This is a genomic window from Paenibacillus dokdonensis (assembly GCF_004916975.1).
In the GTDB taxonomy this organism is placed as follows: domain Bacteria; phylum Bacillota; class Bacilli; order Paenibacillales; family Paenibacillaceae; genus Paenibacillus_AQ; species Paenibacillus_AQ dokdonensis.
Genome location: NZ_STGQ01000003.1, coordinates 57,672 through 115,342 on the forward strand (window position 1 = coordinate 57,672; position 57,671 = coordinate 115,342).

Below are 57,671 nucleotides of genomic sequence, written 5' to 3' on the forward strand. Positions count from 1 at the left end.
TTCTGCCTCCCCAAAATGCTCACCGTCCGCATTGCTGTGATTATATTGGGGAAACGCAGCTTCCAGCCATTCAAGAAGCGCATGCCACTCATCATAATGCCGCTGATCCTGTCCTTGGCACTGCAGCAAAAAACGCAGAAGCTCCATTGCTTCCCCGTATCGTTCATTTTCCAGCATGACTGTCAGCTGAATCTGATAGAAGTCGAGTGTCTTTGGAAAGAGGACTAAGTTGTCTTTCGCTGGGGAATTGGAATCATTAATAGGGGGTTCCTCCTTTCGGTCCGGGTAAGGTCAATTAATTGTTGATTATAGCATACCCGCTTTGCACATGAAAAAAAACTGCATGCATATGTACATGTCTCTTTCGAATATTTAACTAGTATGGGGCGTGAAATCAGATACAGAAAATATTAATGAATTATGAAGCACTTGAAACAGTCTTCCAGTATATTTTTAGGCTGTACAACCCGTTATAATTAATAATATTAATTTGTTGTTGTAAAATGTTTATCCGTATGATATGATATTTCTTGCTTGAATTTTTTATGTCCCAGTAGCTCAGCTGGATAGAGCAACGGCCTTCTAAGCCGTCGGTCGGGGGTTCGAATCCCTCCTGGGACGTACATAAAAGCCACTCTTCGGAGGGGCTTTTTGCTTTATGGAGGGATGAGAACCCATCAGGGTTCGTCGGAGCATAAGCTTCGTTAGCATCTGCTTCGCAGTCAGCCCGAAGGGCTGTATCCCTCTGAGGAGTATTTGTGTGAGCTAAGCGCTCCGCATACGAATCATTCCTCCGATCGCTGTTGCCCCCGAGTTTATTGAATAATCCAAGTTGGTGTAAACTCGAGGACAACGTTAATGCTTCTGATGCTAGCTTTCCTTCGGAAAGCTTTTAGGCGACTGCTTCGCTTCTTCGGAATTGATTCGTCCGCTCCGCTACTTTGGAGTAAAACCTAGCATACTAAGTCACTCGGTAGAGAGTGTCTTTTTATTTTCTCGAGGGACTAGCCATTTGGGCACGTCGGAGCATAAACATCGTTAGCATCTACTTCGCAGTCAGCCCAAAGCGCTGTATCCCTCTGAGGAGTATTTTTTTGAGCTAAGCGCTCCGCATACGAATCATTCCTCCGATCGCTGTTGCCACCGAGTTTATTGAATAATCCAAGTTGATGTAAACTCGGGGACATAGGTTATGCTTCCGATGTAGCTTTCCTTCTGGAAAGCTTTTAGGCGACCACTTCGCTTCTTCCGAATTGATTCGTCCGCTCCGCTGCTTTGGAGTAAAACCTAGTTTACTAAGTCACTCAGTAGAGAGTGTTTTTTTATTTCCTCGGAGGGACGGCGCCCCATCAGGGTTCGTCGGAGCATATGCTTCGTTAGCATCTGCATCCAGAAATGAATCTCTATATCCGGGAGGGCAGTACCGTTCCAGAAGGAACTGAGGCGCTCTGTTTTTTGTCATAATTTATGTTGTTATGGCTAAATTTAATTTAACCTATCTTCAATGGGATCAGCTGATTCATCTCCAGAAGGCTCCATAACCGGTCCGTCAATTCTTCCGTAGAACATGGCATGGATTGATTGAACCACCACTCAATCACACCGACAATCGCCGAACTCATGAATTGCGCATATATCGATTTGCTCAGGTCATCTACGCTTAAATTGGTTTCGTCCATCTGTTCCATGATCTGTTTATTGATCATGCTGTTCAGATGAATCCTGAAGGAAGAAACGTCTTTAATGCTCAACAAGGTCTTATATAATGCAGCGTTTTGCTTGATTTCTTTAATCGTATGGTGCAAGAAAGTCTTCGTTGGAATTTCCGTCGCATCCACGGAGTAACAGATGTTCATCAAATGAGTCAGTTGGGCTTCTATGAACTTATCCAATAGATCGTATTTGTCCGAGTAATGCGAATACACGGTGCCTCGATTGACGTCGGCACGCTCCGCGATATCGTTGATCGTTATTTTCTCGAATTCTTTCTCCGCTATCAGTTGCATTAAGGCATTCATTATGGCTGCTTGATTTTTTTTGATTCTTCTATCCACGAAGAGCCCACCTTTTTAAACAATTCATATTAATCTGTTGAAAAACCAACAAAACCGCTTAATCTAGCGATTGCTGCCGGTTAGTGTGACTGCTATCCTTACTTTATTCAATGAATGGTCAAAAATCAACAAATGTTCAATAAAGGGGATATGAAGGTGAGGATATTGGTTTACGGAGCGGGCGTTCTGGGCAGTTATCTTGCTCATGTATTGGTCCGCGGAGGGAATGAGGTTACCGTGCTGGCAAGAGGCAAGAGAGCCGTGCAACTGAAGACGAATGGGCTTGTTATCCGACATTACTTTCAGCGTCGCAACACAGTCGATGAAGTAAACGTCATTCAAGAGCTTACTACCGACGATCTCTACGATCTCATTTTTGTTGTTATGAAATACAATGATTTCCCATCCGTTCTATCTATACTAGCCGAGAATCAGTCTTCCAATATCGTTCTCGTCGGGAATAATGCGGATGCCCTCGGGATGCGGAATGAAAATTCAAGAAAAAAGTAAGGAGAAGAAAAACGTCATTTTCGGCTTTCAGATTAGCGTCGGAATCCGGGAGGAGAACGGACGCATGATATGCATCCGCGGAGGCGGGCAAATGATATTAGGCAGCTTAGACGGAGAGATCACAATAAAGCCTCTCCTAGAGAGCGCATTTAAGAAAGTGAAGTATAAATTAGCTTATCATGAGGATATCGACGCCTGGCTTAAAAGCCATATCGTCACGATCGTTGCCTTGAACTCGGTTAGTTATCTTTACGACGGCGATTTAAAGAAAGCAACGAAGGACAAGAAACTCTTTAACCAAGCCATTTCCGCAATGGACGAGGGGTTTCGTCTATTGGAGAAGCTAAATTACACGATCACACCTGCCAGTCAGGTTATCCTTATTCGTAAGCATAGATGGATCACATACCTGGGTCTAATCTTCGTTCACAAATTGTCGTTTATGAAATTGATAGATGGTTCTTTCAGTGAAATTGCCGCTTTGTTCGAATCCTTCAAAAAGCTGAAAAAACATATAAATATCGAGACTCCTAATTGGGATGAGTTGGAGAAGCGAACGATGTCCAAGTTTGTTAGCCGCTAAACTCCCGAATCTCATTCCATCCAACTCATTAAAGCCATATTGCCTTTTCTAAAACATACCCCACTCGAACCACTACTAAATAAAGCAGCAGCCACCATATGCAATGGTGGCTGCTGCTGTCATTAGTTCTCTTTAAAACAAATGCATGCACGTCTATTCCTCTTCCGACGCCTGCCGCGCATGAGTGTACAGCTGCTCATAGTAGCCATGCATGGCAATCAGCTCATCATGCGTACCCTCCTCGACCGCTCTCCCATCTTTCATGACCAGAATGCGGTCAGCATGCATCACCGTCGATAAACGATGGGCAATGATGAGTGTCGTCCGTCCTTCGGATACGGTTTGCAGGGCGCTTTGCACCAGCTGCTCCGTCTGCGAGTCCAGATGCGCCGTTGCTTCGTCGAGAATCAGAATCCTAGGCTCGAATACCATAATACGCGCAAAGGAGATCAGCTGGCGTTCACCTGCGGACAATCCGCTTCCTCGTTCGGACAGCAGAGAGTCGTAGCCCTGCGGCATGCGCATGATCATATCATGTACGCCGACATGCCGGCATGCCTCCATGACCCGTTCACGGGTAATACTGTCTTGAAAGAGTCTGACGTTGTCCAGCACGCTCCCTGAGAACAGATACGGCTCCTGCTGGATCAGCCCGACAAGGCGGTGGAGCTGCTGTTGGGGAATGTCGCGGATATCGATTCCATCTATCCGAATACTGCCCCTATTCACATCATAAAAACGGTTTAGCAGGCTGATCAGCGTGCTTTTACCAGCCCCCGTTGTACCCACAATACCGACCATCTCCCCTGCATCCAGATGCAGATCAAGATGTGGGATAACGGGTTTAGATGGTGCATATCCGAAGGTAATATGATCAAAATCCACTTTACCCAGGGCTTCATCCGCCTTCAGAACAGTCTTGTGATCAGGCAGTGGATCCTTTACGTCCGGCTCGGTGCTGAGTATTTTCCAAATGCGGTCCATGGAAACCATCGTTGACTGAAACGTGTTCCACTGCATCGTGATCTGGTTGATCGGTTGGAAAAACTGGCGGATGTAGCTGGTAAAAGCGTATAGAACGCCAACCTCCATGCTTTTATGGAATACAGCCATCCCACCAAGCCAAACGACCAACACCAGAGCCAGGTTTCCTAAAATATCAAAGGTCCGGTTGAATAAAACATTGGCACGAACCTCTCGCATATTCCCTTCCCAATAACTTTCATTATGCTCATTAAACCGACGGGTCTGTTCTTCCTCCTGACGGAAAGTCTGAATCAGTCCCATGCCGGAGAGATTTTCTGCGATGAAGCCAATCAGCCGCGAAAGCCGGCTCCGGGTCACTTGGTAAGCCTCCCGCAGATAACGCCGGAACATGAAAGCGACCAGACCGATGACAGGCAAAATAATCAGCGAATACCATGCCAGTGTCGTATCCAGACGGAACATGAAATAAACGATGAGGACCAAGGTCATCCCGTCACGAATCAGGCTCAAGAGCACCTGGGTAAAGAACTGGCTGATAGTCTCCGTGTCGCTCGATACATTCGTGACCAGGCTTCCGCGATGGACCCTGTCAAAATATGACATTGATAGTTTGGAGATATGATGAAATAAGTCCTTACGGATTTTTGCCACAATGCCCTGACCGGCATACTGAAGCAAATTATTTTGAACATATGTGAACACAAAGCTTATAACAGAGATTCCCAAATAGATGCCCGCCATCATGGCGATAAAACCAATTTGAGCATTCCCTTTGGCCAGATGATCATCAATGACGATTTTGACCAGATAAGGCTGGAGCAAATCCGCTGAAATCCCGAGCAGAGCACAGAAAAAAATGGCTGTAAACGTAAGCTTATGCGGTTTGGCATACTTTAATATATTTTTAAATGCTTCAAATGACTTTCCTTTGCTTCCGTCTGATGACTTCTTGCCCGCTAGAGCAGCGGCTGTTGAAGAATTAGGCATGCTGCAATCCCTCCTGTTGAATCCGGTACAAAGAAGCGTATAAACCGTCTCTGCGTGCCATTAATTGCTCATGGTTGCCGCGCTGCACAATTCGGCCCTCATCCAGAACGATGATCTCATTGGCATGCTGCACGCTGCTGATCCGATGGGCAATGATCAGTGTGGTTTTACCTTGCCTTTCTTTGACGAGATTGCTCAAGATCCCTGATTCCGTCAGTGTATCCACCGCGCTCATACTGTCATCGAGGATAAGCAGCTCCGGTCTTTTCATCAGCCCCCTCGCCAAACTGGCACGCTGCCTTTGTCCGCCTGAAAGCGTAAGTCCGCGTTCTCCCAGTTTGGTTTGAAAGCCTTCCTTGAATGTATTCACGCTGTCCAGCAGTAAAGCCTGATCCGCTGCGTTTCGTATCTGCTGCATGTTCGCCGACCGATCACTAAAAGCGATATTATCAGCAATGTCCGTACTGAATAAAAACCCATCCTGCGGTACATAGCCGATTTTCCTGCGCAGCGTTTCCAGAGATACTTCTGTGATGTCTTCCCCGCTTACACGTATGCTGCCGGCCGGAGGCTCGTAGACCCGAAGCAGCAGCTTCGCCAAGGTGGATTTCCCGCTGCCCGTGCGTCCGATTAAGCCGATGGTTTGACCTTTCCGAATAGAAAAGCTAACATCTTCAAGCGCTTTTTCCGAAGCACCCGGATAAGAAAAATTCAGATGATTGATTTCAATATCTCCAACAGAACTCAGCTCGATGGCCGATTCATTGTCCCTCACGCTTGGCACTTCAGCCAGCAGACGGTTCACCCGCTCCAGGGATGCGCCCGAACGCTGCATCATATTGATAACGTTGCCAATTTGCTGGAGAGGTCCGGTCAGCATCCGCAGATAAAAGGTTAAGGCAACGAAGCTGCCGAGAGACAGATGATGCTGAATCGTCATGTAACCGCCAACAAGTAGCGAAACCACCAGCGACAAAGCCCCGAGAAAAGGCAGGATAGCCTGGAAAAGAGAAGACATCCGCACCAGGCGGAGCTGTGCTCCCCGGACGCCGTCAACGGTGCTGTCAAATCGCTGCTGGGCCGTTTCTTCCATGGCAAACGTCTTCGTCACGCGGATACCGCCAATTTGTTCATCCGCCGATTCCGTCATATTGGCCAGATTCTCCTGCACCTGCATGGATCTTTCGCGAATTCGCGGACCGAAGAAAATAACCAGAAACGGGATCAGGATTAGCGGACCTACACTCACCAAGATCAGTGTCACGGGAATACCGGTAATGAGCATCATCGCCACACAGGAAATGACCATGAACACTGCATTAGTCGTTTGCGTGACACCAAAGGAAATCGCCTCGCGCACCGATGTCACATCATTCATGACGTAACTGAGCAGCTTGCCCGTACCCTGTCTAGAGAAGAAATCCTCGCTCAACCTGGAGAACTGCGTAAAAATACGGCTGCGTGTAATAAACTCGAAGCGACGTCCAAGCCTCATGATCGTAAATTGGCCGAGCCCAAACAAAATACCATAGGATACTGCAATGGCAAGCAGAATAAGGCTGTACTGAATGATTCCATCCCGTCCCAGTGAGCCATCCTTGAGTCCATCCGTTACTTTTCCCAGTATCTGTGGCAGCAAAGACTGATCTACGTTAGATAAAATAATCAAAATAATGGCTGTGAGGTAGAGCAGCTTGTTTTGCTTCAAATAGCTGGTGAGCAGTTCAAAGTTTTTCAATGGTTTCGTCCCTCCTTATGCGGGCAATTTAATTTCCCTTACTAAATCTTCAACTAAAATATAGCATATATAAAAATAAGCTGCGGCATGGCAGCAAGACGCTATAGGCAATAAACCGTTGATATGACTGGGTTTTCATTTGATAAAAAAAAGGATATCCCCAAATTTACTGTACAGCACAGCTGACAATATATAAAACCATCTTATAGATTTATCCTATAAATTTTATAACATTAATATATTTAACTTATAAGCAGAAGTATGCAACAATAATGCCAACAATGAAATGGAGGTGCTCAAAATGGATTCTTTGAACCAATGGCAGCCGCTCTCTTATGACCAGAAGCTCGGATTTGTATCCGAGTACGGAAAAGATCTGCTGTCTTTATTAAACCCACGAAAAGAAGAAATGATTCTCGATTTGGGCTGCGGTACGGGTGACTTAACGTATGAGATTTCACTATCGGGCGCCAAGGTCGTCGGCATAGATGCATCTGCAGAGATGATTGGTCATGCCAGAGAAAAGTATCCTTCTTTGGAATTTCGTATCGACGATGCTCAGAAGTTCCGTCTGGAACCTTGCTGCGATGCCGTGTTTTCCAACGCAGCAATTCATTGGATGAAGGATGCTGAAGGAGTTGCAAGAAGCGTGTGGAATGCGCTCAAGCCCGGCGGACGCTTCATTGCGGAGTTCGGCGGAGCAGACAATGTAAGCACCATCGTAAACGCAATAACCGATGTCCTAACGGCGGAATATGGCATTCATGCTGCAGCACGGAACCCGTGGTATTTCCCTAGCCCGGGAGAATACAGCTCCCTTCTGGAGCGCCAGGGATTCACTATTCGTCTGGTCCATTATTTCGAACGTCCTACCAGGCTTCATGACGGGCAGGATGGGATGCTCAGCTGGCTCGCCCAATTTGGTGATGACTTTTTTCTTGGACTAAGTCCGGATGAAATACGCGAGGCCTGCATAAGGATCAATGAAAAGGTTCATGAGATCTTGTGGAGAGACGGGGCGGTGTATGCAGATTATAAACGTCTCCGAATCGTTGCCGAAAAGCCCGCTCATTCATAAATAGTTCCTTCCTTTTCTCATGCAACAAAAAAAAGAGCTGCGGAAACAGCTCTTTTTTTGTTGCATAATGCTCATTTATGTTGTTTTTCGAAACAAGGATCCAGATTACAATGTTAGCTAACTCATTTCTCTCCTATATAGCGGTTATTCCCTGCTCCCCAGCCGGCGATCATATAAATGACACCAGCTACCAGAAGAAGGAGCAATGCCGCCGTCCAGCTGCCTGTCATATCATGGACAAGACCGAACAGCAGTGGCCCTACCGCTGCGAGCAGGTAACCTATCGATTGAGCCATGCCGGACAATTCTGCAGCTTGCTGAGAATGACGGGTCCGAAGCACGAAGAACATGGTAACCAGGCCAAAAGCTGCTCCGGTTCCCATACCAATCGGAATGACTGCAACCGGTACCAGGGCCTGAACTCCGGTCAAAAGTAATATAAAGCCGATCATAAAGCAAAGAAATGTAAGGAAAATTAGAAGTCGTTGATTTTTAAATCTGGCGGCCAGAACCGGAACAATAAAGGTTACCGGTACGCTGAACAACTGCATCAGGGAGAGCATCCACCCTGCCGCCGACGGGGTCATGCCGCGCTGGGTCAATATTTCCGGCAGCCATGCTACCACGGAATAGAATACAAAGGATTGAAGACCCATAACGATGGTCACCTGCCAGGCAAGCTTGGAGCCCCAGACGCTGCTACTCTTGGCAGATACTTGCACCTTGGCGACTTCGTGACGGTAACGGAGCTGCGGAAGCCAGGCCAGCAGCGAGATGACGGCCAGGATACCCCACATAACCAGAGACCCGCGCCAGCCAGAATGCAAATGACCCGCGACCGGAACACTGATTCCCGATGCGATAGCCGCGAAGATATTCATGGATACGGAATAAATACCCGTCATTACGCCCGTACGAAGCGGGAAATCACGCTTGATCAAACTCGGCAGCAGTACGTTGCTTAGAGCAATGCCTAATCCAAGCAAAATAGTCCCTGCAAACAAAGCCGTAATCGTCGGAATAAACCGCAAGACAATACCGACAGTCACTGCGCATACACCAAGGAATAAGGCACGTTCCATTCCCCATAGGCGTGAGATTCTCGGAGCGAGCGGCGACATTAACGCGAAGGCCAGAAGCGGAAAGGTTGTGAGTAGTCCAGCCAAGGTATGAGACATTCCCGTGTCGCTGCGGATCGTTTCAATGAGCGGACCCACTGCGGTAATCGGAGAACGAAGAGTTGTTGCAATCATGATGATGCCGACAAGCAGCAAAGCCGCCTTCATTCCTGTTGATACTGATTCATTGTCTGCCTTTTTTACTTGAGTTACGTTATTCATGATGTAGTTCATTTCCCCCTTGTATATCCTTCAGCAGCATTTCGCGCGAAGCATCAATATAGGCCCGAACAGAATCGGCCGATCCCGCTTCATCCTGGGCAATAATAGCTTGGATCAAGCGTTCGTTAAACTCTGCGTGCAAGCGAGTCAAAGTCAAATGTCCACTTCCATAAGAAACCACCTGCTGAACAGCTTCACTTATCGAATCATACAGATCGCTTAAAATCGAATTATGTGCAGCATTGATAATCTCTTTGTGAAAAGCATAATCTACACGGGTAAAAGCTTCTATATCCCCCTCTTCTTCAGCCTTTCGGTAATCAACATAAGCAGACTGAATCCGCTCTATATCTTCGGCTGTCCGCCGCAAAGCAGCCAAGCGTGCCCCTTCCTGCTCAAGCGCTGAACGCACCTCCAGTGTCTCGCTCAGCTTGGAACGCTCCAGCCTGCGTGCCAATACCGGCGTTAAACTGCTGGATGAGCATACATAAGTCCCATCGCCCTGTCTTGTCCGCAGCATTCCCGCGTGGATGAGGGCATGAACGGCTTCCCGGATCGTATTTCTGCTGACGCCCAGCTCTTTGACAAGCTCGGGTTCTGCAGGAATCCGTTCTCCAACCGGCCAGGTTCCGTTCTCAATCAGCTGCTCCAGCTGAGAAACAATCTGTTCGACCAACGTTCGCTTTGTCGGACGTTGTAAGGTCATAAGTGATTCCTCCAAACATAGGATGTTTGGTTCATTATAGCATATATTTTCATTTATATGTCTTTTTTCTGAAGATTAATATGTATAAAATTCTGGAATGCTCTCTTCATCAACAAAAAAAGCTGCTCCGAGGAGCAGCCTGCATATTGAGGACTAAACAATATATGATTTTGTAAATTATGCCTGAAACTCTCTATGCTGGGACGCTGTCTTGTTCCGGTAAAGCGCTGGAACCTTAAAGAAAAGAAAACTGTAGATTTCCACAATCGCGATGGCGCCAATGACATCCATAATGACATGCTGTTTCATAAATAGAGTCGAGGCAATAATCAAAAGAGACATACCGCTGATCAAAGTGACATTCAGACGATTGCGGGCCGGACTCTTCCAAATCATTCGCATCACCATATAGCTGGAAAAGCAATGAATGCTCGGAAAACAATTGAATGGTTGATCACGGTTATAAATAAACCTCGTCAACTGTGCAAACGGGTCGTTTCCGATCACTTCCGGCCGCGGCACAGTAGTCTGGAACACCAAATAGACGCCGTAGCAGGTAAGTGCGCATACGGTATATACCAGCAGCGAGCGGTAATAGGAAGGACGATCCCGAAAGAAAAAATAGACCAGACAGACGTAAATGTAGAAAATCCAGACCCCGTACGGAAGAGCGAAATATTTAATGAAAGGTGTCGCCTGATCCAGGGGTGTAACAAGCGAGTATACTTTATCCGTTGGCTGGTTTACCAAGTGATACAGGCTGCCCAGAAAAGGAAAAACAAGCATAAGTGCGAGAGGAGCCAAGCGAAGCAGCTGCTTGAGATCCCTATTTTTAAGCCATGACATTTCAATCAGTACCTTTCTAAATTCAAAATCGCGTTTTGGACAACGCCTCCTGGCATTGCTGCAAAACCTTGTTGAATTATTGTACTCCGCCATCCGTCATCGTTCAACACCAATATATGTAGATATTTAGCGGAAGATTCAGATCTTTGCCAGGGAAAACCGGAAAATATGACGCAGTACAACCGCAGCCCCGCCGATCAAGTCCCCATCCGGCCCAAGTGAGGACTGTGCGATTCTGACTCCATCCTTCAATATTCGCATACCATGTCTTAGAACATGCTCCCGGACCCGCTCCAGCAATATCGGATTATCATAGGCCAGACTTCCATCAAGAATAATGGCTCCCGGATTAAACAAATTCATCAGATTTACAATACCGGCGCTTAAATGCTCGGCAATCTCTTCATTAATATCCAAGGCCAATGCATCGCCAAGGCGAACAGCTTCATTATATATAGACGGGCGAATATCCGAAAAGTTACCCCTGCACAGTTCATGAAGCACCGTAGGTCTTCCCGAAGTAATCCCCGCAACGATCCTCGAATATACCGCTGACCAGCTGATGGTATTTTCCAGGCATCCGACATTCCCGCATTCACAGCGGATTCCGCTTCGGCTTACACTTGTATGACCGAATTCACCGGCACCCCCACGGCTCCCGCGCAAAATACTGTCGTTGACGAGGATCCCTGCACCCACGCCGTCTCCGACAACAATATATAACAAATCCGGATACTCTCCGCAGCTTCCGAACATCCGCTCAGCGAGAACAACGGCATTGGCATCGTTTTCGATCCATGTCTGCATACCGTAACGATGCTCGATTAATTTTTTCAACGGAACATTGTCGAGGCGAAGCTTCGAGTTATAATACACCACCCCTTCCTTCACGTTAACAACGCCAGGAACGGTTACGGCAACTCCGACACAGCGTTCAAGCCCTTCGCATTCCTGCATAAACAGATCCAGTTCTTCTGTCATAAGCCGAATGACTTCCTCACCCTTCTGGCCATCCATCGGCTTAAGTCGTTTACGCTTTATATGGGCCTCGAGATTCAGTTCCGCAAGCTCAATTGCACTGTTCGTAATGGCTGCCGCGATAATAAAATGATTATCCGGTGCAAACTGCAGCAAAATAGGTCTTCTCCCGCCGCTGGATTTGCCTGTTCCAAGCTCGGACACGTAACCTTCCTTGATCAGTTCCTGGACAGCTGAAGCTACAGTAGATGGACTGATGCCGCACTCCTTCGCCAGACTAATTCTGGATATCGGACCCTTGCTTCGGATTTTGTTCAGAATTATTGAACGGTTCAGCTCCTGAACCAGCTTCAAATCACCTTTCCTCATCTGTTTCAACAATGTTCTCCTTCCTTCTTCAAAATGCGATCATCAGCTTCCATCCTATTCCATTTAAGTTGTAAAATATAGTTCGTTTTACATACTCCAGAAGACTTATTCCAATATAAATAATATGTATGTCATTACACTTCCTTGAGCATATGCTAAAAATCGCTTGGAATTTGCGAAAATAAATTATTTTAATATTTTGTAATCGCTTACTTGAAAAAAATATACTGCAAAGCTATAATCTTACGCAACAGATGTCATAGTTTTCCTGAAGTGCTAGCGAACAGGAGATGAATCCATCCACCCACTTTTTTTGATGAATGGAATAATTATGATCTAAATAGCAGGAAAGGAGGGTTTTTTACATATTTGGCAGTGTGATTTGAAGAATAAATCCGTATTTTAAACAAAATTAGGAGGATATGTCGATGAGAAAAGGAATTTCTGCACTCATAACGATTTTGTTCCTGTTTACTACGGTTTTAGCCGGCTGCGGCGGTTCTTCCTCCGGAGAAGCGGGCGGCAAGAAAGTTCTCAATGTCGCCTTATGGGATGAAAATGTTAAGGACACGCTCACCAAGACCATCCAGATTTACAACAAAAGCCATCCGGATGTGGAAGTGAAGGTAACTTATACGCCTTGGGCTGACTACTGGACTAAACTCAAAACAAGCCTTGCCGGCAACAGCGGCCCCGATGTGTTCTGGATGAACGGCCCGAACTTCTACGCATATGCCTCCAACGGTTGGATCAAAGATCTCCAGCCTCTAATCGATCAAAGCAAGCTTGATACATCTGTCTACACGGACGCGCTTGTAGATCTCTACTCTTACAAGGACCATCTCTACGGCCTTCCGTACTTCCTCGACGCTGTAGGCCTTTACTATAACAAGGAACTATTCGACAAAGCCGGTATTTCGTATCCGGATAACAGCTGGACCTGGAATTCAATTGAGGAAAATGCGGCCAAACTGACCGACAAGAGTAACGGGGTATACGGTTATGCTGCCCTGATAGACAGCCAGTCAGGATACTACGATTTGATTCATCAGGCTGGAGGCTACATCATTTCTAACGACAAAAAATCCTCCGGATTTAATTCTCCTGAAGCTTTATCCGCTTTCAAATGGGAGCAAGGCCTGATGGACAAGGGTTATTCCCCTAGTGCTCAGCAGCAGCTGGAAACCAAGCCTTTACAGCTTTTTGGGTCGGGTAAGGTAGCCATGTTCCCTGCCATTTCTGTCAGCGCTCCTGAGCTATATAAGCTGCTGGGTGACAAGCTGGGTGTAGCCCCTCTGCCTGCCGGCAAGAAGCAAGCAACCATTGTTCACGGCCTCAGCTGGGCTATGAATGGAAAAACCAAACATGAACAGGAAGCCTGGGATCTGATTCAAGTTCTTTCCGGTAAAGAAGGCGAGCAGCTGCTTGCGGACTCCGGTTTCAGCATCCCGGCCTATAAAGGCACTGAGGATGGTTGGCTGAAGTCTATTCCTTCTCTAAATTTACAAGTGTTCGTAGACAGCCTGAAATTCGCCGTGCCTTATCCGGTTTCCGAAAAAACGGCTGAATGGCAGGATGTTGAAACGAAGGAGATTCAAGGCGCCTTCCTGGGCAAAAAGCCGTTTGAGGAAGCGCTGAAGACGATTGCCGACAAGATGGATGAGATCTTGGCAAAGGAAGGCAAGAAGTAGTTCTGAAAAAAGTATGCGCCCTTCGGATATCCGGTCAATGCCCCCACTTGGGGGCTAACCGAAAATAAACGAAAGGAAGGTGCTGCCCATGAATCCATCAGCGGCTTCAGCAAAACAACAGTCCAATATGCCTGTGAATAAAAAACATAAAACCTCCAAGCTTTCGATACGCGAAGCGGCCTGGGGTTACCTATTCATCCTGCCGGTTGCATTGGGTCTGGCGATATTCTATATGGTACCATCTGCTGCTTCTCTATTTCTGTCATTTACAACATGGGACGGCATGTCTTCACCTGTATTTAACGGACTTGATAATTTTGTGCAGCTTGCAGGAGACGAGAAATTCACCCGTTCCCTTCTCAACACGCTGCTCTACACCATAGCTACCGTTCCGCTCTCCATTGCGTTTGCCATCGTTCTGGCCGTTCTGCTGAATCAGAAGATCAAGGGGATGATTCTCTACCGCACCCTGTACTTCATTCCGGTTATCACGATGCCTATTGCCGTCGGCATGGTATGGAAATGGCTGTACAACTCGGAATTCGGACTTATCAACTTCGTGCTTGGTACCCTTCATCTGCCGCAGCCGAACTGGCTCTTCGATGAAAAATTTGCTTTGTTCTCCATCGTCATCGTCAGTGTCTGGACGAGCATCGGATACAATGCGGTTATTCTGCTTTCGGGTCTACAGGGCATTTCTTCGAGCTATTATGAGGCCGCTTCACTGGATGGGGCCGGAACGCTGTACCGGTTTTTCCGGATCACACTTCCTTTGCTTACGCCAAGCCTGTTTTTCGTCCTGGTGATGTCGTTCATTAATTCCTTCCAGGTATTCGACCTTGTCTTTATCATGATGGGCCAGCAGTCCTCTCTGCTCGATTCGACCCGGACCGTGGTATACAGCATCTGGGAGGATGGCTTCAAGTACTTCAATATGGGGTACGCATCAGCCGAGGCCTTCATCCTGTTCATTGTCATCCTGGTGATCACAGCGTTTCAAATGTATTTCCAGAAGCGCTGGGTTCATTATCAATAGCGGAGGAGGGACACAGCTATGACGAGCTATACCACGGACAGATCACGCCAGATAGCGGTTCATATTCTTTTGATCGTAGGCGCAGTCTTGATGATCATGCCTTTTCTATGGATGCTGTCCACATCCTTTAAATCTTTTGGTGACTCCATGAAGGTGCCGCCAACCCTGTTTCCGAGCGAATGGCATTTTGAGAACTACTCGAAGGTGCTGAGCACCATTGATTTTGGACGGTACTATGGAAATACCATTTTAGTAACACTTGGAAGGACAATCGGACAGCTTGTACTTTGTTCACTTGCAGCCTACTCCTTTGCCTGTTTGAAATTCCCGGGGAAAAACATCATTTTTCTGGCTCTGCTTGCTGTTCTCATGGTCCCTTCCCAGGTGGTCATGATTCCAAGCTTTGTGATCATGCGCGAGTTGAACTGGCTGGATACATTTTACGTGCTGATTATACCGGGCATCTTCAGTGCCTTCGGGACTTTTCTGCTGCGGCAGTTTTTTATGACTCTGCCCAAGGATCTGGAGGAAGCCGCCAAAATCGATGGATGCAGCTATTTCCGTATTTATTGGAACATCTATCTTCCGTTATCCAAGTCGGCTCTCGTATCGCTCGCTATATTCACCATTCTGGCATCATGGAACGAGCTGTTATGGCCCCTGATCATGACCAGCTCCGAGGATATGCGCGTTCTCTCCATCGGCATATCGACCTTTCAGGGTCAGCATTCCACCGACTATCCGCTGCTGATGGCCGGGGCCGTCATGGCTACGCTGCCCATCATTATTTTGTTCATCTTCCTGCAGCGCTATTTTATCGAAGGAATCGCCATGAACGGAATCAAGGGATAAGCCGGGCAAACCAAAAAGAACCTTCCTATCCTCACGGGTAAGAAGGTTCTTGCTATTGTATCCACTGCTACCGCTTAAGCTTGCGGTTGTTGATCCAGAGCGGAATGCGGAACAACAGATTGATGAGAAGAACGATAATGACCAATACCGCTGCCGATCTATCGGCAATCTGAGCGGCATCCTCGACGATTGCCTCCGACTGGACATACCAGAGATGAACGGCAAGCGTTTCGCCGGGGGAAAATAAATTGAAGTCCCACATTTCACCTGAGGTGCTGAGACCCGCTGTCAATAAAATAACGGCCGATTCACCATACGCACGGCCTGCCACAAGGCAGATGCCCGTTATAATCCCCTGCAGAGCCATCGGTAAAACTACGGTACGGATACACTGGAATTTGGTCATCCCGAGTGCATAAGATGCATTTTTCACATCTGTTGGAACAGCACGTACGGCTTCCTCCGTTACCCGCGCCAGCATCGGCAGGTTCAGAAATGCAAGACTGACTGCGCCGCCCAGAATCGTCAAACCGATCTGGAAGTACTCCGCGAAGATCGCCAAACCAAGCATACCGAATACAATCGAAGGCACAGAGGAGAGACTCTCCACACAAATGCGCAGCACCTCGGTAAACTTATTTTCCGGTGCATATTCCGCCATGTAAATGCCGGCACCTACCCCAATCGGAATCGAAATAACCAGCGATAGGAACAGAATATAGAAGGAATTGAACAGAACCGGTCCGATACCACCACCGGCATCCATATCTTCTGGCAGTTTCATCAGAAAATCCAGGGACAGTCCGGGAAGTCCTCTGCCAAGAATGGTCAGAAGGAGCCAAAGAATAAGGAGCAGTACGAGTGCTCCAAGTCCGTAAAAAGCAAATGTGGCCAGCTTATTATAGACAAGCGATCTTTGCATTTTTCGGCTGCGCGTCATGTCTGTCATGCCTTTTCACTTCCCTTCCGTCCAAGATAACGGATAAACAGAATAAGAATAAATGAAATGACAAGCAGCAGAAATGCCATCATATGAAGAGCGTAGTTCCATGTCGAGTCGAATTCTACATTCGAAATCTGCATCACGATATTGCTTGTGAGCACGGATGCCGGTGTGAAGAGTATCTTCGCCAGCTGAGCTGTATTTCCGATTACCATCACAACCGCCATCGTTTCGCCGATAGCCCGTGTCATTCCCATAATAACCGCAGTAATAATCCCCCTGCCCGCTGCAGGAATAACCACTCTCATCATCACTTGAAGTCGCGTTGATCCCAGCGCATATGCGGCTTCCCGGTATTTTTTCGGAACCATGGAGATGGCCTCGTCACTGATGCGGCAAATTGTCGGCAGGACCATCAATGCTAGAACCAATGCCGCTGCAAGTAATCCGTCACCCAAATTTTCACCGCTCAGTCTCCGCAAAAAGGGAATCAGAACGGTTAAACCCAGATATCCGTACACGATGGAAGGAATGCCGACCAATAGATCCAGAACAGGACGCATTATGTTTTTGATCCATTTCGGGGCAATTTCAGCGATGAGTACCGCCAGTCCCACAGCAATCGGAACCGCCATCACCAAAGTCAGTGCCGTAAGCGAGAGCGTATTAACGATAATGCCCGCCGCGCCAAAATGATCTTCCTCCGGTGTCCAGTTAAAAGAAAAGAAAAACTCAGCAAAGGAAATATGCGCAAAGGTAAGAAGCGCTGTTTTGCCGATAAAAAAGATGACCAAGCCGAGAACAAAGCACAGGGCCAATATGCTAAACAGAAAATAATACTTAAATAGCCGATTCGCCATCCGTACACGCATATATCGGCTGAACCGGCCCTTGCTGGACGGCTCCATGAATAATGCGTGATCTTCGGGCACAGCTTGCTGGGTGGACGTGCTCACAAGGTTTCCTCCTATAAAGCAGCCAGCCCCATATCCGATCAGGGCTGGCTGTAGAATACATCTTTATTATTCAAACCGGGTGCTGCCTCTACTTGTGTTTAGTGCATCGCGGAGACTGGGATGAATTTCAGCTTCTTGAGTGAGCCTTGTTGGAACTTTTGGCTTTGTACATATTCAATGAAGGCTTTGGTTGCACCGGTAGGCTGTCCTTTAGTCATGTAGTAACCATAAGCCCAAATTTTATAAGTTCCGTTAATGACATTGTCCGTCGTCGGAGCCACACCGTTGTAGCTGATCGCCTTCACATCACTGTTTACATACACCAGATCGATATATCCGATTGCATTTGGAGTCGTGGCTACAGCCGTTTTCATGTCGCCGCTGGAACCCACTTCTTTGTAATTTTTCTCTTTTTTCACGATGTCGCCGCCTGCCAGTGCTTTAGACTGATAGTTGACGCGTGTGCCGGAGCCGAATGCGCGGGTGATGACAACAATGTCCGCATTGTCACCGCCGACATCCTTCCAGTTCGTGATTTTGCCGGAGTAGATGCCTTTTAGCTGTTCTGTGGTCAGGTTATTGACCTTTACGTTTTTGTTGGCAATCGTCGCAAACGGAATCACCGCAACCTTATTTGCCACCTGTCCGTCAAATGCTTTAAAGCCGGGAACATCCATGCTTGCATCCCAATCGCATGCGCCGATCTCGGCGATGCCTTTTTTCACGGCCTGCGGCCCTGTAACGGAGCCTTTACCTGAAGCTGCGATTTTCACCTTCGGATTGAGCTTCTGGAATTCCTTCGCCGCTTGAAGCGTCAGTGGAAGCAGTGCTGTGGAACCGTTAATGGTAATTTTTCCAGACAAACTCGAAGCCGCAGATGCGGAACCTACCAGTGCAGATACGGCTACCAGTGAAACTGCAGCCAGCAGGGACATTTTTTTAAATAATTTCATGTGAATAATCTCCTCTCGATTTGGAACAAATTATTTGGTAAGCTGACTTGCTTTACCGTTTTGAACGACGATGATTTTACCGTCTGCAATAATCGCTACGCGGGTACCATCTGATGAGATTGCCAGGTCAGTAACATCGGACTTCGTGCTGTAGAGCTCGGTTTTAATACCGGCTACGACGCTATAAACTTTCGTGCTGCCGTCAGCGGCGGTGCCTGCTGCAGCGATGTTACCGTTCGCGCTTGCCGCGCTCAGAGCCATGTCCACGTCACCGATCAAATCCTGGATTTTCCCATCAGCAGAAATGGACTTAATCACGCCCTTGGCACTGCTGTTCTCGGAATCCGCGCTCAGAAAAGCGATGCTGCCATTAGATAGAAATGCCGGATACAACTTATTATCATTGGAGGTTGTCAGGGCAGCAGGCTTGGCATCCTTCACATTAAGATCAAGTGTGTAGATTTGCTCTCCTGCACCGGAGTAATCAATTTTGAGTGAATCTTCCGTGCTGTCCTTGTCGCTTTCAGCTACGCCCGTAATGTTCACGATATATGCGATTTTCTTCTCATCGGCCGAGACATGAACTTCGGATTTATTTTCAACCTTGTCGGCCAAAACCTCGGTGATTTTGCCGGTATCAATCGTTATGTAAGAAATTTTTTCCTGTTTGTCGCCTTGCACGAAATAGATTTTTTTACCGTCCGCAGACCAGGCCAGATCTGTTTTAACCGTAGTATCCGCACCAAGTTTAAACGGCTGTCCGCCCGATAAGCTGGTCAGGTAAAGCTGTCCAGATTCATCTGTGTACGCAGCTGATTCCCCATTCGGAGAAATTGACATATTTAAGACGCTGTTGTCTGAAGATAATAAACGTGAGCTGTAATCGGTATTCAGGTGAAACAATTGAGCCGGATCCGCATCATCCTTTACGGCAACCACTTGGCCCTGAGCGTCAAAGCTTACGGACGCGAAACTTCCAGCGATTCTTTCTTCCGTCAGGATCTGCAGGGTTTGTCCGGCATCCAAAACTTCACCACCGAGTGCAAGAACAACCGGCTTCAGCTCAACATACGAACGGTTATCCTGCATAACTGGAGCCGTTGTAAAAGAATGCGCTTCTCCGTCCAGCTTGAATGTTTTGGATCCTGTTTGAAGCTGCAGACTGTGTCCGATTTTGTCCGATTTGATTGTGATGACTCCTTTGGAGGAGGTGACAGCCGCTCCATAGGCCTTAACCAGATCGCCAACGGCAATCAGTTTGCCATTCCCCGCTTGCAGCATTTGCACGGAAGCGCTTTGACCGTTTACCAAAATCTGCGTTGTCGTTACCGCAAATTTAGCTGCTGTCGTTTTGGAAGCAGGACTTTTGACTGGTGCTTTTGCCGTTGCAGCTTCTGCGGTTCCTGCCGACAGGGCTGTCGTTACAAGTGCAGCTGCCGCAAGAATTTGGAACATTTTATTATTTTTCAAATGGCTCACCCTTTTCTTATCGCTTAATGGATATAGGTCTATTTTCGTATACATTTGTTAAAAGCATTCGATTGGTATGTTATGGAAATATTAAATATTTATCGTTGTCTTTTGTAAAAATAGGTATTATCCTAGTTAGAAATAGAGCTTATCCCAGAAATATGCCTGAATATGGAAGTTATTGCATGTGTCCTATTGTTAACTGAAGTTATGGAGGCCAAAAAATCGTGTATGTAATCGGATTTTTATTATCGCTCGTTATTGTGCTCGCACTCATCCCGCCTCTGCGGAAGCTGGCGATTCGGGTTGATTTCGTCGACAGACCCACCAGCCGGAAAATTCATAAGGAACCGGTACCCCATTTGGCGAGCATCGCCATTTTCCTTGGGTTCATGATTCCGTATCTGATATTGACACGTCATTGGGACCGTGAAATGGCTGGTGTCGTTGCCGGCTCTCTCCTGATCATGGGAATCGGAATGGTGGATGACTGGTACAAAACGCGGGGCAAGGATTTCCCAGCCCTGCCGAAAACCGTGATTCAGGTGGCGGCAGCTGTTATTGTTTATTTCTCCGGTATTTCATTTGTCGGAGTAACCATTCCTTTTGTAGGCCATATGATCGTGTTTCCCGAATGGCTCCAGTTCATTTTGACCATACTATGGATCTTCGGTGTAACAACGGTCATTAACTTCATGGACGGACTTGACGGTCTATCCGGAGGCGTAGCCGGCATCTCGGCATTGACCCTATTCGTTGTGGCGATTGCTAAAGGCCAGTCCCACTCGGCCATCATGGCGATCATTCTCGTCGGTGTTGCGCTCGGCTACCTGAAGTACAACAAGCCTCCAGCCAAAATCTATATGGGGGATGCAGGTGCCACCTTTATCGGGTTCATGCTTGGCATAATTGCACTGGACGGGGCATTCAAACAAGTTACCGTTATTTCAATCCTGGTGCCGGTGCTGGCGCTCGGAGTTCCGATTTTTGATAACATCTATGTAATTATCAAGCGTTATTTGAACGGACAACCGGTGTATAAGGCAGACCGCAGTCAGATTCATTACCGCCTAATCTCCTGGGGGCTTAGTCCGAAGCAGGCCGTCGTCTTCATCTATTTGATCAGCGCCTGCTTATCCCTCTCGTCCATCATATTGATGCTCCTAAGCTAAATTTAAAAAGCTCCACAGACCTGATCACAGGCAGTGGAGCTTTTTTGTATAAAAATCCGTCAGCTGCCAGAAGGCTGTTTACGGGCCATCGCTTTAAAGATAGCTTTTAACAGCGGAGGCACCGCCAGAAATATAAACAGTGTCCGGAACAGCTGATAGCATATCACGACGGATAAATCCGCCCCCGCTTCTTTGGCGATGATTCCCATCTGATCCATACCACCGGGGGCCAGACCCAAAAAGGCGGTTACCATGGAAACGGTGTGGAGCTTGGTAAGCAGCAGGCTGAGACCGATGGAGCATAAGATCAGCAAAACTCCACTGAAAATCGCCAGTACGATAATCCGCAGTTTTTTCCCCAGCTGCTCAGGTCTCAGCAGCATCCCTACGTATATACCGATCACCAGCTGTGAGGCGTTCAAAAATACGGTTGGCAAAGCATGCCCCGTATAGCCGGATAAGTTAAGGAGAACGGTCGCAATCATGGGCCCGAGCAGATAAGCTGTAGGGAACTTGAAACGCTGCCCCACGATAGCAAAGAGAGTGCAGAGAACCGCAAACACAATAATGTGGGGAAACAGTCCCTCCCAGCTTGCAGCCGCACCACTGTGCACAGCCCCTTCGACCGCTTGGGCGCCTGCACCCTCAAACAAGGGACTGAAAACAAGCAGCGGTACAAAGAAGATGATCATCATCAATCGTGAAACCTGCAAAAAGGTCACAACAGTAATATCAATGCCTTTGATCTCTTCAGCCAGCGGTATCATTTGAGTCAATCCACCGGGGATGCTTCCCATGAGTACTGTTGGAAACGGGACCCCTGACAGCAGCGATACCAACGAGGCAATCATCAAACTGCATAACAGCAGAAGGACCGTCAGCAGAATCATGGACGGCAGCTGCCGTCCAATTTGCTGCAGCGTCGCCAGCGTAAAAGATAGTCCGACCGTATAACCGATAATAACCATCCCTGCATTACGGAGAACTGGCGGCCACAACGGCTTAACCCGCTTGAATGACTTCGAGGTGATCAAGGTGCATATCATAGGCCCAAGCAGCCATGGGATCGGCATATGAATCCATTGAAAAATAGTTGCGCCGATGATGCCGCAGAATAGCGTATAGATAAGTCGGACCGCTTTACTGGACATCCGCCGTCAGCTCATCAATCCGTTTCTGGATATCGCCTCTGAAGACACCGCCATGATAACAAATAATCGCTTCAATATCATAATCCTTGAATTTACGGACGGACTTCAGTGCCAGATTCATATCCGGCGTAACCGGCGGATTCGGTCCGCAAAGCTCACCGTTATTGACAGTTAACGCGTCACCGGCAATAAGCGTTTTGCTGTTTGCATGATATAAACTGATATGTCCGGGCGTATGTCCCGGTGTATGAATGACGGTTAGCCCGACGCCAAGCGGAAGTATATCCCCATCAGCAACGATGCGGGTAACCTGGGCAGGCGACTCTTTGGAAAAGGCGCGTTCAAATTCCGTGTATTCTTTTTCCGTCAGCGACTTCCGGAGCATATCGACTACCTGCGGACGCAGCTTGATAAACGGAAGCTCCCCATCGATATAGGGCTGATCGTCTATGTGGGCATACACCTCCAGAGTTTCGCGGCTCTCAGCCAAAAATTGCGGAAGGCTTCCCACATGATCAACATCCTGATGCGTCAATATAATGGATTCTGGCTCCAGAGCTGTATAACCAGCCTGCTGCACCAACTCCTTGATAGCTCCGTATTGACCTGGCATCCCCGTATCCACCAGTACCCAACTATCCTTGCTGCCGATCACCACCGGATGCAGCACCATACCGGAGCCCGGGACGGACAAGTCCAGCATTTTCAGTTCTTGAGATATTTTCATATATTCCAAAGCATGACGCTTTGGTTCACCTCCTTGTTTTTCGAAAAACCAGCAAGTTCATTATATGACTCGCGGGTTCTTAACGTCAATCCCAACCATTGACCTGTCCCATGCCGTCATGTCAAAATACAAGGTGAGGTGGACGTCCATGGAAACATTGAAACGACAGCAAATAGTGAACACAGCAATGGAAATATTCAAAGAAAAAGGATATGTTGCGGCTTCGATGAAGGAAATTGCCGAAGCCTGCGGTATGGCAAAAGGAAGCATATATAAGCTGTTTCCTTCAAAAGAAGAGCTCTTCACCGCCGTTTTTGTGGCATGTCATCAGACGATGTTCACCCGTGCAAGAGAACTGGATTTCGAACAGCAATCTCCACCCAAAGAGAGGCTGCGGCGGAAGATTGAATTCCAACTGCAGTACATGCTTGAAAACTACTACTTTACGAGTGAATTTAAAGAGCTACCGGTCAAGGATAATGAGCATTTCATCGCCGCCTGGAAAAAGAAGAGAGTAACCCTTCTTCAACTGCACCGCGACTTTTTTTATGAAGCATATGGAGAAAAGATCGAGACTTATATATGGGATATTGTCATTATTTTCAGAGGAATGCTGAGAGAGTATCTGTCCTACGCTATTCAAAAGGTGATTTCACTGCCGATGGCTGAACTCTCCGGTTTTATCGAGGAGCGGATGGATGCAGTCGTGCGTGATATCGTTGAAAATAAACCAACGCCCGTGATGAACCAAAAGAACGTCTATTTTAACGAACTGAATCCGGTCGACCCTCATACGCGGGTGGCAACCATTCAAAGCTTTCTGGATTCCCTGGAGGAACAAATCGGTGATCTACCCATGGCGGAGCATTTGCAAAAGGAGCTAATAGATGTAATCCGTATGCTCCGGGAGGAACTGATGCAGATGAATCCAAACCAGACGCTGCTCCGCGTCTATGCCTCCTATCTCGAAAACAGTCCTGTACTTGGCCCTTATGCCAGACAGCTCCGATATATGATATAGAAGTCTGGCTGAAGCAAGAAGCCGGTGGATATACAAATGACCCGAGAGGAAGCACCTGCTTTCAAGTGTCTCTTCGGGTCATTTTTTAGTTTGGACGGGATATGCTCCTTTTGGTTTCTGTTCCGACGGAACCTCCCCTTACAAGGGTGACATAGATACGCTCATGATCCACTTTTTCGCCGGATATGATTTTGATCAGCTGTTCCGACGCGAGCGCCCCCCATTTTCGCTTGGAATAATCAATGGTGGCCAGCCGTGGCTGCATGTAACGGGTAAGCTCGATATTATCAAAGCCGATCAGATGAACATGCTCACCTATCTTGAATTCGGTATCGGCAATCCGGTTGCAAAGACCGATCGCCATCTCATCATTAAGACAGAACACAGCTACCGGCTCCGTGTATTCCTGCATGATCTGCTCCGCTGCCTTTTCACCGCCGCTCTTCTTGAAATCCCCTTGGATTTCAATCCAATCCACGTCCTCGGCCCGGTCCGCTACCATCTTCACAGCTTTCATCCGCTGCGTCGAGTCATACGATCCCTCAGGCCCGGAAACAACATAAATTTTCTTATGACCCTGCTCAACCAGATACTCTGTAGCCAATGTTGCCCCGGCTTTGTTATCCAGCAGCACCTGATTAATATTCGGGTGTTCCAGTTCCCTGTCCAATACGACGATTTTATGATTGCGTTCCGCATATTTAAGAAGCTCTTCACTGGAAAATGTATGGTCCAGGATCACTGCGCCATCGATCATACGCTCCGGCAGCATCCGGTGGGACTGCTTGCCGCTGCACACGATCAGGTCATAACCTTGTGAATTGCAAACCTCCTTCATCCCATCCAGCAGTTCTCCGTATACATCACCTTTAAAATCGGTCAGGAACACACCCAGGATTCTGGATTCCCTCTTTTTTAATGTTCTTGCAGCCGCGTTGGGCACGTAGTTCAATTCTCTGGCGATGGCCAGTATTCTCGAGCTTGTCTCATCCGTTACCTTGCTGCTTCCGTTAAGCGCATAAGATACCGTTGAAATTGAAACCCCGGCTTTTTTGGCGATATCTTTTATACTTACCACTGGTCCTCGCTCCTTACTTTGGTTAACCCCATTCTTATTTCGTTCACATGACGGTAATCTATAAACCTATGGAAAATGGCGATCCCTAAAGATCGCCTTAAAATTACATAAAAATGTCAATTACATTATGTTCATCGTTCATCGCTGCTTCAAAGGCTGCTCTTGAAATGCGTGCTCCGCCCTCACGGTAAGGGTTGGATATTCTCTCGGTATTCAGTGACTTTCCATTCAAGACGACCTTGCTGACAGGAGCGCCGGTCATATGATAGATAAAGGTTACGTTCACTCCGTCATATTGGAAATCAAAATGCATACCATCCAAGGAAGCAGGCAGCACAGGGTCTACCACTAGCCCTTCATGGTCCTGCCGTATTCCAAGTGCGTTAGAAATCAGCTGATTCATGTAGATCCCCGGTCCGCTGGAATAGATTCTCCAGCCGCCCTTTACCGGAACCTTGCCGCTGCGAAGCTCATCAAAATTCGTCTGAGCATCATAACGTGTATTAAACTTGCCGTCAGAGCTGCTGAAGTAAGAATTGCTTTGACGAATTTCAGCATTCGGAACCACATCACGAATACCTACCGGGTTAATAACGTTTAGCCCGTTCCATACATCATCAGCATGTCCCAGCTTCGCCATGGCTTCCACAAACCGGATGTGGGCATGCACATATTGAAGCCCTACTTCACGTCCGAAGTTTGCAGCCTGCTCCGCCCGTTTGAAATGCGTACTGACTCCACCTGCATATTGGGCAGGACGGTTCATCAAGCGTACGCCATCAGGGAAGAACATCTTTTCCTTGATCAGATCATAATGCGCCTTTGCACGCTCCGGATCCAGAAGCTCTGCGATCATACTCCGTGTCATCGGGAGCAAACGGTACTGAATACCGGTTTCGGTATCTGTCGGATGCAGCATCAGTTTGGTTGAATCCGGATCTTCCATGTAAAGGAAACCAGGAATGACTTCTGTCTGCAGCATGTACTGGTTATAATCGTGTTTGATTCCGGAAGCCATTTCCTGAAGCTCTGCCGCAAGCGCCGGCTCTTCAGGAAGCAATGCTGCTGCAAGCTGGGTTAATGTCTGGTACGTCAATGCAACCGTCCAGCTGCTGACCATATACTTCTTGAGCTGGGCGTTCGCAGGCTGGAGTGTATCATCCCAATCTCCATCTCCGTAAGAAGACAAGTAAGTGTCATGCAGGAAATGACTCCGAATATAACCGATTTCCTTATTCACATGCTCCAAGACCGTATAGGTTAGATCCGTAAACTGGAAGCTCCCCTTCATGGTATAGGAAACCTTTTCCTTCAAAATACTGTAATCCTGTGTGGCCGTCAAATAATCACTAAGCACCTTTAGCGGCCATACGATAATATCTCCATGGCTTTCTTCCTGCTGGACAGGGGCGTAACGGTCAAACATAAACCACTGCGGCCAGTTTCCATCATCTTCATACTGATGGGTATAGACTGTAAGCAGAATATCGCGGACTTGTTCGAATTTTTGCGTTGCCATGAAATATTCGGTAGGACCCTGGCATACATCCCGGGTTCCCCAAGCCGCTCCGCCATACTGTTCAAGACCATGCGGAACCGAATAATGGACAAGCATATTATGCGTATACCACCAGGCCAGCGCATTAACTTTAAATAAATCATCTTCTTCTGATCCATCTGCGCCGGTAAGATGGAATCCGTTCATAACCTGCTTATAAAAATCATGATATTTTACAATCTCTTCTTCTATATTCTTGGTAGACGACGGAAGTTCCTCTCCATCAAGCAATCCTTGAACCGTAAGTGTCCATTCCCGGGTAGAATCGATCTTCATGGTCACCAGGGACCCGCAGCCGGCTTGGACCCCATCAGCAAGCACGGTTTCATCACCGATTTCAACGCCTGCACCCTCAACCCACATCCGGTATTGCAGATCCGGATAGGCTTCCATGCGGATTTCATCCTGCCCGCCGTAGAAAGTAAGCATGCCGTTATCATTCGTCATGCGAACCGGCTTCTCATATTCATTCACTTCCATCGTGACCTGGTTGGTCACCAGGAAGCGGTAGGCTTTGCCACTTTCGGAACGCACATTCAGACGAACCTCTGGCGTATCCACAGTCGTAAAGTTTGTAATGATCAGCATGTCGTCACTCGTTTTGTAATACCAGCGCACATAGTTAAAGCCGATTTCAAACAAGGATGGCATCGTGAGCAGCTGGTATTGACCATCCAATTCCACGTAAATCCGCTGTCCTGCGATCTTGGGAATGTTAAGGGCACTGCGGGCATTACTCATCATTTTATTGAAATTCGTGTTACCCACAACAAGATGCGAGTTGAAAATACCATACATATATGAAGTGGTGGTAACTACCTTGGCCCCCAGCTGCACATTGTTTCCGCTCATCAGGATATGTCCATGTGGACGCTCAACGAGCATTTCCTTTTCCTTCAAAACGATATGCTCGTAGGAATCCGTAAAGAAAGCGATCAATTGCCCGTCTTCACGCTCTTCCTGATGTCTTGTATCGCTCGGGAAACGCGAATTCACTTCTTCTTCCGTCATGGAAAGCGTCTGCAGTGGCTCACCTATAACTTTTTTGAGACTAATCGGAGATAGCTTTTGCATGGGTTGTTTCATATCTTCAGCCTGATAGGCATCCCAGGCTTGCTGCACTTCATCCTTGAATTCCAGTTCCGTCACTGCAGAAGCGTGGTCTGCTTTCACAAGGCCATAGAATACAAAGCGGGCTTCACCATTCAGCGAAACCAGCTCTGACTGGAGCGCCGTGTAGGCAAATTCATATTGGTAAATTTCATTGGCAAGCCCAGTTTGACTCAGGCATGACGGTATATTCGTTTCTTTGTAAGACAGTCCGAAAAATTGAAAACCATCGGTTGAATAACCTGCCGTTCGAGTCAGAGAACCTTGCTGTATATAAGGAAACGTCCCGCCTTGCGGCTGATTCTGTCTCGAACAAACCACATAGCCATGATCCTCATCCTCGAAAACAGAATGATCGATATACTGGGATAAGTACGCCTCATTGCTGCGCACAGCTCCGACATCCGCATTGCCGATATCCTGCCCGTAAATGATGTCGATCTTCACATTTTCACCCTGAGTAACAACATCCCAGAACCATACACCCTGAGCTGATAAGGCAAAGGTCACACGGTATTGAACACCTTCAGCAGTCCCTTCCCATACCATCCGGTTCCCCCCGGTGCTAACCGTACTTCGGGAATGGAGTCCAAGCAGCGGGTAAAAGGAGATGCCCGATTCGTTATGAATACGCAGGTATAAGTTATTCAAAGACCCTTCAAGAGGGCTTGTCATCAGTTGATTGATCATCGTCCGGCCGCTAACGGCCTGATACAAATCTCCGCTTTTCCAAAATGTAAAGCACAGATCACCCGCTTGAATGTTAAGCTTAGAATTCGTCATGGTGGCTGTCATGTATGTTTATTCCTCCTATCCTGTTAAACAAGCCGGCAGAAGACGGCTGTTTTTCAAGGCAGCTATTCTTTATTTACAGTATGTGATGACTCCGGCAAGAAAAGGAGCCATTCCGGAATCTGTATTCGATGAATTTCCATAACTAAACTCAGATCAATTTAAAAGATTGCTCCAAGCTGTCGCGGCTATTAGGTCCGACAAATACCTGGAATGTTCCCGGATCACTGCTAAAGCTGAGATCAGAGTGATGGTACCGGAGCTGTTCTTCTGTTAATGTAAAGGTCGCAGTGCTGCTTTCTCCCGGCGCTAGTGCCAGCTTCTCAAAACCTTTAAGCTCGCGCATCGCACGTACAACTTCACCCGCGATATCACGGATATACAACTGCACGGTCTCCACTCCCGCTCTGTCCCCTGTGTTCGTCACCTTGACTTGAACCGTCAGCGGATCTCCGGCCTTCATTTCCTGGCTCGATATCGTCAAATCACTGTAATCGAAGCTCGTATATGAAAGCCCGAATCCAAACGGAAGCAGAGGATCATTCGGACTGTCTATATATTTGGAAACGTAGCGTTCCTCCGTTTTCTGAGGATCCAGCGGACGGCCTGTGTTGAAATGGTTGTAGTAAACTGGAACCTGGCCTATCGATTGCGGGAAGGACATGGTCAAACGAGCGGAAGGATTCACATGGCCAATCAGAATATCTGCGACTGCAGCCCCGCCCTCACTGCCCGGGAACCACGCTTCCAGTACTGCGTCCGCCTCTTCGAAAATACCATTCAGGTCGAGTGGACGGCCGTTAAAAATAACAGCTGCCAGCGGCTTGCCCAGTGTTTTCAACTGTTTCACGAGCTCAAGCTGCGCCTCTGGGAGACGGATGTTCGTTCGAGAGCCCCCCTCACCGCTCATTGCTGAATCTTCACCTAATGCCAACACAATAATATCAGCGTTTCGCGCTGTTTCCAGTGCTGCTTCAATCTGTTGCTGTGTAATGCTGTCGATGCCAGAACCTTCGGCAATGCTGAGCTTTCCTCCGGACAGACGCTCTTTCAGCGATTTGCCAAGCTGAACTGCATCTTCCTTCGCTCCGACGCAGGACCACCAGCCCAGAATGTCATCGCTTTGAGCAAAAGGACCGATTAAAGCCACGTTTGCATCGGTTTGAAGCGGCAGGAGGCCATTGTTTTTAAGCAGAACGCTGGACTTGGCTGCAAGTTCATAAGAAACGTTTCGATGCTCAGCGCAGAAAATAACCTCGCGTTCTCTTTCAGGGTCTGCTGCACGCAGCGGATTTTCGAAGAGTCCGAGTTTTTCCTTCAAACGCAGAATACGCAGTACAGCTTCGTCAATCAGCGCTTCATCCACCCGGCCGTTCTCAATCAGCTTCGGTAGATGCTGAACATAACAAGGCGTCATCATTTCGATATCCACACCCGCACGGATAGCCCGGTAAGCTGCTTCGCAATCATCTTCAGCCGCTCCATGCGCGACCATTTCACGAATCGAAGCCCAGTCAGATATGAGCACCCCATCAAATCCCCACTCGTCACGCAGAATTCCGCGCATGAGCTTTTCATTGCCTGTAGCCGGAATACCGTCGACTGTATTAAAGGATGTCATGACCATTTCACAGCCTTCCTCGAGCGCTGCTTTATAGGCCGGCAAATAATATTCGCGCAAATTCCGTTCAGACATATTAACTGTATTGTAATCGCGTCCGCCTTCCGGAGCACCATACGCCGCAAAATGCTTCACGCAAGCAGCAAGACGATCAGGTTCCTCCTTCAGATGATCTCCCTGGTAGCCGCGGACGAATGCCCGTGCAAACAGGCTGTTCAGATATGGATCTTCTCCTGTTGTTTCCATGACTCTTCCCCAGCGCGGATCACGAACCAGATCCACCATCGGTGCGAATGTTACATGAATACCGGATACGGCAGATTCTCTTGCGGCAATTTCTGCGCTTTTCTCAGCCAGTTCCGTATCCCAGGAGCAACCAATCGCCAGCGGAATTGGAAAAATGGTCTTGAATCCATGCACTACATCCGCCATGAACAGGAGCGGAATGCCTAGACGGCTATTGCTTAGATATGAATTTTGTACATCTATAATGGCCTGCGCACCCGAAAGACCGAGCACGGAACCGCTGGCTGTTACCATCGATTCGGTAATTCCCATTTCTTCCATCGGGCCCGTCACTTGTCCTTCGTTGTCCGTGCCTTCATGAAAATGGGCGGTAAGCTGCAGCAATTGGGCAATCTTTTCTTCAAGTGTCATTTGTTTTACAAGGCCTTGTAATTGCTGAATATCCATACAGTTCCCCTCCACTACCTGCTTAAAATTAATTGAACCGGTTGCTTCTTTTAAGTTGCAGTTAAGCGGCTCATATGCCGAAAAAAACCTTCATTATATAGAATCATAGAGCTGCACCAGGCGGTCTATCAGATTCTTTCTCCTTTCTCAGGAGCTTGCACAAACCCCGATGTCCAATGTAGTGCGGGAAAGGCAGAAGGTCTCCTGCTTTCATAGTTTGTGCAAATTCCTCATTCAGAAGAGCATTCAGATTCCCTTCCTTTATGGTTCAGGAGATGCATCCCCTAAGAGAGGCAACCTTGAACCACCCTGGAAGAGAAGAACCCGGTTGCAATAAACCATTCTGCACACCGGGTTCCATAGACTCGGACTGTCGGGCAGAAGCCTCAGACCAACTCATTTTGAAGCGGTATTCCTACTTTTTCTGATTGTTCAATTCATCCAGTGCCGGTTGAACAAGCGATTGTTTGCTTTGTACCCATTTCTTCCAATTTGTTTCCAGATCTCCGCTTTGCAGAATCAGGTTGGCATACTCATTTTGGTATTCGAATGATGCCTGGCTTTTGGCTTTGGAATCGTACAATTGGACATCCCAATCATACTCAGCAAGTTTGCCGCCTTCACTTCCAAGCTTCGCTTTATCTTGGAAATGCTTCACTGCAGTATCACGGTATTCTTTCTTAATGGCCGGGTTAACGATACTGAAGTCGTCTCCGAGGACGTAAAGTCCTTCAAAACGCGCTGGATATTTATCTTCCAGAGATGTTCCTTCCGGCAGCAGACTTACAAGCTCTTTTGCATCATCGTATTTCCAATCTTTGCCTTCAAAGCCCATATTCAGCAGCAATTGTCCCTCTTTGCTAGTCGAGTAGTCGATCAGATCCATGATCCGTTCGAATTTCTCTTTGCTGATATTCGGCGAGAAAATCAGAGAAGACCAGAAGTTCGGCTGCTCCAGGTTGCGGTATTTACCGTCGTCGCCTACAACAATAGCTGTATGAACGAGGTCGTCGCTGTTTACATCCAGATTCTTCTTCATCGCTTTATCCATGTCTTGTCTGTACGATGCCAGACCGCCAAGACTGGTGATTCCAGCTACGCCTTTAACTTTGAAGTTGTCGCCGCTTTCATTGTTTTTCCATGTATAGAATTCAGGATTCAAGAGACCTTCTTTATAAGCTTTTTGCATCAATTTCAGACCGGTAAGGGTCTCAGGATCTGCAGGACCCCAGTGAAATTTGCCATCCTCACCTTTGTAGAATGCGGATTCCACGCGAGAGTGCTCACTATTAGCCATGACGATATTTGTCAGAGCATCATCCGCGTTGTATGAGATCGGAATGAGCTTCGAACCGAGCTTACCAGGGTCTTTTTCTTTGATCAGCTCAGCGTATTTCATCAATTCGCTTGTGGTGTATTCATCCTTGAGCTCAAATCCAACCGCTTTCGCCCAGTCTTTGCGCAGTGCGATAACGCCGATTTGGTTGACCAGCGGATCTGCAGGTTTGTTCTGGTAATACACCGGTTTTGGCAAGATATAAGTGCCGCCCGTCAGTTCTTCCAGCTTGTCGCCAAGACCGGTCAGCTTGTAGGCTGCGGCAATGTTCGGCCAGCGTTCCTTCCAGTCATCCGGGAATTTATACAAGAGTCCTTGGTCCACGTAGTTCATGAAATCGCCATGCACGTAATTCCAGCTCGCCACGTCCGGCAGATCGCCGGAGTTGATCCACAGGCGAAGCTTCTCTGCCCAGGAATCCCACTGGATATAGTTGTAGTCCCATTCGACGTTGAATTTGTCCATCCAGAACTTGTGGAACTCATTGTTCATTTGACCGTCCTTCAGCTCGGTCGTTTGTGCGACGGAAATTTTGAGTTTGTCCTTGTATTTCCCGTCTGCGTCTTTCTCATTGCCACCGGATGCGTCCTGCTTGGAACATGCAGTTGCCGTCATCAAAACTAATGACATTGCAATAGCCAAGAGCGGTTTTAAAGGCATCTTTCTGTTCGTTTTCATGTTTTACCCCCATGTTGATAAGATTTTTCGGTAAAAATCTATTACATAAATTGAACTAAAGAAAGAAGGAAGCACTTCTCCTGAATAATCATGTAATCAAGGAGAAGCAAGTTAAACCTTTAGCTCATTTTATATCGTGAATCAGGTCTTGATTGCCCCTGTTAACACCCCTTTAGCGAAGTGCTTTTGCAGCATTGGGAAGAAACACATGATCGGTATCATCGAAACGAAGACCGAAGCCATTTTCATTCCCGTAGAGAAGCCTGTCTTGCCGATTGCATCCACACTCGATGCGTTAGAAACGTTGGTTGATGATTCGACAATGATCGTCCTCAGCACGTTTTGCAGCGGCAGCATTTCCGCCTTTCGGAGGAATATCATGGCATCATACCAACCATTCCAGAACGCCACGCCGTAGAACAGCGTTATTGTAGCCATAATCGGTGCAGCCAGCGGGAGAACGATGGAGAATAGAATTTTCCACTCTCCAGCCCCGTCCAGTCTTGCGGATTCCATTAGCGATTCCGGCAGACCCTGGAAGTAATTCATCATCAGAATCATATTAAAGGCACTGAAGCTGCCTACAAGGATGACGGACCACAATGAGCCGGTCAAATGCAGCGACTTCATAACCAGGTAAAGCGGTACGATACCGCCGTTGAATATCATCGTGAACAATACCAGGAAAAAGATGAGCTTTTTGCCCGGAAATTTGTTGCGGCTAAGACCATAAGCCATCGTACTGGTCAGGAACAAGCTGAGCGGCAATCCAACGACCAGAACCTTGATCGTATTCCAAAAACCTGTAAGAATCCTTCCATCCTGAAACAGTGCTTTGTATGCATCGAGTGTCGGATGTTTCGGAAACAGCATCATTGGATTATCTGCGTATTCCTTTTGCGAGGAAAATGAAATCATAATAACGTTCCAGAACGGAATCAGAATCATTAAGGATAAAATAATCAGCACAACCATCAGGATATAATCCAGGACAGTCATTTTACCTATGCGGTATTTACGCTGTTTTTTTACAGCTGCGGTACTCATCTATTAACACTCCCTTCCTATCGGAATAAACCGTCTCCACCCATCAATTTGGCTATCCGGTCAGCAGCCAGCAGCAGTACCATATTCACGAGCGATCGGAACAAGCTGACAGCCGTCGAGAACGAAAAGTCCGTCGAAGATTGAAACGTAATCCGGTAAATGTACACATCCAGCACTTGAGATACATTCTGCGTTGCCGCATTCGCCAAGTTAAAGATCTGGTCGAAGCCGGCGGACATCAGACCGCCCACGTTCAGAATGAACATCACGGTTACGGTAGGAAGAATGTTAGGCAGTGTAACCTTGAAAATTTGCTGCATACGCGAAGCGCCGTCAATCTGCGCCGATTCATATTGATCCTGGTCGATTCCTGAAATGGCGGCCAAGAAGATGATGGCGCCCCATCCCGTCGATTTCCAGATATCCGTCATAATCAGCATCGGGAGAAACATTTTTTCCGAGCCCAAAAAGTTAATGGTCGGCAGTCCAATCAGCGACAGCGTGCTGTTCAGCAGTCCATCATAAGAAAGAACGTTGATGACAATCCCGGAAACGATGATCCAGGACAAAAACTGCGGGAATGTAAACACCGTTTGGAACCATTTTTTCGTGCGCCCCATCCGCAGCTCATTCAGCATTAAGGCTAGAATAATCGGGAACGGGAACGTAATGACGAGTTTGATAATATTGACGTATAGGGTTCTCCACACGGCTTGTGCAAAGGTTGGATCCCGGAAAACATATTTGAAGTTTTCAAATCCCACCCAGGGACTGCCCCAAATTCCATCATTGGCTCTGTAATGCTTGAATGCCAAGGACAGACCGCCCATCGGCAGGTAAGCAAACAGGATCAGCCAGATCAGTCCTGGAACGAGCAGCGTGTACGTCATACGGTGCTTCCAGATCTCCTTGAACCAGGGATTGGATTTCGAACGCCCTTTTAAACTTTTGTCAGGCCCTAAGGCTGCGGGTTTCAATGTGCATCGCCTCACTTTACTTAATTCTTTTCGTTAAACAAGAAGTCAAATGCCGTCTTCAAATGCTCTTCCCAGAAAAGCCAATCATGCGTTCCAGGGCCTTCCACATACTTGAAGTCGAACGGCGTTTTCTGCATATAAGCTGCGAACTCACGATTCATCCCGATAAATGGATCTTCTGTTCCACAGCAGCAAAGCACCGGAGGCAGTTCCCCGCCCTCTTCGATGAGTTTCGCAGCAAGCGCGTACAAATCCTGATCCGGCTTGATGGTCAGCTCTGTTCCGAATACCGCCTGCATTTCCTTAGCCATCCCCGGCTCCATATCCGGATCTCGAAGACGCTGCTGGATATCGGTAACTCCGGATAGCGATACGACTTTGGCATATCGGTCCGGGTAAGTAAGTGCAGCTTTCATTGCGCCGTAACCACCCATGGACAAGCCCGCGACAAAAGTCTTTTGGGGATCATCATTCAAACGGAACAGACGCCCGCAAATTTCCGGAAGCTCTTGTGTCACGTAGTAAAAATAATCGAGACCATATTCCATATCCGTGTAATAGCTTCGGTTCACTTCCGGCATGATAACAGTGCAGCCGTACTTGGCGGCGTATAGCTCAACCGTCGTCAAGCGGTGCCATGTACTCGCATTGTCACCTGCACCGTGCAGCAGAAAAAGTGTGCCGTTTGTCGGTACACCGGTATCAACAGGGGAGATCACATGGATACTGGTTGTCATTCTTAAAGTAGGCGATCCTGTGTCTATCGTTATATGCGCCATATGTAACCCCTTTCATTTAAGACAATTTCCAGACAGTTCCAGAGCCCTCATCGGTATTTATATACCATCCAGACGCGGCGTTGAAACGAAACGTTTCTCTCTTTTTCAAAAAAAGATCCCGCTCCGCCTAAATCCTGCCTTACAGCCTGTGATATATGGCTTTAAAGCCCATACATTCATGAATCGAATAACAAACATTGTATTTATTATTTAATTGTAAGCGATTCATTCGAATCGTTTCGATAACATCATAATCCTCATGACAAGTCATGTCAACTAGCATTTCGAAAAACCTAATAATGGATAAGGGATTGTTCACTTTTCGGTAATAATTAACCCTTTTTTTGTTATTACTGCAAATTGTAAGCGTTAGACATTATCGAATTGACATGCAATTCGATTTGTAATAGATTCTAGTTTATAAGAATATCATGGAAACGTTTCTATTCAATAGAAAGAAGGCCATATCTATGCTCATATCACTCGATGGATTTGTTAACCGCGTTACCCAGCAAGGATTAAATGTTCTTTCTGCGCGTGTACTTCAAAAGGGAACTTCTGTCGCTAAGTGGGATCTAAGCAGCGATGAGCGGCGGCTTCAGCATTCAGTCAGCAAATCCTTTACCTGCATGGCTGTGGGGCTGGCAATTGCAGAAGGGAAACTCTCGCTCAAAACAAAGCTTCAAGAGTATTTTCCGCAATATGCCCAGATGAGCTTGACAGACGATCCGGACGTTAGTCCGGGTGGACTTACGCTATACAATCTGCTGCGGATGTCCTCCGGTCATGATTCTCCTCCGTTGTGGGCTGAAGAAAGAGCCTCACTCCAAGAGAAAGATTGGGTTAAATATTATATGTCACTTCCGCTGGACAGAGCTCCAGGAGATATCTTTACTTATAGCAGTGGGGATACCTTTGTTATTTCTGCTTTAGTGCAAGCTGCAGTCGGCGAAACCGTGAAAGACTATTTGACTCCGCGCTTGTTCGAGCCGCTTGGTATTCGGGATGTGAACTGGGAGACTTCTCCTCTTGGTGTTACGCTTGGATGTGCGGGGCTTGAAATCAGCAATGAAGAGCTAAGCCGTTTCGGCCAGATGCTATTGCAAAAAGGGCAATGGGAAGGCAAGCAGCTTGTGCCCGCGGACTGGATTGACTTTGTGACCCGCAAGCAAATCGCTAATCAGGGAAGCCCGGATTGGAGCCAAGGCTACGGCTGCCAGTTCTGGATGTGCACGCATGAGGCTTACCGCGCCGATGGAGCGCACGGACAGCTCTGTGTGGTCATCCCAGGTAAAGATGCAGTAGTTGCTATCAATAGTTATGAAGACGATATACAGGGGATTCTGGATGCAGTATGGGCGGAGATTTTGCCGCTATTGTAGGAGGACTTAAGACTCTAACGCTTTTTAGGGAATGATTCGCCTGCCCCGCTGCTTTGAAGTTAAAGATTCACATGCAAAAGGGGATGTCCCCTAAGCTATGAAATGGCTGCTTGGGACGCCCCCGTTTTTTGAGTAGGATGGACGTAAGCACTTGGAGTGGACGCTTCGTGAACGGACCGTTGTTCCAATCGCTGTGCTAACTGCTCAGTAGTTTCTTACCTGTCGCTCAGCTCAATCAACACTTCTTTTACCTTTTGCGAATCAGATGCATACCATTGCTCCAAGGATGAAAAATCGGTAGCAGCTACATCGGCTACCTTCAGCTTGATGGTCTTGCTTCCGGTCCAAAGGACTTCTGTTATAGGAACAAGCGGATGCTCGCTGTATAATGACTCCATTTCTGACGATTCGAAGGGTATTTTCGAGAGTGTTCTCAGGTCTACTGCTGCAATATAACTGCGCGTTACCATGCCACCCTCACTCGACCCAAACTGAAAAATTGCTCTGCTCTGGTCTTCTGACGTAATGCTGTTTATGAATAACCCGCTTGGCATATGCAGCCCTTCTGTTCTGCCATCTGTCACCTTGACCAGCTCTAAACCGCTGCAAAGTTTAGTCCCACAGCCGTAACCGACCACAAACAGATTTTCCTCACTTGTCTTCTTCACCGGATATGTACGTAATCTTGCGATCTCACCAGTTTTATCCTCTTGTTCTTGTAAGTAGACTGCAAGCTCTGGAAGGCTGTTAAGCTGTATTTCAACATCTTTATCTTCAACGTTCAAGATTAATATGCTTGGTATATCTGATGTTTCAGTTTTTTCAATATCATTAGTACTTCGTGCTGGTTTTGCGGTAGGAGCAGGTACATTACAGAGACTTGCGATTATGAGTATAGCAGCTGCACAAGCCGTCATAAGCAGGGCGATTTTTTTTTCATAGGGTATCTCCGGATTATTTGGAATTAACTACACCTTCACCATTTATTGTAATTCAGTTTATCCCTCCATAAAGCAAAAAGCCACTCCAACCCAGGAGGGATACAGCCCTTTCGGGCTGACTGCGATGCGGATGCTATCGAAGCTTATGCTTCGACGAACCCTGATGGGTTCTAATCCCTCCATAAAGCAGAAAGCCACTCCGAAGAGTGGCTTTCTGTACGTCCCAGGAGGGATTCGAACCCCCGACCGACGGCTTAGAAGGCCGTTGCTCTATCCAGCTGAGCTACTGGGACTTAGTATGTATGAAAAGTGATGCGTTTATTATTATAACTCATTTTTCGTAAAATTCAAAGGGAAATTTTAAATAATGAATCATCGGGAGATGCTCAGGGTAATATGATAACACCAACACTAATGTAAAGGAGCTTGCGCCATGCGTCAATTATTATCGGCCTTATCCTATTTCAGCATATTTTTCGCACCGTTTATATTCCCCATCATTGTCTGGATCGCATCCAGAGACCCATATGTTGCCATGCATTCGAAACGTGCGCTGATCTCGCATATACTGCCTTTCATCGCCGCAGTTCCGCTGCTTATATTAACGTTTGGAGCCAACCACCCAGGTTCGGTTCTCGGCTATATTCTCCTCTTCGTAATCATTTATTTCGGAACTTTTATTTACAATATTGTTAAAGGCATTCAGGTTTTGCGCGAATATGCTTAGGTTAAAAAATAAATCTCTTCCATTATATGTAATGAAAACCTCCGGCTTTCGGAGGTTTTTCACTGCAGGGGTTACTTATTTATTGCCAAAACGTCTTGGGCTTTGCGGAACAGCCATATTTCTGTCGTTCTTGCTCAGGACTTCCTCGGCAAATTCAGTTTGGTGGGCATACTTGTTGCCTTTCGTCTTTTTATACGTGAACGCCACTTTCGCTCACCCCCCTGCTATATAGTATGGGAAGCATAAGGGGCAGATATGAGCTTCAATTAATGGCTGGGCTTACAGCGTTACACAAGTGAAGGAAAGCGCAGACATTATCCTTTCCATGACAGCATCCCTCTTCTTGTGACAAGTTATCCCCTGTAGTCTTCGTTAAAGGACAGACATTTTATGCCCTTCTTCGGCATATAACTGTATCACTTTGACAAATGAAACTTAGGCAAATTCCTGAACAAGGAAGGATCACAGTGGACAAACGACAAAGAAAGGATGAGCCGTCATGTGCGGAATAACTGGTTTTGTTCAATGGAGTGGCGATTTGACGCAGGATTCGCAGACACTCGTAAAAATGACGGAAACCTTGACCCAAAGGGGACCAGATGCATACGGAACATGGATCTCCAATCCATGCGCCTTCGGTCATCGGAGGCTTAGCGTCATCGATCCGGAAAACGGGGCACAGCCCATGCTTGTATACGATGATGAGGATCTATACACCATAGTATATAACGGGGAATTATACAACGCGGCAGAACTCAAACAGGAGCTGCTAAAAAGAGGACATCACTTCCGGACGAATTGCGATACGGAGGTTCTTTTGGTCTCTTACATTGAATGGGGACCTGCATGCGTCGATAAATTTAACGGCATCTTCGCATTTGCCATCTGGGACAGCGTGCGCGAACAGGTATTTATGGCGCGTGACCGGCTTGGTGTAAAGCCCTTCTTTTACAGCATGATCGGGGGCACCCTGGTTTTTGGCTCCGAACCTAAGGCATTGCTACAGCATCCGAAAGTGGAGCCGGTCGTAGGCGCGGAAGGATTGGCTGAAATCTTTATTATCGGTCCGGCGCGTACACCCGGGCAGGGAGTTTACCGCGATATCCAAGAGCTGCGCGCAGGGCATGCCATGATTTTCAGCCGCAGCGGTCTGAGAAGTTATGCTTACTGGAAGCTCGACAGCCATCTGCATGAGGACGACACCGAAGCGACGGCGGCACAGCTCAGGGAACTGCTGCAAGATACGCTGGAGCGACAGCTCGTTTCCGACGTTCCTGTCTGCACACTGCTTTCCGGCGGGCTTGATTCCAGCGCCTTAACTGCGCTTGCCGTGCAGTATTATAACCGTACCGGGCAGGGACAGATGGACACCTACTCGGTGGATTACGTCGGCAATGACAAACATTTCAAATCCCATGCTTTCCAGCCCGGAGCCGATGCGCCTTGGATTCGCCGGATGGTCGAAGAACTGGGAACCAATCACCACTATATCGAATTTGATACACCGGAGCTGATCGATTCACTGAATGATTCCACACTGACGCGTGATCTGCCAGGGATGGCAGACGTGGACGGCTCCCTTTATCTCTTTTGCCGGGAGATCAAGAAAGGTGCCACCGTGGCTGTATCCGGAGAAGCTGCCGACGAAATATTCGGCGGATATCCATGGTTTCACCGGGAAGAAATGCTGAACTCCGGTACCTTCCCCTGGGCTGTGGCATCTGAAATGCGCGCAAGCCTGCTCTCTCCCGAAATCCGGGAATGGACGCGACCGATTGATTATCTTGGTGACCGCTATGCCGAAGCTGTTCGTGAGGTACCTAAGCTCCGTGGTGAGAATGGTAAGCAGGCACAAATGCGCGTGATGTCCTATCTGAATATTACCCGCTTCATGCCAACGCTGCTGGATCGCAAGGACCGCATGAGCATGGGGGTCGGCCTGGAAGTCCGTGTTCCTTTTTGCGACCACCGCCTCGTGCAGTATGTATGGAATATCCCCTGGGAAATGAAAATGACCGGCGGCCGGGAAAAGGGCATTCTGCGCAAGGCATTGGAAGGCGTTCTGCCGGATGAAGTTCTGTACCGCAAGAAAAGCCCTTATCCCAAAACCCATAATCCCGATTTTCTTGCTGCCGTCAAATCGCAGATGCTTGCTATTCTCGATGACTCCTCTTCCCCCATTCTTCCACTCATCAACCAGGAGAAAATTCTTGAGATTGCTGCCTCTCCTGAGGCATCCTCCAACCTGCCTTGGTTTGGTCAGCTGATGTCCGGACCGCAGCTTTTTGCTTATCTCGCCCAGGTCAATAACTGGTTAAGAACTTATAACATTACCATTAAATAAACTGCAGTTTCAGCACAAAAAAAAGCCCGTTTCTTCTGAAACGGGCTTTTACTTATGATGGGTTCTTAAGAGTGTACGACCGATGGTATCCAAGCTTACGCAATAACGCCTTTGGACAAGATTAAATTGCCGTACAAAGCTTTCTCCCCGGTCGCAACCACAGCATAGGCTTTTTGGGCACGCTCATAAAATTCAAAGCGCTCAATCTCAGCAAATTCAATACCTTCTTCCGCTTTATCCACCAAGCTGCGGAACACATCCCATACCGGAGTTTCCACCGGATCTCCTGGCATAACCTGCATTAGCATCACTGGATGGGTCACATAACTATTTAGCGGAAACAACTCAAGCGTAGCCTCCAGCAGCTCGGGAATCCCGTGACCATCGGCGCGGACCAATCTTTGCGCCATCGAAACGGCAGGGAAATTCGCGTCGGCAAATACGATCTCATCCCCATGTCCCATCTCGCACAGGATCTTCAGCAGCTCGGGCGATAGTAAGGGGGAAATACCTTTCAGCATCTTAAAACCTCCTTTAAGTATCCACACTACATGGGTGTCCTCTACTAATTACGACATCATGTGGAGCAATCCTTCTGAAGCTGCAAGAAAACATCTATCAGCGTTTCACTCTGCCAATAGACTCCGTATCTCTATAGTGGTGATTTGTACTGCTGACGGTACTTCAGCGGCGACAAGCCGGTAAACTCCTTGAAAATACGCCCGAAATGAGTCAGGCTTTCAAATCCGACCCTCTCCGCGATGTTCGCCACCTTGTCGCTGCCACGGGTCAGAAGTATTTTAGCCTCCTTGATGCGTACATTGTTCAAATATTCGGTAAAGGTAAATCCCGTGCTTTTACGGAATGTTTTGCAAAAATAAGAAGGGCTGATATAAAAGCGTCCCGAAATCTGCTCGATGCTCAGCTTTTGGTCATAATGCCGGTTTATATAATCAACGATTTCAAACGTTTTTTTGTGAATCGAGCTAATCACCGTCTGTTCTGCGGCAGGAGCAGCGGACATTTTACGGTGGATGAACAGCAGCAGCTGAAACAGCAGCGTTTTGAGATGAGGCTCATACCCTATCGGCATTTTAGTGAACTCATGGATCATTTGTTCAAGCAGCCTCTCTACGAAGCTCATCTCCTGACCCGACAATTTAACAAAGGGACGTCCCTGGCAGAAGCTCGACATCACATCGATAGCCAATCCCCCGGCAAACAAATCATCCAGAAATTCCTTCTTAAACTCCAGTGTGACCCGCTCAAAGGTTGCTCCGCTGGAATTGACCAGCTTATGGATTTCGTTCATATTGATGATGAGAAGCGCTCCACTGACCGCTTGATAGGCTTTATCATCGATAAAATAGCAAATATCGCCGGAAACCAGATAGAAAATTTCGTATCCGTTGTGATAGTGATGTGATGGCATACTGGACTGAAACTTCCGTTCCCGGTCAATATAAAATGTGGAAGCTTCATAGAAATCCGTCTCCATTCCATTCCGCCCCTCTGCTAACCTGATTCGTAAAATAAATGATAAGATATGTAGAAAATATCCCAAACATAATCCTATATGTAATGATTGTGATCTTATCATGCGGTATAGTGAGTTGCAAGATAAAAAAGACTGAAGGTTCGGAGGATCTCCCATGACATTTGATCTGCATACGCATCATAACCGCTGTGGACACGCTCACGGTTCCATTCGTGACTATATCAACGCCGCTGTAGAAAAGGGCATGCCGTATATCGGCATCTCTGACCATACGCCTTTCTTCGCGGAGACAGGCGACCATCCCTCTCCCGAAGCCAGTATGGCCAAAAGCGAGTTTCCCGAATACATCCGTGAAGTACTCGCCCTGAAACAGGAGTTTGCCGGGCAAATTGAAGTTCTTCTCGGCGTGGAAGCCGACTTTCTTCCCGATCATGTGGATTTGTACCGCAATATTTTACTTGCCTATCCTTTTGATTACATTATTGGATCCGTACATGATTTTGACGGTGTGAGCCTTTATGATACCAGCCATTGGGAACAGCTTTCGCCGGAAGGCAAACTTGAATTGAAGAACAGCTATTACAGCTATATTGCGCAGTCCGCCAAGTCCGGGCTATATGATATTTTAGGACATGTTGACGCGCTCAATCGCTACTTCCCCGGATATGACAAGCTGCGGACGGAGATGGCGGATTATACCCTGAATACTATCGCCACACATGACATCGTGATTGAGATCAATTCATCCGATGAGCTTTGGGTGCCGGATGGTTGGCTTCTGGAACGGGCATTGCATTATGGCGTCAAGGTTACCTTCGGTTCCGATGCGCATGAGCCGGCCAGCGTCGGCGAGTATTTTAACGAAATCCGGAAGCATCTCATGGAAATCGGATACCGGGAGTGGGCTATTTTCAAAAACCGGGAGCGGATTATATTGCCATTGCAAGTGTAGCATCTATGGACAATCAGCAGCTCTCATTCCATATCAAAAAAAGGAACCCGGCAGGTTAAAAGCTTGCCGGGTTCTCTCTGAGTGAAGTTCAGTTTATGCTTAGATCAAATTTTCCGCCTGGAGCCAGAACTCAAACTTCATATCCTGATCAGCAGGTATATGATACTCCTCATGTACAGGCGCTCCCCAGCTGTCATCTCCGCCAACGCCCATCTGGCGGCCGGCTATGGTCACAACCGTGTAATGAACCGGCGGCAGCTCAAAGCGATGACGTGCATGCTCAAGCTCAAAAGCGGTGTATGGCGAAATCCGGCATTCCACGGGTTGCTTCATAGGGGCCTTAACGAACAGTCCGGCTCCTTCTTCATCCACGATGCGAACGCTGCGGACTCCTGTGCGGTTACCTGATTCCTGAGGAACCAGGTAACCTGCTTCGCTGGCAGCAGCATCTGTCTCGAACAAACCGAGCCGTGCGCCAAAACAGCGATCGCTGTAGTTCTCTTCCGGTCCCATGGCGAGCCACTTCAACTTGTTATAGCGCGCTGGAATTTTGAAGCTTAGCGCAAAAATTGGCATGTCGGGCAGATCCGCTGCACCTTTATACTCCGATTGCACGCGGATACTTCCATCCGGAAACACCGTGTATTGAACGGCTGTTCCGACTTCTCTACTAATGCTCAGTTTATAGGTGAATAGGACGCTCACACTGGAGCCATCTTCAAGGATCGATACATTCGTGCATTTCGGTGCAAGGCTTGCTGCGTACCAGCCTGCGGCATGGAAATCCATGGCCGTTCCGCGGTCATTGTCCGTTGTTGCACGCCAGAACAGCGGCTGTGGCGGAAGCGAAATCATTTCCCTTCCGGCATAGCTCAGGGACACCAGAGTTCCCGCCTGCTTCGAGAAAATAACCGAGAAGTCACGACCATGAACGCCGATATTCACGTCTCCGTGAACGACTTCGAGCCCGTGTGGGCTTGAAGCCGCTGCTGTCTCCCCCGTAGCGCGCTTTTCGATGATAAACACATACTGCCCGAATGCGACTTCATGTCCCTGCTCAGCCCAAAGCGTACGTCCTTTCAGCTTCAGGGAGGCTTGAATGCAATACTCGCCCGCTATCAGCTCCTCATCTACCAGTCCAATCGGCAGTGTTTGCTTGCTCAGCGGAGCCGTATTGGCCGGGAGCCAGGTACGTTTAACCTCTTCTCCGTCGCGGTACAAGACGCATTCCAGATCATACGCCTCCATGCCGGTAAACAAATTTTCGTTTACGATCGACATGCTGTCACGATCCGGAATCAGTTTCACATTTTGGTATAGGAACTTGACCTCTTGCATCTTGGGCGACCACTTGCGGTCAGCATACACAATGCCATTACCGCAGAAATTATAATCGGTCGGACGGTCGTCAAAGTCCCCTCCATAGGCCAGATAAGGCTTGCCATGGCTGTCTTCCTTCAGCAGAGCTTGATCTATATAATCCCAGATAAATCCGCCCTGGTACATGGGGTACTTCGACTCCAGCTCCGTATACTTGTGCATGCCGCCGAGGGAATTGCCCATAGCATGCATATATTCGCAAGAAATATACGGTTTATCCGGATTGCTGTTCAAATAGGCCTCTATATCGACCGGCTTAGCGTACATCCGGCTCTCCATGTCGCTTGTATCATTGAATCTGCGGTCATTAAATACTCCTTCATAATGCACGAGGCGGCCCGGATCGGTATTGCGAAAATATTCAGATACCTGATATATGACTTCACCGCCAAAAGATTCGTTGCCGCAGGACCAGATCAAGATCGAAGGATGATTCTTGTCGCGCTCCAGCATGGAAACGGCACGGTCCATGACGATATCCTTCCATTCCGGACGGTCGCCCGGAACGACCCAAGACGGCTCAATCGCCCCCATCTTCTGCCAGGAGCCGTGGCTTTCCAGATTCATCTCATCGATAACATACATGCCATATTGGTCGCATAGCTCGTACCACAGGGTTTGGTTCGGATAATGTGAAGTACGGACTGCATTGATGTTGTTTTGTTTCAGCGTGCGAATGTCAAAGAGCATATCTTCTTTCGTAATGGCGCGTCCGCGGCGGCAGTTGAATTCATGCCGGTTTACCCCTTTGAAGACCAGTCGCTTACCGTTCAAGTGCATAACGCGGTCAATCATTTCAAATTTGCGGAAGCCGACCTGCTGCGGAGTGACTTCGATCAATTGGCCTTCGTGATCATAAAGGAAGATCAGCAGTGTATACAGCGCCGGAAGCTCCGCGCTCCAAAGGCGGGCATCCGCTGCAGCCAGCTCAACCGACAATCTCAGCTCTTCGTCTTCCTCCTGATCCATCCGCGCGCGCCCTGCTTCCACCCCGTCCGGGTCGATCAGAACAGCTTCGGCATGTCCAAAATGTTCTCCCTGTATCTGCACCTCAACACTTAGAAGACCATGTTGATACTGCGAATCGAGATCAGTACGGACAAATAAATCCCTCACATGCAGCTTCGGCACCGTATATAAATACACATCGCGGAAGATGCCGGAGAACCGCCAGAAATCCTGATCCTCGATCCAGCTTCCGGTACTGCGCTGATATACTTCAACGGCCAGCTTGTTCTGTCCTTGCTCTATAAAGGGCGTCAGATCAAATTCAGAGGGTGTAAAGCTGTCTTCGCTATAACCGACAAACTGTCCGTTAAGCCACACATAGAATGCAGACTCCACGCCCTGAAAGGAGATGTATACCGGCTGGTTACGCAGCGTGGAAGGCAATGCGAACTCCTTAATGTAGCTGCCTACCGGATTTCGTGTCTGCGGAAGCTGCGGCGGCCGCAGCTCCTCGTGACCATCCCAAGGATACATCGTATTTACGTACTGCGGTTTTGCAAAGCCCTGCAGCTGAATATGGCCCGGTACCTGGATCGTATCCCAGCCCCCGCTCTGATGGCTCACTTCATAAAAACCCTCGGGGCGGCTGTTCGGATGCGTGGAGTAAGCAAATTTCCATATCCCGTTCAGAGAATGTCTCAGGCTCATGTCCGCCTGCTCGCGAGCTTCACTTTCAGTGTGGTAATAACGGTGATCCGAATGCGCGGGCAAACGGTTGACCGCGAAGACGCTGACGTCGCTCAGCCAGTCCAGGCTGGGTAGTTCCCGTTTCATATAGCATCACTCCTGTTTTATGTTATATGGAGAAAATTCCTATTTCACTGAGCCCATCATACCTGCTACGAAATGCTTCTGCATCAGGAAAAATACGAGTGCGGTTGGCAGCGTGGCAATTACAATGGCCAGCATGATGATGCCGTAATCCGGTGCATATCCCGATCCCAGATTCGAGATCAGCAGCGGGATGGTTTTCTGCTCCGGTGACTGCAGCACAATCAGCGGCCAGAGATAGTTATTCCAGCTGGACATAAATGTGATAATCCCTGCCGCTGCATAGGTTGTTTTCATGGTTGGCATAAAGATCCGGAAGAAGATCCCGATTTCGCTCAGGCCGTCGATCCGGCCTGCCTCGATCATGTCTTTCGGAAACATCTTCGAGCTCTGCCGGAAAAAAAAGATCAGAAAAGCCGTCGTAACAGTCGGCAGTATTACCGCTGCTTTGGAATCGATGCCAATAAACGGCGCTGCATTGGACACATCAGCGAACATCCGGTACAGCGGTACCATCAAAGCCGCAAACGGAATCATCATCGACAGCAGCAGTACATTAAACACGGCGTCCTTGACCTTACTGCGAAAAATTTCAAAGCCATATCCCGCCAAAGAGGCAATGAGGATGGCAAGCACCGTGGTAACCACCGAAATTTTGGCGGAATTCCACAGCGCAGTGCCCAGGTCGGTAGTATCCAGCAAATTCTTGAAATTTTGAATTAAATGACTGCCGGGAAGCAGCCGGCCTTTGGTAACGTCGACCGATTTATTGGTCGCGCTGATCACCATCCACAGAAATGGAAATATGGATATAATCGAAGCAGTGCTTAGAAACACATACGTGAAAATACGTTTGGACTTCTTCATTTCCGATCACCTGCCACTCTGAATTGAATCAACGAAAGCACAATGATGATAATGACGATGGAATAGGAGACCGTTGCCGCATAACCAAAGTCCGCGGTGTACTTGAAGGATAAATTATATATATACTGCGAAATCGAAAGGGTCGAATTGCCCGGACCGCCTTTCGTAATATTCAATACTTCGTCAAACAGCTGCAGCGTTCCGATCGTCGATGTAATGGATGTAAACAGAATAATCGGCTTCAGCATCGGAATGGTAATTTTGAAAAATTGCTTAACGGAGGACGCTCCATCAATCCGCGCCGCTTCATAGATCGAGCTGTCAACATTCTGGAGTGCCGATAAATAAAAGATCATATTATAGCCGGTCCAGCGCCATGTAATGGCAATAATGATTGTGATTTTTGCCCAGAACGGATCGGTGATCCATTCGATGGGTGCCCCGATAATGGACAATTTCATCAGCATGGTGTTGATCAATCCGCTCGTTCCAAACAGATATTTGAATACGACGGAATAAGCAACCAGTGAGGTGACGCAAGGCAGGAAGATCGCTGTCCGGAAAAAACCGCGGAATTTCAGATTGCTGTCATTCAGCAGCACCGAGATAAACAGCGCCAGAATGATCATAATCGGCACCTGCACGATCAAGTAGATAAACGTGTTTTTGAGTGCCGTGAAAAAGGTTTTGTCCGTGAGCAGCCGCTCATAGTTCGACCAGCCCGTATATGAAAGATTGATTCCCCTGCCGGTTTTAAAAGACAGGATAAGTGCCTGAATCATGGGATAAAAGTAAAAAGCAGCTATCATTAATACCGCGATCAGGATGAAGCTCCAACCCGTAAAAGCGTTTTTGGCACGGATACTGGCTCCCTGCCGCTCTGTTTTCAACATGGTCCAATTCCCCTTTCGGTCAAAAATATAACCCCCGGACGCTTTCGCTGTCCGCGACTCCAAAGCGCCCATGGGGTTACACCAACTGCTATGAAACAAGCTGACAGCCGCTTATTTGATTTGTGCTTCGGCCTGAGACTGAGCGTCGCTCAGCACTTGATCCAAGCTTTTACCGTTCAGGAAATTTTGCATTTCAACCACGAGAATATCCTCGATCGCATATGTGGAAGTGCCATAGTTAACCTTTGGGATTTCCGCTGTCCACTTAGAGAAATCACTTACGGTCTGCTGTCCTCCGAAGAAGTCGTCCGGCTTCGTGTAAGCCTCGCCTTCGGCAGCAGCTTTCAGCGTACCGATCGCGCCAACTTTGGTAAGCAGGGTTTGATACATATCCGCATTCGAACCAAAGGTTTCTGCCAGGAACTCGGCAGCCGTATCCGATCCAGGAATGTTCATCACATACCAGGAGCTGCCGCCAAGGTTCGTTGCATGCACGGAATTTTTCGTTTCAGGCAGTTTTGGCATCGGCAGGATCGCCCATTTGCCAGACTGGGAGGCTTCTGCTTTTACCGAAGGCGTAATCCAGTTACCGGTTGGAACCGTAGCTACGTCACCGTTGTTAATGGAGGCAATAAACTGGCTCCAATCCGCATTGACCTTGACGATGTTGGACTCCATAAGCTCTTTATACAGCGTGAAGGCTTCCTTCAGTGCTGCATTATCCTTCAGATCAGGAGTCTTGCCGTCGCTCTTCAGATACCAGGATCCTGCAGACTGGATCATCATGCGCAGGATACCAAGGTCGTTCGGGTCAAGCGAAATGATGTCCTTGCCTGTTTTTTCTTTGATCTTTTTGCCGAGCTCGATGTACTGCTTCCAGTCCATGTCCTTCAGATCATCCAGCTTGTAGCCAGCCTGCTCGATGTAATCCTTACGGATATAAAGTCCGGCAACACCGGTGTCAAACGGAACGCCGTATTGTTTGCCATCATAGCTGGTCGTGCCGATCTTGTAATCGGCGAAGTCTTCAGGCTTGATTTTACCGGTCAGATCCGCAAAAGAATCCGGGTAAGCCTGGAGGAAGCCCTGCGCGCGGTAATCCTCAATCAGCACCGCATTTGGCAAACCTTTGGTCGTGCCGGAGTTAAGGCCGGTGTTCAGCTTTTGAATAATGTCAGCCTGCGCGAATTCAACAATGTTAACTTTGACATCGGGATGTTTCGCATTATAAGCCTCTTTGGCAATGTTCAATGCCGCAATGTTAAATTTCGGATCCCAAGCCCAGATGGTGATTTCCTTGGTTTTGGAATCGCCTTCGCCGCCGGAAGCCGTTTGATCCTTGTCTTTGTTACCCGAGGAGCAGGCAGTCAGCAGGACCATACAGGTCAGCAATAATACCATAACCTTTTTCATTGTTTCAGCCCCTTTTATGTGTTCATGTCTTCCCGGTATGGCAGCCTGCTTGTTACATCTGCAAGCGCTTACCACCAGGTCTGAAATCAGTGTAGCACCGGGGTGAAACGCATCGTTAGAAATTCCTTTGTGCAGACTTGTCATTTTATCAGAATGATGAATGCGCTTTCTGAAAGCGTGTGTCATTTCTTTGGATTCTAGTAATTATATTGGGTTTTCATCCCGATTGTCGTCCACCTCAACCAACGGCAAGCTGATACGCACTCTCGTTCCGTCTCCCATTTGACTCGTAATTGTAACCCCGTACTCTTCGCCGTACAAAAGCCGGATGCGTTCATGCACATTCACCACGCCGATTCCCGAGAACAGCTGCCGCGAGCTTTTATTTTTCCGATCCTTTGCAAGCTCCAGCTGCTCCATGTCCATTCCGTCCCCATTGTCGACCACCTCGCAGATCAGCCTGCCCGCTTCGGTTGAGATCAGTACATGGATGAATCCTTCTCCCTTTTCGTTAAAGGCATGGAAAAATGCATTTTCGATAAAAGGCTGAATCATCAGCTTCGGCACATGGTATCTGCTGCAATCCGGAGCAACAAAATAGCTTACACGAATGCGGCTGCCATAGCGCACATGATTAATAAATACATAATGCTTCAAATTGACCAGTTCCTGCTCAACCGTGATCGTCTCACTGACATTGCTGATCGTGTTTTGTAAAAGCGAAATGAGCGCATGGATCGTATCCACCGCCTTATCCTTGCTATCCTGCTGGACCAGAAACTTGACCGATGCAAGCGTATTATACAAAAAATGCGGATTGATCTGCTGCTGCAGGGCTGCCAGCTCCGCTTTGCGCTGCTCCTGCTGGGTGTGAACCAGACGGCCGACATAATCATTAACCTCATCCAGCATGTAATTGTACGCCTCGCCAAGCTGACGGATCTCGTATCCTCCGGAGACATTCACGTAGTTGTGGAAATTTCTGCGTGTCACCTTTGACATTTGGCGTGAAAGAAGCGTAAGCGAACGTGTCATTTTTCTGGAAATAAGAAACACAATCACCAGCGCGACCAGCACGATAATCAGACAGAGCAGGATAATGGATTTGGTATTAATCATCTGCCCGAGCACCTGCTGCTGATCGATCATATTCACCAAGTAAAAGTTATACGAAGGAAGATACTGGGCCAGCATCAGCTCGTCTTTGCCCATCATCTTCACCTTTTTAACATGCAGTCCCTGATCTTCGATTTCACGGGCATAAGACAGCAGCTCCGCATTTTTCTTTCCGATCAGTGCGGAATGATTGCTGGATATTACGGTTCCGGCGCTGTCGATGATGACAACATCATTGCCTTCGCTCGTAAAGCTGCTGTAAAAGGGCTTGAATTCATTTTCGTCAATCGTGATGTAGAGCATGCCGTATTCCTGTCCTGTCGTTGCTTCCTGCAGTACCTTGGTAGCCACGATACCCGGCTTCTGCCCTTCCTTACCGGAGCCCGAGTACAGATGGTACATCAGTTTTCCCGGATCAGCCTCTGCCTCATGGGTTAAAGCGCTGTTATATAATTCCCCCGCGGTCGGCCTGACAAAATTATAGTTACCCGAGAAGTTTCGTCCGTTCTTGCCCATTACGGCAACTCCTGCGGAATAAGCATCAACAAAGCTTTGAACCTTCCGCATCTGCTGCGTCATACCGTAATATGCATTCATTTCCTTGATCGACTCATTCGAACCTTTTTCAGTCAAAAAGGTTTTGAGCGTACCACTCTGCTGCGCCGTCATGGCCGCCAGCACATTCGAGTAATGGAATGATTCAAAATTGTTTGTGACCTGGTTCATCACCTTTGAGTTGGTAATGCTGAAGGTGTTCAGGAACAAATCCTCCGTCATGCGCAGGTTTGTCCAGGCAACAGAGACCGCAATGGCGATGATGCTCACAAACATAACGGCAAACATTTTGATGAAAAGGCCGTGGAATCTAAAGCGCTCCAAAAATGCTTTCATGGCTTCTCCGCTCTCCTATGCCTGATGCTGTCTCCGGTATTGGGTCGGGGACAATCCCAGGCTTTTTTTAAATACCTTGCAAAAATAACTGTGATCGCCGTAGCCGACCATGCTGCCGATTTCCGAAATGGGTGAATCGCTGTAACGGAGCAAATCCGCAGCTTTATTAATGCGAACCCGGTTTAAATGTTCCTTAAATCCCTCATGATGATGACCGGCAAAAAAGCTGGACAAATACGAAGGATTAAAATGAAATTGTCCCGCCATCGAGGTTAAGGTGATCGGCTCCGAGTAATGCTGTTCAACGTAGTCCAGAAGCAGTTTCATGCTGGAGTGCTCAGCCATAGAAGCCTTGGGCGGCTGCAGATGCAGCTGTACCTGCTCCTGGAAATCGTCCACGATGCGCTGAATGTCACTGATATGGCCCGCGTCATCGATCGCTTTAAAATACGAATATTTGGCTTCATCCAGCTGCTTCATGTCATAATTCATGCTGCCAATCAGATGGATGACGTTAAATATCATATTACCGATGAATGATTTAAACTCGTACACATCCGAAGTATAGTCAAGAGACTGAAGCCGGATATGCTCTCTCAGTTCCCCAAAGGCTTCATCCAGCTGGAGCCTTCGGACTTGCTCCATAAACGGCTGCAAGGCAAAAACATCAGCGGTTTCTGCAGCTGGCAGCTTCGAATCGATTAATGCGGTTCCAGCGGGCAGGAAGAACTGGTACCGAAGCAGGGCGAGCAGTGAGTCCGAGTATACGCTTCCAATTTGCTCTAATGACTGGAAAGATCGGCTCAGCACCCAGCGGGCGGCAATGGAGTTGCCCTCCTTTTCAGCAGATGGACGGAGAATTTCAAGTTTATCCGGTAACAGATCCCGCTCTTCTCTGCTGATATTCAGCAAATAAAGCTTCATATCCGGATATCCTGTCATCGAATAGCCCGGCATAGACATAGCTTTCATCTCCGGTAGGAGCGCTTCCAGGGATTCGACCACCGATTGTTCACCCTGCAGTTCATATTCCTCATGTGACCCAAGCAAATAGAAATCTGGCAGCGGGAACCAGTCCTTAACCAGAATCTTGTCCGCATTTGTCGCGTAGCCGCTAAGATATTTCTCCAGCACTTGGCTGATCGATACCTGACAGTCGGCTGTTGCAGGTACTTCCAGGGATGCAATTTTCGCTGCTGTTTTGCGCAGCACATCCAGCAGCTTGGACGTCTCCAGGTGTGGCTTCAGTATATAATCCGATACGCCGCTCTGGAATGTGGACCGCACATAGTCGAATTCGCTGAAGCTGCTCAGCACGACCACTTCGATTTCCGGCCAGCTATGCTTAATCATCCGTGTCAGCTCTTCGCCGTCCATGACCGGCATGACAATGTCCGTGAGCACGATATGCGGCCGCAGTTCCTTAATCAGCGCAAGTGCCTCCTTGCCGTTTGCTGCTTCGCCCACCATCCGAAAACCATCCAGCTCCCAGTTTAATAAATGCTTGATGCCCTGCCGCACCAGAAGCTCATCATCGACGATGAGGACTTTGCATAATTCTCTCATGTGTTCTCCCCCTTCCGAAAACATGTTCTTAATTATAGGATATTCCATTGCAAACCGTCTAGAAAGCGTTTTACATATCCTGATTGTGAAAAAAATGGCAGACCAAGCATTTGCCTCTTGGTCTGCCATTTCTATAGTGATTGGATTAGCTTCATTTCCGCCGCGAAGAGCTGTTGGAATAAAGAGTTTCCCTTACACAATGCGGATATCGGATACCACCGGAAAATGATCCGAAGGCATCTTGCCATCATAATGGTCAGTAATTGAACCATAGCTTAGTACCTGAATCTGCTCGGTTACGAAGATAAAATCAATTGGATGTTCAAATTCAATCTCATGCTTCTCCTGCTGCTCCAGAAAAGCCGGAAACATCCGTGCAGCCACCTCCCTGGAATCAAAGCCCTGGAAGGTGAACGCGGGACCGAAGTGCTTATAATCTGCAACCGTACTGGTATCACGCAGTAAGGCGGTCCCCGGTTCGTTCTGCTGGATGAGGACCCGGTAGGGGAGGGAATCCGATGTAACGTTAAAGTCGCCAGTCAGCACAGCCGGTATGCCTGCCGCGAGTTCCGAAATCCGCTCCAGAATCAGATAAGCGCTTCTCTCCACAGCCACTTGCCCTACATGATCAAAATGGGTATTGAAATGCAGGATGGATCGCCCGGTATATGTATCCTGAAATTCCGCCCATGTCACCACACGGCTGCAGGCGGCATCCCAGCCCATTGATCCTGGCTCCTCCGGATGCTCCGACAGCCAGAAGGTGTCCTGACGCAGTGGCTTCAGTCTGTTCTTACGATAAAATATGCAGGAGAACTCTCCTTCCCTATCGCCGTCGTCCCTTCCTACACCAACCCAGCCGTATTCCGGCAGTAGCGATTGCAAGTCCTCCAGCTGGTTATAAAGCACCTCCTGCATGCCGACCAGATCCGGACGATGAAAACGGATAACGCCCGCCACCAGCTCCTTCCGGCTGATCCAGCCGTTTTCGCCTTCCATCTCGTAGGCGTTTTTGATGTTATAGGACATGCAGCGCAGGTCATGTTCCACATTCAGCTTCTCTGCTGACATTCCTCTCACTCCATTCTGAAAAATTAAACTCCAATATGCCCCATCATATCAAAAAACAAGGTACAGCAGAGGCTTGGCAAAAAAATAAAGACCATAACAGCCCGGTAACCGAAGCCATTGTGGTCTTGAATGATGCTTATTATATTTCCTGCTGCTGCTTCAGCATGCCGATCAAGCTCCGCAGGGCTGCACCCCGGTGGCTGATGGCCTGCTTTTCTTCCACAGACAGCTCTGCCATCGTTTTTTCATACTCCGGCAGGTAGAAAAGAGGATCATATCCGAAGCCGCCACAGCCGGCGGGCTCGTCTGTAATCAATCCGTCCACTGCACCGCTGGCTTCCATGGAAGCGCCAGTCGCTGGATCATACAGCACCAGAGAACAGACGAAGCGCGCCGGACTGAGAAAAGGCTGATTCGTATCCTCTCCCATTTTCTTGTCCTCCAGCATACGAAGCAGCTTGTCGTTATTTTCCTGATCCGTGGCATGCTCCCCGGCAAAACGTGCCGAGTATACACCCGGGCGGCCATCCAGTTCATCTACACAGAGACCGGAATCATCCGCAAGAACCGGCAGACCCAGAGCATCCCCGACCGCCTTCGCTTTCTTCAGCGCATTTTCGGCGAAGGTTACTCCGTCCTCCACTACATCCGGCAGCTCCGGATAATCGAACATGCTTTTCACCTGTTTTCCAAGCTGGGCAAACGCATGCTCAAATTCCTTCACCTTGCCCGGGTTCCGGGTGGCCACAATGATGAGTTCACTATCCAGAATCATGCCTAAACCCCTTTCCCCGTTTGGCCGGAGCCAATCATGAGAGCAATCGGTCCAAGCAATTCCTTCTGTTTCTCAATCAGCTGCAAAATCCCCTTCTCCCCGAGCTCCAGAAGCTGATTCAGCTCTTCACGGGTAAATGGACTTTCTTCACCGGTTCCCTGCAGCTCGACAAATGCTCCGCCGCCGGTCATCACCAGATTCATATCAACCTTGGCGCTGGAATCTTCCTCATAGTTGAGGTCCAACAAAGGCTCTCCATTCACGACACCTACGCTAACCGAGGCCAGATAGTCCGTGATTGGGAATACCGGCAGCTTGTGCTGCTGTGCGATTTTGCTAACAGCGATCGCAAGCGCGACGAAGGAACCGGTAATCGAGGTCGTACGCGTACCGCCATCGGCTTGAATGACATCACAATCAAGCGTAATCGTACGCTCTCCCAAAGCACGAAGATCAACAACGGAGCGCAGTGCTCTTCCGATCAGCCGCTGAATTTCCATCGTCCGGCCGCTGAGCTTGCCGCGCGCGCTCTCCCGCTGATTACGGGATTGCGTCGCCCGCGGAAGCATGGAATACTCCGCCGTCACCCAGCCTTTTCCCTGTCCCTTCAAAAATGGGGGAACCTTCTCATCTACTGTTGCCGTACATAATACTTTTGTATCTCCCATTTCTATGAACACGGAGCCTTCCGCATACTTGTTCACATTTACTGTCAAATTCATCGGTCTAAGCTGATCGCTGCTGCGTCCGTTTGATCTCATCTTTTCTGCCTCCTACATTTACGCGTCCTGTGATATGGAATGAACTGAAAATTGGTTTAGCTTTGGTTCATTCTATATATAAGCAACTTTCATTTTAACAAAGTGTCGGCACAAAAGCACCCTTGAAAGGCGGTTTACAGTGGAATCTCATTAATATACTCAGGTCTTGACACCGGCTTGCTGTAATCCTGGTTGTCAAAGCCAATCACCTTGGTCTCCTCATTCATATCAATTTTCACCTTTGGATTGCCGGCATTTTCGGCTATAGTCAGGACGACGGATTGGAGGAGTTCGTTAGGAATCTTCTCATCCTTCTCGAACATATCATCCTTCAAGGAAACCGTAACGGTTCCGTCCTTGGCTGTTTTTACCGAGTTTACAGTGGTTCCGTCAGTCATGACTTGCTCCAGTCCATCATTCTGCTGCGGACCATGGATGAGCTCGTTCAGAGCTGCTTTCAATTTATCCTGTCCAGGCTGCACCAGCCGGGTTACAGGCACGTAGTAAGATACTCCATCCTCAGATAAGGTTGAAAAATAGACCGTTACCGGTGTCGAGTTCGTCAAGCTGGCGCCATCCGCCTTTTGCAGATTGATGCCAAAGCTGCGGCTAAGCGGCTGGTTCAGCGGCGTGCCCTTAAGCGGCATTTCCGTCAATGCTTGGCCGTCGACCATGAACTGCACCTTCTGCACACCGGAGAACCCCGTTAACGTCCAGGTGACAGCTTCCACTATTTTGCGCTCATCCGGCGCGTTATATTTGTTAATCGCACTGTTGAATTCCACAACCGCCAGTTTTTGCTCCTTATCCACGGTTACACTGTTAATCTCGGTTCCCTTTGGCAGCACGCCGGAGAACCCCTTCGGCACATATTTAGCATAAGTTCCACCCGTCACGAGTGCTTGAAGCGCCTGCTTCATGTTGTCGGTATCTTTTGCTTCAGGAATCCCCAAGGAAACAGGAGCCAGCAATCCTTTTTCATTGGCCAGATAAACGGTCGTCTTCGGTCCAGTTTGCTCGGTCTTATTGGTTGTCGCTGAGCCTCCGTCAGTCATGTTCAGCATTTGCTGCTCTACTGCTGCAGGCGGCTTATCGATATCCATGGAAGACTGTGAGCCGAACAAGCTGCAGCCGGACAGCAATACAGGAACAGCCAGCAATCCGGCAGCGGAAATGCCGCGAATTTTACTACCTTTTTTCATATGCATTGTTCCTCCTAATCATTTTGTACAGATTGTACTATCATGTATACGAGCCCTCTCTTCAAAAAATAACAGCTGGTCCGATAAAAAAACTTCCAGCGGTGTACTTTTACGGGAGACGCACTTCTCCTTAGCGGAGGTTTTTCTTGCAATGGAAGAATGTTTGGGTAAAACTGGACAAACTGTATGGGAGAAACGTACAATCTTACTACCATAACGATAACGGGGGGATAAGATGAGTGATCCGAACCATGAAAAGATTCCGTATAGTTTGAACAGTCAAAAGGTAGCCAGCG

48 protein-coding genes and 2 tRNA genes (2 of these 50 cut by a window edge) are annotated in these 57,671 nt (G+C 48.0%); 14 read left to right on the forward strand and 36 right to left on the reverse strand.

The genetic code is table 11. The features are described 5' to 3' along the window. On the reverse strand, positions 1–177 hold the 5' portion of the coding sequence (locus tag E6W40_RS24685; RefSeq protein WP_136608290.1) for a hypothetical protein. The gene continues 669 nt to the left of window position 1, outside the view; the window shows 177 of its 846 coding nt (coding positions 1–177); the start codon lies at positions 175–177; the stop codon falls past the left edge of the window. Positions 178–547: 370 nt separating this feature from the next. Between E6W40_RS24685 and E6W40_RS24690 the strand changes: the two genes are divergently transcribed. Next, a tRNA-Arg gene (locus E6W40_RS24690) sits at positions 548–621 on the forward strand. Between the two features lie 869 nt (positions 622–1,490). On the opposite strand, the gene E6W40_RS24695 is transcribed toward E6W40_RS24690, so the two are convergent. Continuing rightward, entirely contained in the window at positions 1,491–2,054 is a 564-nt protein-coding gene (locus E6W40_RS24695) for a TetR/AcrR family transcriptional regulator (protein WP_136608291.1), read from the reverse strand. A 156-nt stretch (positions 2,055–2,210) separates the two neighbouring features. On the opposite strand from E6W40_RS24695, the gene E6W40_RS30395 reads away from it, so the two are divergent. Together E6W40_RS30395 and E6W40_RS30400 are read left to right on the forward strand one after the other, a co-directional pair. Then, positions 2,211–2,564, forward strand: a complete 354-nt coding sequence (locus E6W40_RS30395; protein ID WP_342774735.1) for a ketopantoate reductase family protein — start codon at positions 2,211–2,213, stop codon at positions 2,562–2,564. Next, the gene (locus E6W40_RS30400) at positions 2,542–3,147 is read left to right on the forward strand and encodes a hypothetical protein (RefSeq protein WP_342774736.1); all 606 of its coding nucleotides are present in this window, start codon (positions 2,542–2,544) and stop codon (positions 3,145–3,147) included. The genes E6W40_RS30395 and E6W40_RS30400 overlap by 23 nt, the downstream gene beginning before the upstream one ends. A gap of 153 nt (positions 3,148–3,300) precedes the next feature. Here E6W40_RS30400 and E6W40_RS24705 read toward each other — a convergent pair whose 3' ends face one another. Then, positions 3,301–5,121, reverse strand: coding sequence for an ABC transporter ATP-binding protein (locus E6W40_RS24705; protein WP_136608292.1), 1,821 nt, complete (start codon positions 5,119–5,121; stop codon positions 3,301–3,303). After that, on the reverse strand, positions 5,114–6,859 hold the full coding sequence (locus E6W40_RS24710; protein ID WP_136608293.1) for an ABC transporter ATP-binding protein: 1,746 nt from the start codon (positions 6,857–6,859) through the stop codon (positions 5,114–5,116). Before E6W40_RS24710 ends, E6W40_RS24705 begins: the two co-directional genes overlap by 8 nt. 301 nt (positions 6,860–7,160) lie before the next feature. Here E6W40_RS24710 and E6W40_RS24715 point away from each other — a divergent pair, with 301 nt between their 5' ends. Continuing rightward, positions 7,161–7,937, forward strand: a complete 777-nt coding sequence (locus E6W40_RS24715) for a class I SAM-dependent methyltransferase (RefSeq protein WP_136608294.1) — start codon at positions 7,161–7,163, stop codon at positions 7,935–7,937. A gap of 122 nt (positions 7,938–8,059) precedes the next feature. Here the strand turns inward: E6W40_RS24715 and E6W40_RS24720 are convergent, their stop codons facing one another. The 4 genes from E6W40_RS24720 to E6W40_RS24735 form a co-directional block, all read right to left on the reverse strand. Next, positions 8,060–9,277, reverse strand: a complete 1,218-nt coding sequence (locus E6W40_RS24720; protein WP_136608295.1) for a CynX/NimT family MFS transporter — start codon at positions 9,275–9,277, stop codon at positions 8,060–8,062. Continuing rightward, entirely contained in the window at positions 9,270–9,983 is a 714-nt protein-coding gene (locus E6W40_RS24725; protein WP_136608296.1) for a FadR/GntR family transcriptional regulator, read from the reverse strand. The genes E6W40_RS24720 and E6W40_RS24725 overlap by 8 nt, the downstream gene beginning before the upstream one ends. A 177-nt stretch (positions 9,984–10,160) precedes the next feature. Further along, complete coding sequence (locus E6W40_RS24730; protein WP_168929040.1) at positions 10,161–10,829, reverse strand: phosphatase PAP2 family protein; 669 nt, start codon at positions 10,827–10,829, stop codon at positions 10,161–10,163. Positions 10,830–10,967: 138 nt separating this feature from the next. After that, the gene (locus E6W40_RS24735; RefSeq protein ID WP_246073230.1) at positions 10,968–12,176 is read right to left on the reverse strand and encodes an ROK family transcriptional regulator; all 1,209 of its coding nucleotides are present in this window, start codon (positions 12,174–12,176) and stop codon (positions 10,968–10,970) included. A 428-nt stretch (positions 12,177–12,604) separates the two neighbouring features. Here E6W40_RS24735 and E6W40_RS24740 point away from each other — a divergent pair, with 428 nt between their 5' ends. The 3 genes from E6W40_RS24740 to E6W40_RS24750 all read left to right on the forward strand — a co-directional run bounded on the left by E6W40_RS24740 (position 12,605) and on the right by E6W40_RS24750 (position 15,755). Continuing rightward, a complete protein-coding gene (locus E6W40_RS24740; RefSeq protein ID WP_136608299.1) occupies positions 12,605–13,867 on the forward strand; it encodes an ABC transporter substrate-binding protein in 1,263 nt (420 codons plus the stop codon). Positions 13,868–13,955: 88 nt separating this feature from the next. Next, positions 13,956–14,903, forward strand: a complete 948-nt coding sequence (locus E6W40_RS24745) for a carbohydrate ABC transporter permease (RefSeq protein ID WP_425464960.1) — start codon at positions 13,956–13,958, stop codon at positions 14,901–14,903. An 18-nt stretch (positions 14,904–14,921) separates the two neighbouring features. Then, positions 14,922–15,755 carry a carbohydrate ABC transporter permease gene (locus tag E6W40_RS24750; RefSeq protein WP_136608300.1) on the forward strand — a complete coding sequence of 278 codons (834 nt, stop codon included), beginning with the start codon at positions 14,922–14,924 and terminating at the stop codon, positions 15,753–15,755. A 67-nt stretch (positions 15,756–15,822) separates the two neighbouring features. Here E6W40_RS24750 and pstA read toward each other — a convergent pair whose 3' ends face one another. The 4 genes from pstA to E6W40_RS24770 all read right to left on the reverse strand — a co-directional run bounded on the left by pstA (position 15,823) and on the right by E6W40_RS24770 (position 20,077). Beyond that, entirely contained in the window at positions 15,823–16,704 is an 882-nt protein-coding gene (gene pstA, locus E6W40_RS24755; protein WP_136608301.1) for a phosphate ABC transporter permease PstA, read from the reverse strand. Further along, positions 16,701–17,606, reverse strand: coding sequence for a phosphate ABC transporter permease subunit PstC (gene pstC, locus E6W40_RS24760; protein WP_136608890.1), 906 nt, complete (start codon positions 17,604–17,606; stop codon positions 16,701–16,703). Before pstC ends, pstA begins: the two co-directional genes overlap by 4 nt. Before the next feature lie 146 nt (positions 17,607–17,752). Then, a complete protein-coding gene (locus E6W40_RS24765) occupies positions 17,753–18,607 on the reverse strand; it encodes a phosphate ABC transporter substrate-binding protein (protein WP_136608302.1) in 855 nt (284 codons plus the stop codon). A gap of 30 nt (positions 18,608–18,637) precedes the next feature. After that, positions 18,638–20,077 carry a stalk domain-containing protein gene (locus tag E6W40_RS24770; protein ID WP_168929041.1) on the reverse strand — a complete coding sequence of 480 codons (1,440 nt, stop codon included), beginning with the start codon at positions 20,075–20,077 and terminating at the stop codon, positions 18,638–18,640. A gap of 224 nt (positions 20,078–20,301) precedes the next feature. On the opposite strand from E6W40_RS24770, the gene E6W40_RS24775 reads away from it, so the two are divergent. Next, complete coding sequence (locus E6W40_RS24775; protein ID WP_136608304.1) at positions 20,302–21,249, forward strand: MraY family glycosyltransferase; 948 nt, start codon at positions 20,302–20,304, stop codon at positions 21,247–21,249. A 59-nt stretch (positions 21,250–21,308) separates the two neighbouring features. Here E6W40_RS24775 and E6W40_RS24780 read toward each other — a convergent pair whose 3' ends face one another. Both E6W40_RS24780 and E6W40_RS24785 read right to left on the reverse strand, forming a co-directional pair. After that, on the reverse strand, positions 21,309–22,400 hold the full coding sequence (locus E6W40_RS24780) for an AbrB family transcriptional regulator (RefSeq protein ID WP_136608305.1): 1,092 nt from the start codon (positions 22,398–22,400) through the stop codon (positions 21,309–21,311). After that, positions 22,390–23,127, reverse strand: a complete 738-nt coding sequence (locus E6W40_RS24785; protein ID WP_136608306.1) for an MBL fold metallo-hydrolase — start codon at positions 23,125–23,127, stop codon at positions 22,390–22,392. The genes E6W40_RS24780 and E6W40_RS24785 overlap by 11 nt, the downstream gene beginning before the upstream one ends. A gap of 148 nt (positions 23,128–23,275) precedes the next feature. Here E6W40_RS24785 and E6W40_RS24790 point away from each other — a divergent pair, with 148 nt between their 5' ends. Further along, the gene (locus E6W40_RS24790; RefSeq protein WP_168929042.1) at positions 23,276–24,148 is read left to right on the forward strand and encodes a TetR/AcrR family transcriptional regulator; all 873 of its coding nucleotides are present in this window, start codon (positions 23,276–23,278) and stop codon (positions 24,146–24,148) included. Positions 24,149–24,233: 85 nt separating this feature from the next. On the opposite strand, the gene E6W40_RS24795 is transcribed toward E6W40_RS24790, so the two are convergent. From E6W40_RS24795 to E6W40_RS24825, 7 genes are all read right to left on the reverse strand, one after another. Next, complete coding sequence (locus tag E6W40_RS24795) at positions 24,234–25,226, reverse strand: LacI family DNA-binding transcriptional regulator (protein ID WP_136608308.1); 993 nt, start codon at positions 25,224–25,226, stop codon at positions 24,234–24,236. A gap of 103 nt (positions 25,227–25,329) precedes the next feature. Next, complete coding sequence (locus tag E6W40_RS24800) at positions 25,330–28,689, reverse strand: GH36-type glycosyl hydrolase domain-containing protein (RefSeq protein WP_136608309.1); 3,360 nt, start codon at positions 28,687–28,689, stop codon at positions 25,330–25,332. Positions 28,690–28,837: 148 nt separating this feature from the next. After that, complete coding sequence (bglX, locus tag E6W40_RS24805; RefSeq protein ID WP_136608310.1) at positions 28,838–31,000, reverse strand: beta-glucosidase BglX; 2,163 nt, start codon at positions 30,998–31,000, stop codon at positions 28,838–28,840. 415 nt (positions 31,001–31,415) lie between these two features. Then, positions 31,416–33,014, reverse strand: a complete 1,599-nt coding sequence (locus tag E6W40_RS24810; protein ID WP_136608311.1) for a type 2 periplasmic-binding domain-containing protein — start codon at positions 33,012–33,014, stop codon at positions 31,416–31,418. A 141-nt stretch (positions 33,015–33,155) separates the two neighbouring features. Beyond that, positions 33,156–34,061, reverse strand: coding sequence for a carbohydrate ABC transporter permease (locus tag E6W40_RS24815; RefSeq protein ID WP_136608312.1), 906 nt, complete (start codon positions 34,059–34,061; stop codon positions 33,156–33,158). Between the two features lie 17 nt (positions 34,062–34,078). Further along, complete coding sequence (locus E6W40_RS24820; protein WP_136608313.1) at positions 34,079–35,038, reverse strand: ABC transporter permease subunit; 960 nt, start codon at positions 35,036–35,038, stop codon at positions 34,079–34,081. 20 nt (positions 35,039–35,058) lie between these two features. Further along, positions 35,059–35,817, reverse strand: a complete 759-nt coding sequence (locus tag E6W40_RS24825; RefSeq protein WP_136608314.1) for an alpha/beta hydrolase — start codon at positions 35,815–35,817, stop codon at positions 35,059–35,061. Between the two features lie 470 nt (positions 35,818–36,287). On the opposite strand from E6W40_RS24825, the gene E6W40_RS24830 reads away from it, so the two are divergent. Next, a complete protein-coding gene (locus E6W40_RS24830) occupies positions 36,288–37,199 on the forward strand; it encodes a serine hydrolase domain-containing protein (protein WP_136608315.1) in 912 nt (303 codons plus the stop codon). A gap of 215 nt (positions 37,200–37,414) precedes the next feature. Here the strand turns inward: E6W40_RS24830 and E6W40_RS24835 are convergent, their stop codons facing one another. Together E6W40_RS24835 and E6W40_RS24840 are read right to left on the reverse strand one after the other, a co-directional pair. Continuing rightward, complete coding sequence (locus E6W40_RS24835) at positions 37,415–37,984, reverse strand: hypothetical protein (RefSeq protein ID WP_136608316.1); 570 nt, start codon at positions 37,982–37,984, stop codon at positions 37,415–37,417. 375 nt (positions 37,985–38,359) lie between these two features. Further along, positions 38,360–38,433, reverse strand: a tRNA-Arg gene (locus tag E6W40_RS24840). 140 nt (positions 38,434–38,573) lie between these two features. Here E6W40_RS24840 and E6W40_RS24845 point away from each other — a divergent pair. Further along, on the forward strand, positions 38,574–38,867 hold the full coding sequence (locus tag E6W40_RS24845; RefSeq protein WP_136608317.1) for a magnetosome magnetite crystal formation protein family: 294 nt from the start codon (positions 38,574–38,576) through the stop codon (positions 38,865–38,867). A 75-nt stretch (positions 38,868–38,942) separates the two neighbouring features. On the opposite strand, the gene E6W40_RS30305 is transcribed toward E6W40_RS24845, so the two are convergent. After that, positions 38,943–39,074 carry a hypothetical protein gene (locus tag E6W40_RS30305; protein ID WP_272915022.1) on the reverse strand — a complete coding sequence of 44 codons (132 nt, stop codon included), beginning with the start codon at positions 39,072–39,074 and terminating at the stop codon, positions 38,943–38,945. 292 nt (positions 39,075–39,366) lie between these two features. On the opposite strand from E6W40_RS30305, the gene asnB reads away from it, so the two are divergent. Then, a complete protein-coding gene (asnB, locus tag E6W40_RS24850; RefSeq protein ID WP_136608318.1) occupies positions 39,367–41,211 on the forward strand; it encodes an asparagine synthase (glutamine-hydrolyzing) in 1,845 nt (614 codons plus the stop codon). A gap of 95 nt (positions 41,212–41,306) precedes the next feature. Here the strand turns inward: asnB and fucU are convergent, their stop codons facing one another. Next, positions 41,307–41,732, reverse strand: a complete 426-nt coding sequence (gene fucU, locus E6W40_RS24855) for an L-fucose mutarotase (RefSeq protein WP_136608319.1) — start codon at positions 41,730–41,732, stop codon at positions 41,307–41,309. A gap of 131 nt (positions 41,733–41,863) precedes the next feature. Beyond that, a complete protein-coding gene (locus E6W40_RS24860; protein ID WP_168929043.1) occupies positions 41,864–42,709 on the reverse strand; it encodes a helix-turn-helix domain-containing protein in 846 nt (281 codons plus the stop codon). 154 nt (positions 42,710–42,863) lie between these two features. Between E6W40_RS24860 and E6W40_RS24865 the strand changes: the two genes are divergently transcribed. Continuing rightward, positions 42,864–43,661, forward strand: coding sequence for a histidinol-phosphatase (locus E6W40_RS24865; RefSeq protein WP_136608321.1), 798 nt, complete (start codon positions 42,864–42,866; stop codon positions 43,659–43,661). A 99-nt stretch (positions 43,662–43,760) separates the two neighbouring features. Here the strand turns inward: E6W40_RS24865 and lacZ are convergent, their stop codons facing one another. The 10 genes from lacZ to E6W40_RS24915 form a co-directional block, all read right to left on the reverse strand. Next, the gene (lacZ, locus tag E6W40_RS24870; RefSeq protein ID WP_136608322.1) at positions 43,761–46,823 is read right to left on the reverse strand and encodes a beta-galactosidase, LacZ type; all 3,063 of its coding nucleotides are present in this window, start codon (positions 46,821–46,823) and stop codon (positions 43,761–43,763) included. A gap of 39 nt (positions 46,824–46,862) precedes the next feature. Next, positions 46,863–47,687: a carbohydrate ABC transporter permease gene (locus E6W40_RS24875; RefSeq protein ID WP_136608323.1), complete on the reverse strand. Its 825-nt coding sequence runs from the start codon at positions 47,685–47,687 to the stop codon at positions 46,863–46,865. Further along, the gene (locus E6W40_RS24880) at positions 47,684–48,580 is read right to left on the reverse strand and encodes a carbohydrate ABC transporter permease (protein ID WP_136608324.1); all 897 of its coding nucleotides are present in this window, start codon (positions 48,578–48,580) and stop codon (positions 47,684–47,686) included. The genes E6W40_RS24875 and E6W40_RS24880 overlap by 4 nt, the downstream gene beginning before the upstream one ends. 111 nt (positions 48,581–48,691) lie before the next feature. Continuing rightward, positions 48,692–49,993 carry an ABC transporter substrate-binding protein gene (locus E6W40_RS24885; RefSeq protein WP_136608325.1) on the reverse strand — a complete coding sequence of 434 codons (1,302 nt, stop codon included), beginning with the start codon at positions 49,991–49,993 and terminating at the stop codon, positions 48,692–48,694. 204 nt (positions 49,994–50,197) lie between these two features. Further along, positions 50,198–52,000, reverse strand: a complete 1,803-nt coding sequence (locus E6W40_RS24890; protein ID WP_136608326.1) for a cache domain-containing sensor histidine kinase — start codon at positions 51,998–52,000, stop codon at positions 50,198–50,200. A gap of 15 nt (positions 52,001–52,015) precedes the next feature. Then, the gene (locus E6W40_RS24895) at positions 52,016–53,566 is read right to left on the reverse strand and encodes a response regulator transcription factor (RefSeq protein WP_136608327.1); all 1,551 of its coding nucleotides are present in this window, start codon (positions 53,564–53,566) and stop codon (positions 52,016–52,018) included. Between the two features lie 192 nt (positions 53,567–53,758). Beyond that, a complete protein-coding gene (locus E6W40_RS24900; RefSeq protein ID WP_136608328.1) occupies positions 53,759–54,637 on the reverse strand; it encodes an endonuclease/exonuclease/phosphatase family protein in 879 nt (292 codons plus the stop codon). Positions 54,638–54,776: 139 nt separating this feature from the next. Beyond that, positions 54,777–55,412 (reverse strand): XTP/dITP diphosphatase, encoded by a 636-nt coding sequence (locus E6W40_RS24905; protein ID WP_136608329.1) that lies wholly within the window; start codon positions 55,410–55,412, stop codon positions 54,777–54,779. A 2-nt stretch (positions 55,413–55,414) separates the two neighbouring features. Further along, a complete protein-coding gene (rph, locus tag E6W40_RS24910; protein ID WP_136608330.1) occupies positions 55,415–56,173 on the reverse strand; it encodes a ribonuclease PH in 759 nt (252 codons plus the stop codon). Between the two features lie 134 nt (positions 56,174–56,307). Further along, entirely contained in the window at positions 56,308–57,375 is a 1,068-nt protein-coding gene (locus E6W40_RS24915; protein WP_136608331.1) for a GerMN domain-containing protein, read from the reverse strand. 235 nt (positions 57,376–57,610) lie between these two features. Between E6W40_RS24915 and E6W40_RS24920 the strand changes: the two genes are divergently transcribed. Beyond that, positions 57,611–57,671, forward strand: partial view of a phosphatidylglycerophosphatase A family protein gene (locus E6W40_RS24920; protein WP_136608332.1) — the start only. The gene runs 506 nt beyond the window's last position; only the first 61 of its 567 coding nucleotides appear in the window; the start codon lies at positions 57,611–57,613; its stop codon lies off the right edge, out of view.

Excerpts from the sequence above, each read along its gene's own strand:
- E6W40_RS30400 (WP_342774736.1), top strand. The coding sequence starts at position 2,542 with ATGAAAATTCAAGAAAAAAGTAAGGAGAAGAAAAACGTCATTTTCGGC.
- E6W40_RS24705 (WP_136608292.1), bottom strand. The coding sequence starts at position 5,121 with ATGCCTAATTCTTCAACAGCCGCTGCTCTAGCGGGCAAGAAGTCATCA.
- E6W40_RS24715 (WP_136608294.1), top strand. The coding sequence starts at position 7,161 with ATGGATTCTTTGAACCAATGGCAGCCGCTCTCTTATGACCAGAAGCTC.
- E6W40_RS24720 (WP_136608295.1), bottom strand. The coding sequence starts at position 9,277 with ATGAATAACGTAACTCAAGTAAAAAAGGCAGACAATGAATCAGTATCA.
- E6W40_RS24725 (WP_136608296.1), bottom strand. The coding sequence starts at position 9,983 with ATGACCTTACAACGTCCGACAAAGCGAACGTTGGTCGAACAGATTGTT.
- E6W40_RS24730 (WP_168929040.1), bottom strand. The coding sequence starts at position 10,829 with ATGTCATGGCTTAAAAATAGGGATCTCAAGCAGCTGCTTCGCTTGGCT.
- E6W40_RS24735 (WP_246073230.1), bottom strand. The coding sequence starts at position 12,176 with ATGAGGAAAGGTGATTTGAAGCTGGTTCAGGAGCTGAACCGTTCAATA.
- E6W40_RS24740 (WP_136608299.1), top strand. The coding sequence starts at position 12,605 with ATGAGAAAAGGAATTTCTGCACTCATAACGATTTTGTTCCTGTTTACT.
- E6W40_RS24745 (WP_425464960.1), top strand. The coding sequence starts at position 13,956 with ATGAATCCATCAGCGGCTTCAGCAAAACAACAGTCCAATATGCCTGTG.
- E6W40_RS24750 (WP_136608300.1), top strand. The coding sequence starts at position 14,922 with ATGACGAGCTATACCACGGACAGATCACGCCAGATAGCGGTTCATATT.
- pstA (WP_136608301.1), bottom strand. The coding sequence starts at position 16,704 with ATGACAGACATGACGCGCAGCCGAAAAATGCAAAGATCGCTTGTCTAT.
- pstC (WP_136608890.1), bottom strand. The coding sequence starts at position 17,606 with ATGGAGCCGTCCAGCAAGGGCCGGTTCAGCCGATATATGCGTGTACGG.
- E6W40_RS24765 (WP_136608302.1), bottom strand. The coding sequence starts at position 18,607 with ATGAAATTATTTAAAAAAATGTCCCTGCTGGCTGCAGTTTCACTGGTA.
- E6W40_RS24780 (WP_136608305.1), bottom strand. The coding sequence starts at position 22,400 with ATGTCCAGTAAAGCGGTCCGACTTATCTATACGCTATTCTGCGGCATC.
- E6W40_RS24785 (WP_136608306.1), bottom strand. The coding sequence starts at position 23,127 with ATGAAAATATCTCAAGAACTGAAAATGCTGGACTTGTCCGTCCCGGGC.
- E6W40_RS24790 (WP_168929042.1), top strand. The coding sequence starts at position 23,276 with ATGGAAACATTGAAACGACAGCAAATAGTGAACACAGCAATGGAAATA.
- E6W40_RS24800 (WP_136608309.1), bottom strand. The coding sequence starts at position 28,689 with ATGACAGCCACCATGACGAATTCTAAGCTTAACATTCAAGCGGGTGAT.
- bglX (WP_136608310.1), bottom strand. The coding sequence starts at position 31,000 with ATGGATATTCAGCAATTACAAGGCCTTGTAAAACAAATGACACTTGAA.
- E6W40_RS24810 (WP_136608311.1), bottom strand. The coding sequence starts at position 33,014 with ATGAAAACGAACAGAAAGATGCCTTTAAAACCGCTCTTGGCTATTGCA.
- E6W40_RS24815 (WP_136608312.1), bottom strand. The coding sequence starts at position 34,061 with ATGAGTACCGCAGCTGTAAAAAAACAGCGTAAATACCGCATAGGTAAA.
- E6W40_RS24825 (WP_136608314.1), bottom strand. The coding sequence starts at position 35,817 with ATGGCGCATATAACGATAGACACAGGATCGCCTACTTTAAGAATGACA.
- E6W40_RS24830 (WP_136608315.1), top strand. The coding sequence starts at position 36,288 with ATGCTCATATCACTCGATGGATTTGTTAACCGCGTTACCCAGCAAGGA.
- E6W40_RS24845 (WP_136608317.1), top strand. The coding sequence starts at position 38,574 with ATGCGTCAATTATTATCGGCCTTATCCTATTTCAGCATATTTTTCGCA.
- asnB (WP_136608318.1), top strand. The coding sequence starts at position 39,367 with ATGTGCGGAATAACTGGTTTTGTTCAATGGAGTGGCGATTTGACGCAG.
- fucU (WP_136608319.1), bottom strand. The coding sequence starts at position 41,732 with ATGCTGAAAGGTATTTCCCCCTTACTATCGCCCGAGCTGCTGAAGATC.
- E6W40_RS24860 (WP_168929043.1), bottom strand. The coding sequence starts at position 42,709 with ATGGAGACGGATTTCTATGAAGCTTCCACATTTTATATTGACCGGGAA.
- E6W40_RS24865 (WP_136608321.1), top strand. The coding sequence starts at position 42,864 with ATGACATTTGATCTGCATACGCATCATAACCGCTGTGGACACGCTCAC.
- lacZ (WP_136608322.1), bottom strand. The coding sequence starts at position 46,823 with ATGAAACGGGAACTACCCAGCCTGGACTGGCTGAGCGACGTCAGCGTC.
- E6W40_RS24875 (WP_136608323.1), bottom strand. The coding sequence starts at position 47,687 with ATGAAGAAGTCCAAACGTATTTTCACGTATGTGTTTCTAAGCACTGCT.
- E6W40_RS24880 (WP_136608324.1), bottom strand. The coding sequence starts at position 48,580 with ATGTTGAAAACAGAGCGGCAGGGAGCCAGTATCCGTGCCAAAAACGCT.
- E6W40_RS24885 (WP_136608325.1), bottom strand. The coding sequence starts at position 49,993 with ATGAAAAAGGTTATGGTATTATTGCTGACCTGTATGGTCCTGCTGACT.
- E6W40_RS24890 (WP_136608326.1), bottom strand. The coding sequence starts at position 52,000 with ATGAAAGCATTTTTGGAGCGCTTTAGATTCCACGGCCTTTTCATCAAA.
- E6W40_RS24895 (WP_136608327.1), bottom strand. The coding sequence starts at position 53,566 with ATGAGAGAATTATGCAAAGTCCTCATCGTCGATGATGAGCTTCTGGTG.
- E6W40_RS24900 (WP_136608328.1), bottom strand. The coding sequence starts at position 54,637 with ATGTCAGCAGAGAAGCTGAATGTGGAACATGACCTGCGCTGCATGTCC.
- E6W40_RS24905 (WP_136608329.1), bottom strand. The coding sequence starts at position 55,412 with ATGATTCTGGATAGTGAACTCATCATTGTGGCCACCCGGAACCCGGGC.
- rph (WP_136608330.1), bottom strand. The coding sequence starts at position 56,173 with ATGAGATCAAACGGACGCAGCAGCGATCAGCTTAGACCGATGAATTTG.
- E6W40_RS24915 (WP_136608331.1), bottom strand. The coding sequence starts at position 57,375 with ATGAAAAAAGGTAGTAAAATTCGCGGCATTTCCGCTGCCGGATTGCTG.